The organism is Klebsiella quasipneumoniae subsp. quasipneumoniae (assembly GCF_020525925.1).
Classification (GTDB): domain Bacteria; phylum Pseudomonadota; class Gammaproteobacteria; order Enterobacterales; family Enterobacteriaceae; genus Klebsiella; species Klebsiella quasipneumoniae.
In genome coordinates, this window is sequence record NZ_CP084876.1 from 2,096,541 (window position 1) to 2,153,146 (window position 56,606).

52 protein-coding genes, 1 other RNA gene, 4 pseudogenes and 1 other annotated feature (2 of these 58 cut by a window edge) are annotated in these 56,606 nt (G+C 57.8%); of the genes and pseudogenes, 37 read left to right on the forward strand and 20 right to left on the reverse strand.

Features of this window, described 5'->3' with window-relative positions; genetic code table 11:
- The 8 genes from thrS to ihfA form a co-directional block, all read left to right on the forward strand.
- Positions 1–736, forward strand: the end of a protein-coding gene (thrS, locus tag LGM20_RS10140) for a threonine--tRNA ligase (protein ID WP_017900777.1). Its footprint begins 1,193 nt before the window's first position; the window shows 736 of its 1,929 coding nt (coding positions 1,194–1,929); the start codon falls outside the window, past its left edge; its stop codon occupies positions 734–736.
- 3 nt (positions 737–739) lie between these two features.
- On the forward strand, positions 740–1,282 hold the full coding sequence (gene infC, locus LGM20_RS10145) for a translation initiation factor IF-3 (protein WP_004189469.1): 543 nt from the start codon (positions 740–742) through the stop codon (positions 1,280–1,282).
- Positions 1,283–1,374: 92 nt separating this feature from the next.
- On the forward strand, positions 1,375–1,572 hold the full coding sequence (rpmI, locus tag LGM20_RS10150; RefSeq protein ID WP_001124225.1) for a 50S ribosomal protein L35: 198 nt from the start codon (positions 1,375–1,377) through the stop codon (positions 1,570–1,572).
- Between the two features lie 50 nt (positions 1,573–1,622).
- Positions 1,623–1,979, forward strand: coding sequence for a 50S ribosomal protein L20 (gene rplT, locus LGM20_RS10155; RefSeq protein ID WP_000124850.1), 357 nt, complete (start codon positions 1,623–1,625; stop codon positions 1,977–1,979).
- 118 nt (positions 1,980–2,097) lie between these two features.
- Positions 2,098–2,222 (forward strand) — a sequence feature (Phe leader region).
- Positions 2,103–2,147 (forward strand): pheST operon leader peptide PheM, encoded by a 45-nt coding sequence (gene pheM / locus LGM20_RS10160; protein ID WP_001386830.1) that lies wholly within the window; start codon positions 2,103–2,105, stop codon positions 2,145–2,147. It overlaps the preceding feature by 45 nt.
- Positions 2,223–2,285: 63 nt before the next feature.
- Complete coding sequence (pheS, locus tag LGM20_RS10165; RefSeq protein ID WP_002909105.1) at positions 2,286–3,269, forward strand: phenylalanine--tRNA ligase subunit alpha; 984 nt, start codon at positions 2,286–2,288, stop codon at positions 3,267–3,269.
- A gap of 15 nt (positions 3,270–3,284) precedes the next feature.
- Positions 3,285–5,672 (forward strand): phenylalanine--tRNA ligase subunit beta, encoded by a 2,388-nt coding sequence (gene pheT, locus LGM20_RS10170; RefSeq protein WP_044523843.1) that lies wholly within the window; start codon positions 3,285–3,287, stop codon positions 5,670–5,672.
- 4 nt (positions 5,673–5,676) lie between these two features.
- Entirely contained in the window at positions 5,677–5,976 is a 300-nt protein-coding gene (gene ihfA / locus LGM20_RS10175; RefSeq protein WP_002909098.1) for an integration host factor subunit alpha, read from the forward strand.
- Positions 5,977–6,028: 52 nt separating this feature from the next.
- On the opposite strand, the gene LGM20_RS10180 is transcribed toward ihfA, so the two are convergent.
- From LGM20_RS10180 to LGM20_RS10190, 3 genes are read right to left on the reverse strand one after another with little or no spacing between them, the layout of a single operon-like run.
- Complete coding sequence (locus tag LGM20_RS10180) at positions 6,029–6,382, reverse strand: RidA family protein (protein ID WP_072413342.1); 354 nt, start codon at positions 6,380–6,382, stop codon at positions 6,029–6,031.
- Complete coding sequence (locus tag LGM20_RS10185; protein WP_044523840.1) at positions 6,379–7,632, reverse strand: D-amino acid dehydrogenase; 1,254 nt, start codon at positions 7,630–7,632, stop codon at positions 6,379–6,381. The genes LGM20_RS10180 and LGM20_RS10185 overlap by 4 nt, the downstream gene beginning before the upstream one ends.
- 49 nt (positions 7,633–7,681) lie before the next feature.
- Complete coding sequence (locus LGM20_RS10190; RefSeq protein WP_023290110.1) at positions 7,682–8,596, reverse strand: HTH-type transcriptional regulator AdmX; 915 nt, start codon at positions 8,594–8,596, stop codon at positions 7,682–7,684.
- Between the two features lie 276 nt (positions 8,597–8,872).
- On the opposite strand from LGM20_RS10190, the gene LGM20_RS10195 reads away from it, so the two are divergent.
- Together LGM20_RS10195 and btuC are read left to right on the forward strand one after the other, a co-directional pair.
- A complete protein-coding gene (locus tag LGM20_RS10195; RefSeq protein WP_023290109.1) occupies positions 8,873–10,306 on the forward strand; it encodes a H+/gluconate symporter in 1,434 nt (477 codons plus the stop codon).
- A 120-nt stretch (positions 10,307–10,426) separates the two neighbouring features.
- Positions 10,427–11,404 carry a vitamin B12 ABC transporter permease BtuC gene (btuC, locus tag LGM20_RS10200; RefSeq protein WP_044523839.1) on the forward strand — a complete coding sequence of 326 codons (978 nt, stop codon included), beginning with the start codon at positions 10,427–10,429 and terminating at the stop codon, positions 11,402–11,404.
- Between the two features lie 45 nt (positions 11,405–11,449).
- Here the strand turns inward: btuC and LGM20_RS10205 are convergent, their stop codons facing one another.
- The gene (locus tag LGM20_RS10205) at positions 11,450–12,250 is read right to left on the reverse strand and encodes a MetQ/NlpA family ABC transporter substrate-binding protein (RefSeq protein ID WP_004203125.1); all 801 of its coding nucleotides are present in this window, start codon (positions 12,248–12,250) and stop codon (positions 11,450–11,452) included.
- A gap of 236 nt (positions 12,251–12,486) precedes the next feature.
- On the opposite strand from LGM20_RS10205, the gene LGM20_RS10210 reads away from it, so the two are divergent.
- The 4 genes from LGM20_RS10210 to selO all read left to right on the forward strand — a co-directional run bounded on the left by LGM20_RS10210 (position 12,487) and on the right by selO (position 15,889).
- A complete protein-coding gene (locus LGM20_RS10210; protein WP_004203124.1) occupies positions 12,487–13,038 on the forward strand; it encodes a glutathione peroxidase in 552 nt (183 codons plus the stop codon).
- On the forward strand, positions 13,038–13,787 hold the full coding sequence (gene btuD / locus LGM20_RS10215; protein ID WP_023290105.1) for a vitamin B12 ABC transporter ATP-binding protein BtuD: 750 nt from the start codon (positions 13,038–13,040) through the stop codon (positions 13,785–13,787). Before LGM20_RS10210 ends, btuD begins: the two co-directional genes overlap by 1 nt.
- A gap of 81 nt (positions 13,788–13,868) precedes the next feature.
- Positions 13,869–14,333 (forward strand): NlpC/P60 family protein, encoded by a 465-nt coding sequence (locus LGM20_RS10220; RefSeq protein ID WP_002909082.1) that lies wholly within the window; start codon positions 13,869–13,871, stop codon positions 14,331–14,333.
- A gap of 113 nt (positions 14,334–14,446) precedes the next feature.
- The gene (selO, locus tag LGM20_RS10225) at positions 14,447–15,889 is read left to right on the forward strand and encodes a protein adenylyltransferase SelO (protein ID WP_044523837.1); all 1,443 of its coding nucleotides are present in this window, start codon (positions 14,447–14,449) and stop codon (positions 15,887–15,889) included.
- A 29-nt stretch (positions 15,890–15,918) separates the two neighbouring features.
- Here selO and hemP read toward each other — a convergent pair whose 3' ends face one another.
- The 4 genes and pseudogenes from hemP to LGM20_RS10245 all read right to left on the reverse strand — a co-directional run.
- Positions 15,919–16,098 carry a hemin uptake protein HemP gene (gene hemP, locus LGM20_RS10230; protein WP_086076121.1) on the reverse strand — a complete coding sequence of 60 codons (180 nt, stop codon included), beginning with the start codon at positions 16,096–16,098 and terminating at the stop codon, positions 15,919–15,921.
- Between the two features lie 155 nt (positions 16,099–16,253).
- Positions 16,254–17,300 carry a 3-deoxy-7-phosphoheptulonate synthase AroH gene (aroH, locus tag LGM20_RS10235; RefSeq protein WP_032453261.1) on the reverse strand — a complete coding sequence of 349 codons (1,047 nt, stop codon included), beginning with the start codon at positions 17,298–17,300 and terminating at the stop codon, positions 16,254–16,256.
- Positions 17,301–17,454: 154 nt separating this feature from the next.
- The gene (ppsR, locus tag LGM20_RS10240; protein ID WP_002909061.1) at positions 17,455–18,288 is read right to left on the reverse strand and encodes a posphoenolpyruvate synthetase regulatory kinase/phosphorylase PpsR; all 834 of its coding nucleotides are present in this window, start codon (positions 18,286–18,288) and stop codon (positions 17,455–17,457) included.
- 147 nt (positions 18,289–18,435) lie between these two features.
- Positions 18,436–18,552, reverse strand: a pseudogene (locus LGM20_RS10245) (hypothetical protein); the annotation flags it as partial.
- Between the two features lie 75 nt (positions 18,553–18,627).
- On the opposite strand from LGM20_RS10245, the gene ppsA reads away from it, so the two are divergent.
- Positions 18,628–21,006: a phosphoenolpyruvate synthase gene (gene ppsA / locus LGM20_RS10250; RefSeq protein ID WP_004203115.1), complete on the forward strand. Its 2,379-nt coding sequence runs from the start codon at positions 18,628–18,630 to the stop codon at positions 21,004–21,006.
- An 86-nt stretch (positions 21,007–21,092) separates the two neighbouring features.
- On the opposite strand, the gene rprA is transcribed toward ppsA, so the two are convergent.
- Together rprA and ydiK are read right to left on the reverse strand one after the other, a co-directional pair.
- An RNA gene (rprA, locus tag LGM20_RS10255) (antisense sRNA RprA) lies at positions 21,093–21,200 on the reverse strand.
- Between the two features lie 189 nt (positions 21,201–21,389).
- Positions 21,390–22,502 carry an AI-2E family transporter YdiK gene (gene ydiK / locus LGM20_RS10260; protein ID WP_023290101.1) on the reverse strand — a complete coding sequence of 371 codons (1,113 nt, stop codon included), beginning with the start codon at positions 22,500–22,502 and terminating at the stop codon, positions 21,390–21,392.
- Between the two features lie 218 nt (positions 22,503–22,720).
- On the opposite strand from ydiK, the gene ydiJ reads away from it, so the two are divergent.
- The 3 genes from ydiJ to LGM20_RS10275 all read left to right on the forward strand — a co-directional run bounded on the left by ydiJ (position 22,721) and on the right by LGM20_RS10275 (position 26,636).
- Entirely contained in the window at positions 22,721–25,777 is a 3,057-nt protein-coding gene (gene ydiJ / locus LGM20_RS10265) for a D-2-hydroxyglutarate dehydrogenase YdiJ (RefSeq protein WP_032453253.1), read from the forward strand.
- On the forward strand, positions 25,774–26,184 hold the full coding sequence (gene menI / locus LGM20_RS10270; RefSeq protein ID WP_023290099.1) for a 1,4-dihydroxy-2-naphthoyl-CoA hydrolase: 411 nt from the start codon (positions 25,774–25,776) through the stop codon (positions 26,182–26,184). The genes ydiJ and menI overlap by 4 nt, the downstream gene beginning before the upstream one ends.
- Positions 26,185–26,387: 203 nt before the next feature.
- Positions 26,388–26,636, forward strand: coding sequence for a GlsB/YeaQ/YmgE family stress response membrane protein (locus LGM20_RS10275; protein WP_004203110.1), 249 nt, complete (start codon positions 26,388–26,390; stop codon positions 26,634–26,636).
- Between the two features lie 98 nt (positions 26,637–26,734).
- Here the strand turns inward: LGM20_RS10275 and LGM20_RS10280 are convergent, their stop codons facing one another.
- A complete protein-coding gene (locus LGM20_RS10280) occupies positions 26,735–27,055 on the reverse strand; it encodes a hypothetical protein (protein ID WP_023290098.1) in 321 nt (106 codons plus the stop codon).
- A gap of 597 nt (positions 27,056–27,652) precedes the next feature.
- Here LGM20_RS10280 and LGM20_RS10285 point away from each other — a divergent pair.
- Together LGM20_RS10285 and LGM20_RS10290 are read left to right on the forward strand one after the other, a co-directional pair.
- On the forward strand, positions 27,653–28,633 hold the full coding sequence (locus LGM20_RS10285) for a DUF1852 domain-containing protein (RefSeq protein WP_032453251.1): 981 nt from the start codon (positions 27,653–27,655) through the stop codon (positions 28,631–28,633).
- A 23-nt stretch (positions 28,634–28,656) separates the two neighbouring features.
- Positions 28,657–29,688 (forward strand): methionine synthase, encoded by a 1,032-nt coding sequence (locus LGM20_RS10290; protein WP_023290096.1) that lies wholly within the window; start codon positions 28,657–28,659, stop codon positions 29,686–29,688.
- Between the two features lie 64 nt (positions 29,689–29,752).
- On the opposite strand, the gene eitD is transcribed toward LGM20_RS10290, so the two are convergent.
- From eitD to LGM20_RS10315, 5 genes are all read right to left on the reverse strand, one after another.
- Positions 29,753–30,985 carry an MFS transporter EitD gene (gene eitD / locus LGM20_RS10295; RefSeq protein ID WP_044524068.1) on the reverse strand — a complete coding sequence of 411 codons (1,233 nt, stop codon included), beginning with the start codon at positions 30,983–30,985 and terminating at the stop codon, positions 29,753–29,755.
- 11 nt (positions 30,986–30,996) lie between these two features.
- Positions 30,997–31,758, reverse strand: coding sequence for a siderophore ABC transporter ATP-binding protein EitC (gene eitC, locus LGM20_RS10300; protein ID WP_023290094.1), 762 nt, complete (start codon positions 31,756–31,758; stop codon positions 30,997–30,999).
- Positions 31,758–32,795 carry a FecCD family ABC transporter permease gene (locus LGM20_RS10305; protein ID WP_023290093.1) on the reverse strand — a complete coding sequence of 346 codons (1,038 nt, stop codon included), beginning with the start codon at positions 32,793–32,795 and terminating at the stop codon, positions 31,758–31,760. The genes eitC and LGM20_RS10305 overlap by 1 nt, the downstream gene beginning before the upstream one ends.
- Positions 32,795–33,793, reverse strand: a complete 999-nt coding sequence (gene eitA / locus LGM20_RS10310) for a siderophore ABC transporter substrate-binding protein EitA (RefSeq protein ID WP_044523833.1) — start codon at positions 33,791–33,793, stop codon at positions 32,795–32,797. Before eitA ends, LGM20_RS10305 begins: the two co-directional genes overlap by 1 nt.
- A 157-nt stretch (positions 33,794–33,950) precedes the next feature.
- Positions 33,951–34,862, reverse strand: coding sequence for a LysR family transcriptional regulator (locus tag LGM20_RS10315; protein WP_023290091.1), 912 nt, complete (start codon positions 34,860–34,862; stop codon positions 33,951–33,953).
- A 96-nt stretch (positions 34,863–34,958) separates the two neighbouring features.
- On the opposite strand from LGM20_RS10315, the gene LGM20_RS10320 reads away from it, so the two are divergent.
- The 4 genes from LGM20_RS10320 to LGM20_RS10335 all read left to right on the forward strand — a co-directional run bounded on the left by LGM20_RS10320 (position 34,959) and on the right by LGM20_RS10335 (position 40,948).
- Positions 34,959–35,954 (forward strand): NAD-dependent epimerase/dehydratase family protein, encoded by a 996-nt coding sequence (locus tag LGM20_RS10320; RefSeq protein ID WP_044523830.1) that lies wholly within the window; start codon positions 34,959–34,961, stop codon positions 35,952–35,954.
- Positions 35,955–36,129: 175 nt separating this feature from the next.
- Positions 36,130–36,666, forward strand: a complete 537-nt coding sequence (locus LGM20_RS10325) for a TetR/AcrR family transcriptional regulator (protein WP_004180363.1) — start codon at positions 36,130–36,132, stop codon at positions 36,664–36,666.
- 74 nt (positions 36,667–36,740) lie between these two features.
- A complete protein-coding gene (locus LGM20_RS10330) occupies positions 36,741–37,850 on the forward strand; it encodes an efflux RND transporter periplasmic adaptor subunit (RefSeq protein ID WP_044523828.1) in 1,110 nt (369 codons plus the stop codon).
- Positions 37,847–40,948 (forward strand): efflux RND transporter permease subunit, encoded by a 3,102-nt coding sequence (locus LGM20_RS10335; protein WP_044523827.1) that lies wholly within the window; start codon positions 37,847–37,849, stop codon positions 40,946–40,948. Before LGM20_RS10330 ends, LGM20_RS10335 begins: the two co-directional genes overlap by 4 nt.
- A gap of 49 nt (positions 40,949–40,997) precedes the next feature.
- Here the strand turns inward: LGM20_RS10335 and lldD are convergent, their stop codons facing one another.
- Together lldD and LGM20_RS10345 are read right to left on the reverse strand one after the other, a co-directional pair.
- The gene (lldD, locus tag LGM20_RS10340) at positions 40,998–42,182 is read right to left on the reverse strand and encodes an FMN-dependent L-lactate dehydrogenase LldD (RefSeq protein ID WP_044523825.1); all 1,185 of its coding nucleotides are present in this window, start codon (positions 42,180–42,182) and stop codon (positions 40,998–41,000) included.
- Between the two features lie 290 nt (positions 42,183–42,472).
- Positions 42,473–42,562, reverse strand: a pseudogene (locus tag LGM20_RS10345) (hypothetical protein); the annotation flags it as partial.
- Here LGM20_RS10345 and LGM20_RS10350 point away from each other — a divergent pair.
- Both LGM20_RS10350 and LGM20_RS10355 read left to right on the forward strand, forming a co-directional pair.
- On the forward strand, positions 42,561–42,758 hold the full coding sequence (locus LGM20_RS10350; protein WP_004203090.1) for a hypothetical protein: 198 nt from the start codon (positions 42,561–42,563) through the stop codon (positions 42,756–42,758). The pseudogene LGM20_RS10345 and the gene LGM20_RS10350 sit on opposite strands and share 2 nt — an antisense overlap.
- Positions 42,759–43,085: 327 nt before the next feature.
- Positions 43,086–43,403, forward strand: a pseudogene (locus LGM20_RS10355) (DUF4113 domain-containing protein); the annotation flags it as partial.
- 32 nt (positions 43,404–43,435) lie between these two features.
- Here the strand turns inward: LGM20_RS10355 and LGM20_RS10360 are convergent.
- A complete protein-coding gene (locus LGM20_RS10360; RefSeq protein WP_064158382.1) occupies positions 43,436–45,424 on the reverse strand; it encodes a sigma-54-dependent Fis family transcriptional regulator in 1,989 nt (662 codons plus the stop codon).
- A 203-nt stretch (positions 45,425–45,627) separates the two neighbouring features.
- Here LGM20_RS10360 and LGM20_RS10365 point away from each other — a divergent pair, with 203 nt between their 5' ends.
- The 4 genes from LGM20_RS10365 (at position 45,628) to iolE (ending at position 49,884) form a co-directional block, all read left to right on the forward strand.
- Positions 45,628–47,079 carry a sugar porter family MFS transporter gene (locus tag LGM20_RS10365; protein ID WP_044523823.1) on the forward strand — a complete coding sequence of 484 codons (1,452 nt, stop codon included), beginning with the start codon at positions 45,628–45,630 and terminating at the stop codon, positions 47,077–47,079.
- Between the two features lie 32 nt (positions 47,080–47,111).
- Positions 47,112–48,119, forward strand: coding sequence for a Gfo/Idh/MocA family oxidoreductase (locus tag LGM20_RS10370; RefSeq protein WP_023290082.1), 1,008 nt, complete (start codon positions 47,112–47,114; stop codon positions 48,117–48,119).
- 10 nt (positions 48,120–48,129) lie between these two features.
- Positions 48,130–48,909 (forward strand): TIM barrel protein, encoded by a 780-nt coding sequence (locus LGM20_RS10375; protein ID WP_023290081.1) that lies wholly within the window; start codon positions 48,130–48,132, stop codon positions 48,907–48,909.
- 78 nt (positions 48,910–48,987) lie between these two features.
- A complete protein-coding gene (gene iolE, locus LGM20_RS10380) occupies positions 48,988–49,884 on the forward strand; it encodes a myo-inosose-2 dehydratase (protein WP_044523822.1) in 897 nt (298 codons plus the stop codon).
- A gap of 286 nt (positions 49,885–50,170) precedes the next feature.
- Here the strand turns inward: iolE and LGM20_RS10385 are convergent.
- Positions 50,171–50,370: pseudogene (locus LGM20_RS10385) on the reverse strand (SOS response-associated peptidase family protein); the annotation flags it as partial.
- A 515-nt stretch (positions 50,371–50,885) separates the two neighbouring features.
- On the opposite strand from LGM20_RS10385, the gene sufA reads away from it, so the two are divergent.
- The 7 genes from sufA to ldtE all read left to right on the forward strand — a co-directional run.
- Entirely contained in the window at positions 50,886–51,263 is a 378-nt protein-coding gene (gene sufA / locus LGM20_RS10390; protein ID WP_044523821.1) for a Fe-S cluster assembly scaffold SufA, read from the forward strand.
- Positions 51,264–51,265: 2 nt separating this feature from the next.
- Positions 51,266–52,753, forward strand: a complete 1,488-nt coding sequence (gene sufB, locus LGM20_RS10395; protein WP_044523819.1) for a Fe-S cluster assembly protein SufB — start codon at positions 51,266–51,268, stop codon at positions 52,751–52,753.
- Between the two features lie 16 nt (positions 52,754–52,769).
- Entirely contained in the window at positions 52,770–53,516 is a 747-nt protein-coding gene (gene sufC, locus LGM20_RS10400) for a Fe-S cluster assembly ATPase SufC (protein ID WP_032453238.1), read from the forward strand.
- Positions 53,491–54,765 (forward strand): Fe-S cluster assembly protein SufD, encoded by a 1,275-nt coding sequence (sufD, locus tag LGM20_RS10405; protein WP_044523818.1) that lies wholly within the window; start codon positions 53,491–53,493, stop codon positions 54,763–54,765. Before sufC ends, sufD begins: the two co-directional genes overlap by 26 nt.
- Entirely contained in the window at positions 54,762–55,982 is a 1,221-nt protein-coding gene (gene sufS / locus LGM20_RS10410; RefSeq protein WP_044523815.1) for a cysteine desulfurase SufS, read from the forward strand. Before sufD ends, sufS begins: the two co-directional genes overlap by 4 nt.
- A gap of 11 nt (positions 55,983–55,993) precedes the next feature.
- The gene (sufE, locus tag LGM20_RS10415) at positions 55,994–56,410 is read left to right on the forward strand and encodes a cysteine desulfuration protein SufE (protein ID WP_023290073.1); all 417 of its coding nucleotides are present in this window, start codon (positions 55,994–55,996) and stop codon (positions 56,408–56,410) included.
- 99 nt (positions 56,411–56,509) lie between these two features.
- A protein-coding gene (gene ldtE / locus LGM20_RS10420; RefSeq protein ID WP_023290072.1) for a L,D-transpeptidase LdtE crosses the window boundary here: on the forward strand, positions 56,510–56,606 show its beginning. The gene runs 890 nt beyond the window's last position; 97 of the gene's 987 nt are visible here — the first part of the coding sequence; it begins with the start codon at positions 56,510–56,512; its stop codon lies beyond the right edge, outside the window.

Here is a 56,606-nt window from a genome sequence, read left to right on the forward strand (position 1 = left end):
CGCCTGTATTCGTATGGTTTATGATATGTACAGCACCTTTGGCTTCGAGAAGATCGTCGTCAAACTGTCGACTCGCCCGGAAAAACGTATCGGCAGCGACGAGACCTGGGATCGCGCGGAAGCGGATCTGGCGGTGGCGCTGGAAGAAAATAATATCCCATTTGAATATCAACTGGGTGAAGGGGCGTTCTACGGCCCGAAAATTGAATTTACCCTGTATGACTGTCTCGATCGTGCATGGCAGTGCGGTACGGTACAGCTGGACTTCTCTCTGCCGCAGCGTTTAAGCGCCTCCTATGTGGGCGAAAACAACGAGCGTCAGGTGCCGGTCATGATCCACCGTGCGATTCTCGGTTCTCTGGAGCGCTTCATTGGCATCCTGACCGAAGAGTTCGCTGGCTTCTTCCCAACCTGGATTGCACCAGTGCAGGTGGTGGTCATGAATATCACCGATTCTCAGGCTGAATACGTTAACGAATTGACGCGTAAACTACAAAATGCGGGCATTCGTGTAAAAGCAGACTTGAGAAATGAGAAGATTGGCTTTAAAATCCGCGAGCACACTTTACGTCGTGTCCCGTATATGTTGGTCTGTGGCGACAAAGAAGTCGAAGCCGGCAAAGTGGCCGTGCGCACCCGTCGCGGGAAAGACCTCGGCAGCATGGACGTAAATGAAGTGATCGAGAAGCTGCAACAAGAGATTCGCAGCCGCAGTCTTCAACAACTGGAGGAATAAGGTATTAAAGGCGGAAAACGAGTTCAAACGGCACGTCCGAATCGTATCAATGGCGAGATTCGCGCCCAGGAAGTTCGCTTAACAGGTCTGGAAGGTGAGCAGCTGGGTATTGTGAGTCTGAGAGAAGCTATCGAAAAGGCTGAAGAGGCTGGAGTAGATTTAGTTGAAATCAGCCCTAACGCCGAGCCGCCAGTTTGTCGTATCATGGACTACGGCAAGTTCCTTTATGAAAAGAGTAAGTCTTCTAAGGAACAGAAGAAGAAGCAGAAAGTTATCCAGGTTAAGGAAATTAAATTCCGCCCTGGTACTGATGAAGGTGACTATCAGGTAAAACTCCGCAGCCTGATTCGCTTTCTCGAAGATGGCGATAAGGCCAAAATCACGCTGCGTTTCCGCGGTCGTGAGATGGCCCACCAGCAGATCGGTATGGAAGTGCTTAACCGCGTGAAAGACGATCTGGTTGAACTGGCAGTAGTCGAATCCTTCCCAACGAAGATCGAAGGCCGCCAGATGATCATGGTGCTCGCTCCTAAGAAGAAACAGTAAGGCCATCAAGAAACATTTCCGGTGGGCTTCGGCTCACTGGTTTTGTTCGCCTTTGTTTCGTTTATTAACAATGCGAAGTGGAAGTTATTAAAATGCCAAAAATTAAGACCGTACGCGGTGCTGCTAAGCGCTTCAAAAAAACCGGTAAAGGTGGTTTTAAGCACAAGCACGCTAACCTGCGTCACATTCTGACTAAAAAAGCTACCAAGCGTAAACGTCACCTGCGTCCGAAAGCCATGGTTTCCAAAGGCGATCTGGGCCTGGTTATCGCGTGCCTGCCGTACGCATAAGTCGTTAACGTTTAACTTTTTTAACTTAGAATAGATACAGGAGAGCACACATGGCTCGCGTAAAACGTGGTGTAATTGCACGTGCACGTCACAAGAAAATTTTGAAACAAGCTAAAGGCTACTACGGTGCGCGTTCTCGCGTATACCGCGTTGCCTTCCAGGCTGTTATCAAAGCTGGTCAGTACGCTTACCGTGACCGTCGTCAACGTAAACGTCAGTTCCGTCAACTGTGGATTGCACGTATCAACGCAGCAGCACGTCAGAACGGTATTTCTTACAGCAAATTCATCAATGGCCTGAAAAAAGCCTCTGTTGAAATCGACCGTAAGATCCTGGCTGACATCGCCGTATTCGACAAAGTAGCGTTCACCGCTCTGGTCGAAAAAGCGAAAGCAGCTCTGGCATAAGCCAGTTGAAAGAGGGAGCTTGTCTCCCTCTTTTCGTTTCAACACCATCAATACATTGACTTTTATCGGCGCAGGCTTTTCAATACAGGTCTGACGTTTCTTACCAGACAAGGTAATGCAAGCATGAATGCTGCTATTTTCCGCTTCTTTTTTTACTTTAGCACCTGAACTCAGGAGGCTAGCGCGTGAAAGAAGAAACGGAAAACAGCGCCAGAAAGCCTCCCCTGTGGAGGCTTTTTTCGTATATGGATTCGGAATATTAATTTCACTATAACCGGTGTCTGCACCGACATAATGAGGAAAACCATGTCACATCTCGCAGAGCTGGTTGCCAGTGCCAAGGCAGCCATTAACGAGGCATCAGATGTTGCTGCGCTGGACAACGTCCGCGTGGAATACCTGGGTAAGAAAGGGCATCTGACCCTGCAAATGACCACCCTGCGTGAGTTGCCGCCGGAAGAGCGTCCGGCAGCCGGTGCGGTCATCAACGAAGCGAAAGAGCAGGTACAGCAGGCGCTGAACGCGCGCAAAGCCGAACTGGAAGGCGCGGCGCTGAATGCTCGTCTGGCTGCAGAGACCATCGACGTCTCGCTGCCGGGTCGCCGCATTGAGAATGGCGGTCTGCATCCGGTCACCCGCACCATCGACCGTATTGAAAGTTTCTTCGGTGAGCTCGGCTTTACCGTGGCGACGGGCCCGGAAATCGAAGATGATTACCACAACTTCGATGCGCTGAATATCCCGGGCCACCATCCGGCGCGCGCTGACCACGACACTTTCTGGTTCGATGCCACTCGCCTGCTGCGCACCCAGACCTCCGGCGTGCAGATCCGCACCATGGAAAACCAGCAGCCGCCCATCCGTATTATCGCGCCGGGCCGCGTCTATCGTAACGACTACGATCAGACCCACACCCCGATGTTCCATCAGATGGAGGGTCTGATCGTTGATAAAAACATCAGCTTCACCAATCTGAAAGGAACCCTGCACGATTTCCTGAACAACTTCTTTGAAGAAGATCTGCAGGTACGCTTCCGTCCGTCCTACTTCCCGTTCACCGAGCCGTCCGCGGAAGTTGACGTGATGGGTAAAAACGGCAAATGGCTGGAAGTGCTGGGCTGCGGGATGGTGCACCCGAACGTGCTGCGCAACGTGGGTATCGATCCGGAAGTGTACTCCGGCTTCGCCTTCGGCATGGGCATGGAGCGTCTGACCATGCTGCGCTATGGCGTCACCGATCTGCGCGCGTTCTTCGAAAACGATCTGCGTTTCCTCAAACAGTTTAAATAAGGGCAGGACAGAACAATGAAATTCAGTGAACTGTGGTTACGCGAGTGGGTTAACCCGGCGATCGACAGCGAAGCGCTTTCCGATCAGATCACCATGGCGGGCCTCGAAGTGGACGGCGTTGAGCCGGTTGCCGGCAGCTTCAACGGCGTCGTTGTCGGTGAAGTAGTGGAGTGCGGTCAGCACCCGAACGCCGACAAACTGCGCGTCACCAAAGTCAACGTCGGCGGCGAACGCCTGCTGGACATCGTCTGCGGCGCGCCAAACTGTCGTCAGGGGCTGAAAGTCGCCGTGGCGACCATCGGCGCCGTGCTGCCGGGCGATTTTAAAATCAAAGCGGCAAAGCTGCGCGGCGAGCCGTCAGAGGGGATGCTGTGCTCCTTCTCCGAGCTGGGCATTTCCGATGATCATAGCGGAATTATCGAGCTGCCGGCGGATGCGCCGATCGGTACCGATATTCGCGAATATCTGAAGCTTGACGATAACACCATCGAAATCAGCGTCACCCCGAACCGCGCCGACTGCCTGGGCATCATCGGCGTCGCGCGCGATGTGGCCGTGCTGAACAAGGCGCCGCTGAACGCGCCGGAAATCACCCCGGTAGCCGCCACCATTAACGATGTGCTGCCGATTCAGGTTGACGCCCCGCAGGCGTGCCCGCGCTATCTGGGCCGCGTGGTAAAAGGCATCAACGTCAAAGCGCCGACGCCGCTGTGGATGAAAGAGAAACTGCGCCGCTGCGGGATCCGCTCCATCGACGCGGTGGTTGACGTGACCAACTATGTGCTGCTTGAGCTGGGCCAGCCGATGCACGCCTTTGACCGCGACCGTATCGAAGGCGGGATCGTGGTGCGCATGGCGAAAGAGGGTGAAACCCTGGTCCTGCTCGATGGCTCCGAAGCGAAGCTCGACAGCGATACCCTGGTCATTGCTGACCACAACAAAGCGCTGGCAATGGGCGGGATCTTCGGCGGGGAACACTCCGGCGTTAACGACGAAACCCAGAACGTACTGCTGGAGTGTGCCTTCTTCAGCCCGCTGTCCATTACTGGCCGCGCGCGCCGTCACGGCCTGCACACCGATGCCTCTCATCGCTATGAGCGCGGCGTCGATCCGGCACTGCAGTATAAAGCGCTGGAGCGCGCCACGCGTCTGCTGATCGACCTCTGCGGCGGCGAAGCCGGCCCGGTGATCGACGTGACTAACGAAGCGACCCTGCCAAAACGCGCCACCATCACTCTGCGTCGTAGCAAACTGGATCGCCTGATTGGCCACCATATCGACGACGCGCAGGTCACTGATATTCTTCAGCGCCTCGGCTGCGAAGTGACGGTGGGCGAGGGCGAATGGCAGGCGGTGGCCCCTAGCTGGCGTTTCGACATGGAGATCGAAGAGGATCTGGTCGAGGAAGTGGCTCGCGTTTATGGCTACAACAACATTCCTGATGAGCCGGTGCAGGCGGGTCTGATCATGGGTACCCACCGTGAAGCCGACCTGTCGCTGAAGCGCGTGAAAACGCTGCTGAATGACAAAGGCTATCAGGAAGTGATCACCTACAGCTTCGTCGACCCGAAAGTCCAGCAGCTGATCCACGCCGGTGAAGAGGCGCTGATCCTGCCAAGCCCGATCTCCAGCGAAATGTCGGCGATGCGCCTGTCGCTGTGGACTGGCCTGCTGGGGACCGTGGTCTACAACCAGAACCGTCAGCAGAGCCGGGTTCGCATCTTTGAGAGCGGTCTGCGCTTTGTGCCGGACACCAATGCGCCGCTGGGCATTCGTCAGGATGTGATGCTGGCCGGGGCGATCTGCGGCAACCGCTACGAAGAGCACTGGACACTGGCGAAAGAGACGGTCGATTTCTATGATCTGAAAGGCGATCTGGAAGCCGTTCTGGATTTAACCGGAAAATTAGCGGATATCGAATTCCGTGCTGAAGCGACCACCGCGCTGCATCCGGGGCAATCCGCAGCGATTTATCTTAAAGGTGAACGCATTGGTTTCATTGGGGTTGTTCATCCTGAGCTGGAACGTAAACTGGATCTGAACGGTCGCACTCTGGTGTTTGAACTGGAGTGGAACAAGCTCGCAGACCGCGTGGTGCCTCAGGCGCGCGACATTTCCCGCTTCCCGGCGAACCGTCGCGACATCGCGGTGCTGGTCGCGGAAAACGTGGCTGCCGCCGATGTTTTAGCCGAATGTAAGAAAGTTGGCGTAAATCAGGTAGTTGGCGTAAACTTATTTGACGTGTACCGTGGTAAAGGTGTGGCGGAAGGGTATAAGAGCCTTGCGATTAGCCTGATCCTGCAGGATACCAGCCGTACACTCGAAGAAGAGGAGATTGCCGCTACCGTTGCCAGATGTGTAGAGGCATTAAAAGAGCGATTCCAGGCATCATTGAGGGATTGAACCTATGGCGCTTACAAAAGCTGAAATGTCAGAATATCTGTTTGATAAGCTTGGGCTTAGCAAGCGGGATGCCAAAGAACTGGTCGAGTTGTTTTTCGAAGAGATCCGTCGTGCTCTGGAAAACGGAGAACAGGTCAAACTCTCCGGGTTCGGCAACTTCGATTTGCGGGATAAAAACCAACGCCCGGGACGTAACCCGAAGACGGGGGAGGATATTCCCATTACAGCCCGGCGCGTGGTGACCTTCAGACCCGGTCAGAAGCTGAAAAGCCGTGTCGAAAACGCGTCGCCTAAAGACAAATAATCTGAACTAATTAAAAAGGCCGCATTGCGGCCTTTTTCTTTTCTGTCGAATCTTACGCTTTAACGGCGGTGAGCATGATCTCCACCAGGATTTCTGGTCGCGCCATCTCCGCCTGCACGGCCGCGCGCGCCGGGCTATGGCCTTCCGGCATCCACTCCACCCACGCCTCATTGAACGCGGCAAAGTCACGCTCGATATTTTTCAGCCAGATCTGCGCGGAGAGAATGTGCCGCTTATCGCTCCCGGCCACCGCCAGCAGGGCGTCGATTTTTTCCAGCACTTCGCGGGTCTGCAAGGCGATGTCCTCCTCGTTGCTTTTCGGCGTCTGTCCGGAGAGGAACAGCAGATTGCCATACGCAACGCTGGCGGAAAGACGAGGTTGAGGATGATTGCGAATGATTGTCATGCGGTTTGTTTCCATGTGAGACCTTCTAAAGAAATGTCTGGCATCTGATTGTCGATTAACGCGCCCAGCACCACCGCGCTGCCGGCGGCGAGGGTAAAACCGAGGCTGCCCTGGCCGAGATTCATCCACAGGTTGGGGTAGCCGGCGCGTCCAAGTAGCGGTGGCCCGGCTGGCGTTGAGGGGCGCATGCCGGTCCAGGCTTCGGCCTGGTCCAACCCCTCGAGTTCGGGAAAACTGCGGGAGACGATTTTTTTCAGCGCCTGAATGCGGCTCTCGCGCAGTTTGTCGCCGTCGTAGCCGATGTCCACCATCGCCGCGATGCGCAGCTGCTGGCCCAGGCGGGCATAAACGATTTTGTGCCCGTAATCGGTGACGCTGATGTCCGGCGCAATGCCCGCCTGCTGCGGATAGGGAAGGGTCAGACTGTACCCCTTCAGGGCGCAGAGCGGCACGCGAACGCCCATGTGCCCCAGCAGCGGACCGCTGCCGTTGCCGGCGGCGACGACGTACTCATCGCCGGTGATGGTCCCGCGGCTGGTCTCCAGGGCGCTGACGCGTCCGCCGCGCCTGGCGAGCCGCTGCACCTCACAGTGGGTCAGCAGGCTGAAGCGGCTGCTGGCGGTGAGCTTGTCGATCAGCGCAAGGCAAAATTGATGGCAATCCGCCGTTTCATCCCCCGGCGAATAAATTCCGCCCTGCAGCGAAGGGCTGATATGTTTTAGCGCCGGTTCCAGCTGCAGGCAGGCTTCAGCATTCAGCGCCTGCTGATACTGAGGATCTATCCCTTTTGCCGCTTTAGTAAAATCATATTCCCGGCGATGGATAATTAATTTTCCGCTGCGCCGCCAGTGAAAATCGGCAAGATTATCCTCTTCCCGCCACGACTGCATGACCTGCCGGCTGAGCAGCGACAGACGCAATATATGAGCGCCGTTTATTTTATTGGTCTGGCTATTACAGGCGCGCAGGAACTGCAGCAGCCAGCGCCACTGCTGTAAAGAGATATTGAGACGCATATTGAGCGGCGAATCGGCTTTGCCCATCCATTTTATCCCCTGCAGGGGAACGCCGCTGTCGGCAAGGGGGGCGACGTAGCGGTAACTTAATTGTCCGCCGTTGGCAAAACTGGTGGCGCTGGCCGGTTCGCCGTTGCGCTCCAGTAATTGCACCTGATGGCCGCGCTTAATCAGTTCCCAGGCCGTGGCCAGACCGACCACGCCGCCGCCGATAATGACAATGCGTTTGTTCATAACCCGATATATCCACCGCTGTTTAATTTATCGGGTTATGTCAAAGCATTTACCCTGGCGGCGCAATTGACTTTTTATGGTCAGGGTATAACCGCAGGTTAATCTCCTTGAGCTGCTGGCGCAGGCGCTGGCAGAGAAAATCGACGAATTTTTGCGCCATCGGGCTCAGGGAAACGTCGGCCCGACGCAGCAGGCAGAGGTTAATGGCCATCGGCGGCGTAATGGGATGGATCATCTCGGGAGCCAGGTTGTGCTGGGCAGAAAAGATATCGGTAATGCTGCAGCCCATGCCGCGCTTCACGAACTCGGTGGCCATGTAGTAGGTCTGGACATTCAGCCGGGTAGTGGAAAAGTCGCGACGGGTGGCGATGGCGGCGGAGAGCGAGTGCGGCCCCGGCGAGATCCAGCGCTGCTGGTCGATCTGGCTGATATCCACCGCTCCCTGACGATAATGACGGTCGATATAGACCAGCGGCACTTCGGCAATGAGGGTGGTAAGGATCTCTCCCTGCTGCACCGGCTGCAGCGTCAGCGCTAAGTCTATCTCGCGTAAATCCAGTTTTCTGACCAGCGTCTCGGTGTGCTCGGTGGTGAGCGTCATCACCAGGTTGCTGTTTTGCTGATAAAAATCGGTCACCAGCTCCGGCACCAGGCTTAACCCCAGGCTCGGCAGACAGCCTAAGGTGATTTTGGCGCGCGGATCGCGGGCCAGGTTATCGGCCAGCAGGCGCAGGTTATCAAGGTCCTGATAAATAGTCTGCGCTTTTTCGAAAAGTGTGATCGCCTCGCTGGTCGGCAGCAGCTTGCCGCGCACCCGCTGAAACAGGGTAAAGCCCAGCTTCAGTTCGGCGCTTTTTAGCGCTTTGCTGGCCGCTGGCTGGGAGATATTGAGCGATTCCGCCGCCCGTGACAGAGAGCCGCAGGTCATGACGGCATAGAAGATTTCCAGATGACGCAGTTTCATGAACAGTTAACTCAGGGTTATAGCCTACCGATAAAAAGTCATTTTCTACTAACACTAAGTTAACATAAATTTAATCACCAATCAGCGCATTGGTTACATATTGTGCTGCTGGCCCCGCCTGATGGCGGAATAAAACGCTCTCAGAATCGTTTCCTTTGTACCCCACCAGACCCTCAGGCTGCGGCCAATAATGAAAAAGAGGGAGGATATTTTCTGAGCAGGCCCCCATACACCACCTGACCATCATGGTCGGATTGATTGGCATTAAGGAGTGTTATGAGTGACTCAACGCTCGCAGGCAATACGCCTGTCAGACGAAATATCACGCGAAAAAACGTTATTACCGGTCTGTTATTGCTGCTGTTCGTGTTGATTGCGCTGTGGTGCCACGGTCGACCGGGCAGCGAGCTTGGCCTGCTGGGATTTACGCCGCTGGTGGCGTTAGCGATATTATCGCTGATCGGCGTCGATATAGTGCTGGCGGTCATCTCCTCGATTATTATCGCCATGATCATGACCTCGACCGGTCTGCCGGAAATGGGCGCGATGCTGGCGAAATCCACCGGGTCATTTATTGCCACCGTCGGGCTTATCATTATGCTCGGCGCCGGCGTGGGGGAAGTGGCCACCCGCACCGGCGCGGCGGTTGAACTGGTGAAATTCGTGGTCCACCGTATTGGGCTGTCGAGCCAGACGCGGGTCAAGTTCGGCATTGTGGTGTCATCGATTTTAATTTGCGGTTCGCTGGGCACCATGGCCGGCGGCAATGCGATTATTGTCGCAGTGATTATCCCCGTAGCGGCGGCGGTACGCTTAACGCCGCCGACGGTAGCCGCGCTGATGATGACCGCCGGTTCCGTTGGACTCTTTACCGGGCCCTTCACCCCCAGCACCGTGACGATCCTCAGCCTCGGCGGACTGAGCTATCCGGATTATCTGCTGTATGTCGGCCTGCCGATGAGCGCCGTCACCCTGTTAGCCGGCTGGATCATGGCCGGACGGATCCAGAAGATGACCGAAGGCAAACTGCGCTATGAGGTCGATCTCTCGGAAAAGCCGCAAGAGGATCTTAGCGCCGCGCAGCAGCGCCGGCGTAAATTAAGCGCGCTGGCTTTCGCTGCGACCATCATCGTGATGGCGGTGGTTGGGGTGGTGATTAAAGCCGGCTTCAGCTTTGCGATTATCGTCATGCTGCTGGTGGCGCTGATGACCGGGCTGGTGGGCGGCCTGCGGCCGACGCAGATCCTGCAGGCGCTGTATCACGGCTGCGGTCGTCTGGTGTGGATGTTTATTCTCTACTGGCTGTATAACCCGATCCTTGAGCTGATGGATGGCCTGCACGCCTATCAGGGGCTGCTGGAGTATACCCAGCCGCTGCTGGAGGGGATCTCCCCGGCCTGGCTGTGCTTTAGCATCTTCGCGTTCAATATTATCGGCCATGTGCCCGGCGCGGCGGTAGCCCAGATGACCTTTACGCATAAAATCTTTGGCCCGATGCTGATGGCCGCCGGCGTGCCGCCGCAGGGGACCACCGCGGTGCTGCTGGCCTCGTCTCAGGTGGACTGGTTCGGGCCGTTTCCCTCATCGGACATGTTCGGCCAGATGGGGCTGGCGCAGTCTACACATCTGAAGTATATGCTCTATAACGGCTGGGCAATCGTGGTGGCGAACATCATTCTCTTCGCGCTGCTGTTTCAGATTCTGGTGTAAAGCGGGATGGTCGACGGGGGGAGTGTCCTCCGCGTCGACCTTTGGTCGTGAGGTTTTCCTTTTCTCACCGCGACACCCACCGTAAAATCAGCCTCTTGTTCCCACTGCGTAATGGAATCTATGCTGACTCTCGCCCATCTTCAACAGCGCCGCGGCCGGCGTTGGCTCCTTGGTTTAACGCTGTTGCTGCTGGTCACCCTGCTGATCAGCCTGTGCGCGGGGGATCAATTGATCCCGCCCGGCGAGTGGCTCAGCGCCAAAGGTCAGCTGTTTATCTGGCAGATCCGCCTGCCGCGGACCCTGGCGGTGCTGCTGGTGGGGGCGGCGCTGGCGCTCTCCGGGGCGATAATGCAGGCGCTGTTTGAAAATCCGCTGGCGGAACCGGGTCTGCTGGGCGTCTCCAACGGCGCGGGCGTCGGGCTGATTGCCGCCGTCCTGCTGGGTAAAGGCCTGTTACCGGGCTGGGCGCTCGGGCTGTGCGCGATCCTGGGCGCGCTGCTGATCACCTTTATTCTGCTGCGTTTTGCCCGCCGCCATCTTTCCACCAGCCGCCTGCTGCTGGCGGGGGTGGCGCTGGGGATCATCTGCAGCGCCCTGATGACCTGGGCGGTCTACTTCTCCACCTCTTTTGATCTGCGTCAGCTGATGTACTGGATGATGGGCGGGTTTGGCGGCGTCGACTGGCAGCAGCTGTGGCTGATGATAGCCCTCCTGCCAGCGCTCTGCTGGGTCTGTCTGCAGTCGCAACCCCTGAATTTACTGGCGTTGGGCGAAGTCTCCGCCCGTCAGCTCGGGCTGCCGCTGTGGCTGTGGCGTAAGCTGCTGGTGGTGGCGACCGGCTGGATGGTCGGCGTGAGCGTGGCGCTGGCGGGGGCGATTGGCTTTATCGGCCTGGTAATTCCGCACATTCTGCGGCTATGCGGCTTGAGCGATCACCGGGTCTTGCTCCCGGCCTGCATGCTGGCAGGGGCAAGCGCCTTGCTGGGGGCGGATATTATCGCCCGGCTGGCGCTTTCCGCCGCTGAGCTGCCGATTGGCGTGGTGACGGCGACGCTGGGCGCGCCGGTCTTTATCTGGTTGCTGCTGCGCTCGCGGTGACGGGAATAGCGCGACGCCGTCTGCAGGGACGGCGCCGGCTCGGGCTTACCAGCCTTTGATCGCGTCGCCTTTGTAGACTTCCTTCGCTTTTTCCGCGACTTCACTGGTCTGGAAGGCGGCTTTCAGTTCCTGAATTTTCTTGCTGTCCTTGTTATCCTCGCGGGCGACAATCGCATTCACGTAAGGGGAATCTGGTCCCTCCATGAACAGGCCGTCGCGGGCGGCCGACAGGCCCGCCTGGGCGGAGAAGTTGGTGTTAATGATTGACAGGCTGACGTTCGGGTCATCCAGGGTGCGGGTCAGCTGCGGGGTATCCACCTCCACAATTTTCAGCTGTTTCGGGTTGTCGATGATATCCAGCGTGGTGGGTAAATAGCCGACGCCCGGTTTCAGCTTGAGCAGCCCCTGCGCCTGAAGCAGCAGCAGGCTGCGGCCCAGGGTAGTGGTTTCATTAGAGATGGTCACCGTCGCTCCCTCGGGGAGCTCGCTGATATTTTTGATGCGATGTGAATAGGCGGCGATAGGGAAGACAAAGGTTTTACCGACCACCGCGAATTTATAGCCGCGCTCTTTCGACTGCGCCTCAAGGTACGGCAGGGTCTGGAAGGCGTTGGCATCCACATCTTTGTTGTTCAGTGCTTCGTTAGGCAGCACATAATCATTGAAGGAGACCACTTCGACGTCGAGGTGATATTTATCCTTCGCCACTTGCTCCACCACTTTCCAGATGGCTTCGTCCGGCCCGGTATTGATAGCGACTTTCACTTTATTATCTTCATCCGGAGAGCAGGCGCTCAGCAGGGCGACAGAGGCGGCGATTAACGCCAGGCTAAACAACTTCTTCATCAACAAAACTCTCTTAAATTAACAAGTAACGAAACCATATTACATTCATGGAACACTGTACACGTAAATAGGTGCCTGCCCAATTGAGAGGATTTCATGTTGCCGACGGGCAGCGAAGCGCTGTTACATCATGCGACAACTCGCGGGGATTGGCAGTAGAATGGCGGGCGCTGAATCCGCTACAGTAGATAGGGATCACCTTCACCGGAAACCGGTTTATCCATTGAGGACAGGCTATGCAACATGACATTCTGAATACCGAAGTGACGACCATTGATGGCGAGAAGACCACCCTGGCATCCTTTGCCGGCAAGGTACTGCTGATCGTCAATGTGGCCTCCAAATGCGGCCTGACGCCGCAGTATGAGCAACTGGAGGACCTGCAAAAGCAGTTTGCCGGCGAGGGCTTCAGCGTGCTGGGCTTCCCCTGCAACCAGTTCCTCGGCCAGGAGCCGGGGAGTGAAGAAGAGATTAAGACCTTCTGCAGCACCACCTACGGCGTCACCTTCCCGCTGTTCAGCAAGATTGACGTCAACGGCGAGCATCGCGCACCGCTCTATCAAAAGCTGGTTGCCGCCGCGCCGAAGGCGGTGGCCCCGGAAGGCAGCGGTTTTTATGAGCGGATGGCCAGCAAGGGCCGCGCGCCGCTGTATGTGGACGACATTCTGTGGAATTTCGAAAAATTCCTCGTCGATCGCCAGGGCAACGTCATTCAGCGCTTCTCTCCGGATATGACGCCGGACGATCCGCAGCTGGTGGCGGCGATTAAAGGAGCGCTGGCGAAATAATGTCGTTTCTGATGCAGCTACAGGATGTAGAAGCGGCGGGGCGTCTGGCCCCGTTTTCTGCGGCCTTTCGCGCCGGGGAGATCGTTCACCTGGTGGGGCCGAACGGCGCAGGGAAGAGCACGCTGCTGGCCCGCATGGCGGGGTTGTCCGACGGCCCCGGCGCGATTCATTTTAACGGACGGTTGCTTGACGAGTGGCCGGCGACGGAGCTGGCGCGCCGCCGCGGATATCTGTGCCAGCAGCAGACCCCGCCGTTCGCCATGCCGGTGTGGCACTATCTGGCGCTGCACAGGCAGCAGCAGGGCGACAGCGCCCGGGTGAACGATATCGCGGCCAGGCTTGGCCTTGACAATAAGCTGGGCCGTCAGGTCAATCAGCTGTCGGGCGGCGAGTGGCAGCGCGTGCGGCTGGCGGCAGTGATCCTGCAGATCGATCCCTTAAGCAATCCCGCGGGTCAGCTGCTGCTGCTGGATGAGCCGATGAACAGTCTGGATGTGGCCCAGCAGGCGGCGCTGGATCGGCTGTTACGCGAGCTGAGCGCGGCGGGAATCGCGGTGGTGATGAGCAGTCACGATCTCAACCACACTTTGCGCCATGCCGGACAGAGCTGGCTGCTCTGCCAGGGGGAAGCCATCGCCTGCGGGGAGACCGCCGAGGTGCTGAACGAGGAAAATTTAACCGCTGCCTATGCGATCCCGTTCCAGCGCGTGGAGGTGGCCGGTCATATTATGCTCATCGCGTCACAGTAGCACGCAGTTATCTTGTCACTATATTGATAAACAAGCTAAATTATTGCGATAAAGAGACTAGGGACAGAGGGATCATCTGAAATGCGCTTCTGGTTCATGTTGGCGGCGGCGTTAATTTTAGCCGGCTGCAGCAGCCATCGGGCACCGCCGCCGAATCCTCGGCTGGCTGACTCCATTACGGTGGTGGCGAATCTGAACGAGCAGCTGCGCAGCTGGCGCGGCGCACCGTATCGCTACGGCGGCATGACGCCGCGCGGCGTCGACTGCTCCGGCTTTGTGGTGCGCACGTTTCGCGATAAATTTGCCCTCCAGCTGCCGCGCGAAACCCGCGAGCAGGCGGAAATCGGCACCCGTATTGATAAGCGCGATCTGCTGCCCGGCGATCTGGTGTTCTTCAAAACCGGCTCAGGCGAAAGCGGCCTGCACGTCGGCATCTACGATACCGATAACCAGTTTATTCATGCCTCCACCAGTCAGGGCGTCACCCGTTCCTCGCTGGATAACGTCTACTGGAACAAAAAATTCTGGCAGGCGCGGCGTATCTGACGTCATTCAGCGGCCGGAGGGAAGCGAGCGCTTCCCTTTTTTATGCCGATAACCCTGCACTCCGCCCGTGTTAATCCGCTGTTCCAGGCACTACACTGGAGAGAGGAGGAACCATGACCCTTTCTTTTACCACCCACTGGCGGGATGAACTGCCGGACTTTTACACTTCCCTGTCACCGACGCCGCTCGATAACGCCCGACTCATCTGGCGCAACGCTCCGCTGGCGCAACAGCTGGGCGTCCCTGACGCGCTGTTTGCGCCGGAAAGCGGGGCCGGCGTCTGGGGCGGCGAAGCGCTGCTCCCGGGCATGTCGCCGCTGGCGCAGGTTTACAGTGGCCATCAGTTTGGCGCCTGGGCCGGCCAGCTGGGCGACGGACGCGGGATCCTGCTCGGTGAGCAGCAGCTGGCGGATGGCCGCCGTTACGACTGGCATCTGAAAGGCGCCGGCCTGACACCCTATTCACGGATGGGGGACGGCCGCGCCGTGCTGCGCTCGACGATCCGGGAAAGCCTGGCGTCGGAGGCGATGCACGCCCTGGGGATCCCAACGACGCGCGCTCTGGCGATGGTCACCAGCGATACCCCGGTCTACCGCGAGCACGTGGAGCCTGGCGCGATGCTGATGCGGGTGGCCGAGAGCCATGTCCGCTTTGGTCATTTCGAACATTTTTACTATCGTCGCGAGCCGCAGAAGGTTCAGCAGCTGGCCGATTATGTCATTCGTCACCACTGGCCGCAGCTGCAGGATGAAGCGGACAAGTACCTGTTATGGTTCCGTGACGTTGTCACGCGTACCGCGCAGACCATCGCCAGCTGGCAAACCGTGGGCTTTGCCCATGGGGTGATGAATACCGACAACATGTCGATTCTCGGTTTGACCATCGACTACGGGCCGTATGGCTTCCTTGACGATTTTCAGCCGGACTTTATCTGCAACCACTCCGATTACCAGGGGCGCTACAGTTTTGAAAACCAGCCGGCGGTGGGGCTGTGGAATCTGCAGCGTCTGGCCCAGTCGCTGTCGCCGTTCATCAGCGCCGAAGCGCTGAACGCGGCGCTGGATGAGTATCAGCACGCCTTGCTGACCGCCTATGGCCAGCGGATGCGCGACAAACTTGGCCTGTTCACTCAGCAGAAAGGGGATAACGATCTGCTCGACGGTCTGTTTGCCCTGATGATCCGCGAGAGAAGCGACTATACCCGAACGTTCCGCCTGCTGAGCCACAGCGAACAGCTCAGCGCGGCCTCGCCGCTGCGCGACGAGTTTATCGACCGTGCGGCATTCGACAGCTGGTTCGCCGGATATCGCGCGCGGCTTCGTGATGAACAGGTGGAGGATGCCCAGCGCCAGCAGCGGATGCAGGGTGTCAACCCGGCGCTGGTGTTACGTAACTGGCTGGCGCAGCGGGCGATCGAGCAGGCTGAGGCTGGCGATATGGGGGAGCTGGAGCGTCTGCATGCCGCGCTGGCCGATCCCTTCACCGATCGCGAGGACGACTACGTCCGCCGGCCGCCGGACTGGGGGAAACGTCTGGAAGTCAGCTGCTCGAGCTAACTCGCCTCGCCCCGCTTGCTGCGGGGCAATTATTTGGTCAGGATCAACTTCCCGGCGTGGGTCTGGCGCAGCAGATAGCGCTGGCCGCCATGCTCAATGACTACCCGTCCTTCGCTGCCTAACAGAACCCGACTGCTGATCTGTCTGTCCGTCGCCATGGGATAGGGGGCATTGTCTTTTGGTTTTTCAGCTGTGGCAGTGTTATCCATACGCGTCATAGCTCTCAAAATAAAAATCAAAGCAACAATGATAATCATTATCAATAATGTTGTTTTTGACGGCAAGCGTTATTTATCGTGTTACCGAATTTGGTAGGGGAATGGCAGAAGGGGATCGCCCACCGCAGGCGCGGCGGGCGGAGCGGTCACAGACGGGTGGCCGTGGCGGCCGCCAGTTCGCTCAATAAACGTTCGCTGTCTTCCCAGCTCAGGCAGGGATCGGTGATCGACTGGCCCCAGGCCAGCGGCTGGCCGGGAACCACTTTCTGGGTCCCTTCCTGCAGGAAGCTCTCCGCCATAATGCCGGCGATGGCGGTAGAGCCCGCGCGAATTTGCTGACAGATATCGGCGCACACCTCCAGCTGACGGCGATGCTGCTTCTGGCAGTTGCCATGGCTGAAGTCGACCACCAGCTGCTCCGGCAGATTGAATTCACGCAGCGCCTCGCCGGCGGCGGCGATATCCTCGGCGTGATAGTTCGGCCGTTTGCCGCCGCGCATAATGATATGCCCGTACGGGTTGCCGCTGGTCTGGTAAATCGTCATCTGCCCCTGCTTGTCCGGAGAGAGGAACATATGGCTGGCGCGGGAGGCGCGGATGGCGTCTACGGCGATGCGCGTATTGCCGTCGGTACCGTTTTTAAACCCGACCGGGCAGGAGAGCGCCGAGGCCATTTCACGGTGGATCTGACTTTCCGTGGTGCGCGCCCCGATGGCTCCCCAGCTGATGAGATCGGCGATAAACTGACCGGTCACCATATCGAGAAACTCGGTGGCCGTCGGCACCCCCAGCTCATTAACCTGCAGCAGCAGGCGCCGTGCCAGTTCAATACCGTGGTTGACCCGATAGCTGCCGTTGAGGTCCGGGTCGGAGATTAAGCCTTTCCAGCCCACCACGGTACGGGGTTTTTCAAAGTAGGTGCGCATCACGATCTCCAGCTGCGGCTGGTAGCGCTCGCGCATGGTCTGCAGGCGGCGGGCATACTCCATCGCCGCGTCGGTGTCGTGAATGGAGCAGGGGCCGATAATCACCAGCAGGCGGCGGTCTTCGCCGTTGAGGATTTTTTCAATGCGGCGACGGGAGGCCGAGACGTGGGCGGCCACGTCGGCGGTGACGGGATGGCGCTGGGCCAGCTCCGCGGGCGTTACCAGGCTTTCAATGCGCGCGGTACGCAATTCGTCTGTTTTATTCATTGGGGTCTCAAAAATCTGTTTCTTCGCCAGCGAAAATGCCGGGAAGTGATGCGCATCACGATAAACCAATCCCTGCTTATTGCAAGAGCAGGGCATGATCCTGTATAGGCCACGGGTGATAGCATAAACAAATTTTCAATAATGTACTAGTGTATTAGTACATCCTGCGATTCAGCCCCATGATGTCCATGATTTTTGTCGCTATTTCCTCAACGGAATAGTTGGTGCTGTTCAGGCAGGGAATTTTATTCTTGCGATACAGCGCCTCCACTTCGGTCACTTCCATCCGACACTGGCGCAGCGAAGCGTAGCGGCTGTTCTCCCGGCGCTCCTCGCGGATCGCCGCCAGACGCTCCGGATTGATGGTCAGGCCGAACATCTTATGCTGCAGGGGTTTCAGCGACGCCGGCAGAACCAGATTGTCCATATCGTCGGCGATAAACGGATAGTTGGCGGCGCGAATGCCGTACTGCATAGCGAGGTACAGACTGGTGGGCGTCTTGCCGCAGCGCGACACGCCGAGGAGGATCACCTGCGCCTGGTCAAGGTTGCGCAGCGAGATGCCATCGTCATGGGCGAGGGTGTAATCGATGGCGGCGATGCGCGCATCGTATTTGATCAGGTTCCCGGGGTTCAGGCCGTGGGTGCGGTGGGCCACTGGCGTCGGGTCGAGGTTGAGCTCCTGCTGCAGCGGGGCCACCAGCGCCTGAACGATATCCTGACAAAAGCCCTCGCTTTGCAGAATGATATCGCGGATCTCCGGAATAACGATGGAATAGAACACCAGCGGGCGGATGCCCGTTTGCTGATAAATGGCGTCGATCTGCTCTTTCACCGCCCGCGCGCGACTGATATTTTCCACAAACGGCAGGGTCACGCTGCTGATGGCGACCGGGAATTGCGACATGACGGCATGCCCCAGCACCTCCGCCGTAATGGCGGTACCGTCAGAAATATAAAATACGTGGCGATCTACAGCACTTTCCATTTTGACCATCCGGTATAATGAGTTTAATTGCCTGAAAGCGGATATTAAATTTAAGCATATCCCTGTTTGATTTGTCTCTTCTTAAAATTGAAACGCTATTTTTGTTTTTTATGAAAAGGGTGGTTCATTTTCTTTTTTTTGCCGTAATTTCCAGCGTTTTTCGTCATAATTCCTAAAAATCATTGAGTTATCTATATCGCGGGAACAGTCCGAAAAAAGAAAAAATAATTTGCTTGAACGATTCACCGTTTTTTTCAGCACCATAAATATGTCAGGATAATCTTGCAGTCGATCGTGAAATTTTTTTCACTGGTATTAAATCACAAAAGGATTGTCTCGATGTCCAACAATGGCTCGTCACCGCTGGTGCTTTGGTATAACCAACTCGGCATGAATGATGTAGACAGAGTTGGGGGCAAAAATGCCTCCCTTGGTGAAATGATTACCAATCTGTCCGGTATGGGTGTGTCCGTACCTAACGGGTTTGCCACCACCGCTGATGCTTTCAATCAGTTCCTGGACCAAAGCGGTGTTAACCAGCGCATTTATGCGCTGCTGGATGAAACCGACATTGACGACGTTTCCGCATTAGCGAAAGCGGGCGCGCAGATCCGACAGTGGATCATCGATACCCCCTTCCAGAGCGAACTGGAAAACGCGATTCGCGATGCTTATGACCTGCTGTCCGCCGATGACGCCGAGGCCTCATTCGCCGTGCGCTCTTCCGCCACCGCGGAAGATATGCCGGACGCCTCCTTCGCCGGGCAGCAAGAGACATTCCTCAACGTGCAGGGCTTTGACGCCGTGCTCGTTGCCGTGAAGCACGTGTTTGCTTCACTGTTTAACGATCGCGCGATCTCCTATCGCGTGCATCAGGGTTACGATCACCGCGGCGTGGCGCTCTCCGCCGGGGTGCAGAGGATGGTCCGCTCCGATCTGGCCTCCTCCGGCGTCATGTTCTCCATCGATACCGAATCCGGCTTTGACCAGGTGGTGTTTATCACCTCGGCGTGGGGGTTGGGCGAGATGGTGGTGCAGGGCGCGGTGAACCCGGACGAATTCTACGTCCACAAACCGACGCTGGCCGCTGGCCGCCCGGCGATCGTGCGCCGCACCATGGGGTCGAAAAAGATCCGCATGGTTTACGCGCCGACTCAGGAGCACGGCAAACAGGTGCGTATCGAAGATGTGCCGCAGGCGCAGCGCGATATCTTCTCGTTAACCAACGAGGAGGTGCAGGAGCTGGCGAAGCAGGCGGTGCAGATCGAGAAGCACTACGGCCGTCCGATGGATATCGAGTGGGCGAAAGATGGCCACACCGGTAAGCTGTTTATCGTCCAGGCGCGTCCGGAAACCGTGCGTTCCCGCGGCCAGGTGATGGAGCGTTATACCCTCCACGCTCAGGGGCAGATCATCGCCGAAGGGCGTGCCATCGGCCACCGCATTGGCGCCGGTCCGGTGAAGGTGATCCACGATATCAGCGAGATGAACCGCATTGAGCCAGGCGATGTGCTAGTTACCGATATGACCGACCCGGACTGGGAACCGATCATGAAGAAAGCCTCGGCGATCGTCACCAACCGCGGCGGACGTACCTGCCACGCGGCGATCATCGCTCGTGAGCTGGGTATTCCGGCGGTGGTCGGCTGCGGCGATGCCACCGATCGCATTCAGGAAAACCAGAACGTGACCGTCTCCTGCGCCGAAGGCGACACCGGCTATGTCTACGCCGAGCTGCTGGACTTCAGCGTCAAGAGCTCCAGCGTCGGCGACATGCCGGATCTGCCGCTGAAGGTGATGATGAACGTCGGCAACCCGGATCGCGCCTTCGACTTCGCCTGCCTGCCGAACGAAGGCGTGGGTCTGGCGCGGCTGGAATTTATCATCAACCGCATGATTGGCGTTCACCCGCGCGCGCTGCTGGAGTTTGACGACCAGGAGCCGGGCCTGCAGAACGAAATCCGCGAGCTGATGAAAGGCTACGATTCGCCGAGAGAGTTCTACGTTGGCCGCCTGACCGAAGGGATCGCCACCCTTGGCGCCGCTTTCTATCCGAAACGGGTGATTGTGCGCCTTTCTGACTTCAAGTCGAACGAATACGCCAACCTGGTGGGCGGCGAGCGCTATGAGCCGGAAGAAGAGAACCCAATGCTCGGATTCCGCGGCGCCGGACGCTACGTTTCCGAAAGCTTCCGCGACTGCTTCGCGCTGGAATGTGAAGCGATGAAGCGCGTGCGTAACGACATGGGGCTGACCAACGTCGAAGTGATGGTGCCGTTCGTCCGTACCGTCGCCCAGGCGAAAGCGGTGGTCGAAGAGCTGGAGCGTCAGGGGCTGAAGCGCGGCGAGAACGGGCTGAAGATCATCATGATGTGCGAGATCCCGTCGAACGCGTTGCTGGCCGAGCAGTTCCTCGAGTACTTCGACGGCTTCTCCATCGGCTCGAACGACATGACCCAGCTGGCGCTCGGTCTGGACCGCGACTCCGGCGTGGTCTCTGAGCTGTTTGATGAACGCAACGACGCGGTGAAAGCGCTGCTGTCGATGGCGATCCGCGCGGCGAAGCAGCAGGGTAAATACGTCGGCATCTGCGGCCAGGGGCCGTCTGACCATGAAGATTTCGCCGCCTGGCTGATGGAGGAGGGGATTGATAGCCTGTCCCTCAACCCGGATACCGTGGTGCAAACCTGGTTAGGTCTGGCGGAACTGAATAAATAAGTTCGCCCTGACAGTACAGATCCCCGGCAGCGATGCCGGGGATTTTTTTTGCCGGTGTCAGGCCGCCCGGCGTCGCGATGCGCAGGACAAAAAAAAGCCCATCGTGGGAGATGGGCAAAGACTACACACAGCAATTCGTTGTTTCACTCAGGGGATTTCCATGCTTATAAATCAAGGTGTTGATTTATAACCGTGAGCTAATAGTAGGCAGCGGGGCCTTTGCCGTCGATCAGATTCCTCTCAATAGTTAAATTGTTGTGAAGGACCAGGAGGGTAAAAGCGGGTGCGGGGCATACAAGGCTGGCGTTTTGCCGGCGATCAATTAATTTTGCTTAACAATTGTCCTGGGGGGAGACAGGCGGGGCCCCCCGCCTGACAGGGCATTACTTGCGCCCGGCCTCCAGCTCGCTGAGCTCTTCGAGCACGACATCGGGGTCTTTCGGCGGCGGCGGCACTTCGTGCACCCAGGCGTCATACAGGCGCCAGGAGACGGCCAGCAGCACCGGACCGATAAACAGGCCGATCATGCCGAAGGCGATCAGGCCGCCAATGACGCCGGTAAGAATGAGGATCATCGGCAGGTCGGCGCCCATACGGATAAGCACCGGACGGATAACGTTGTCCATGGTGCCGACCACGCAGCTCCACACCAGCAGCACGGTGCCCCAGGTGGTGTCCCCGCTCCAGTAAAGCCAGATAATCGACGGCACCAGAACCAGCAAAGGCCCGAGCTGGACCAGACAGGTAAAGATCATCACCACGGTCAGCAGGGCGGCGTAGGGCACGCCGGAGATGGCAAGGCCGATCCCGCCCAGCACCGCCTGAGTGAGGGCCGTCACCACCACGCCCAGCGCCACGGCGCGCACGGCCTGGCCGGCCAGCAGCACGGCGGCGTCACCGCGTTTAGCCGCCAGGCGCGTGGCGAAATAGCGAAAACCGTAGGCTACCTGCTCGCCGCGCCAGTAAAGCAGCGCGCTGAATAACAGCATCAGGCCGCAGTAGACCAGCAGCTTGCCGATGTGCGCCGCCTGACCGACAAACCAGCTGGTGGTGGTGCCAATGTAGGGGCGAACCTTGGCCATAATCGCCGAGCCGCCCATATCCAGCAGGCCATGCCAGGCGGCGTAGAGCTTATCGCCGACCAGCGGCACGCTGTTGAGCCAGGCGAAATCCGGCAGCGTCACATTTCCGCTGCTGATGAGTTTGATCAGCGGAACGCTGTTATCCACCAGGCTGTTGACCAGCAGAGCGATAGGAATCACGAATAGCAAAAACAGCAGCAGGGTCATCGCCAGCACCGCCAGCATCCGTTTGCCGAACAGCACGCGCTGCAGACGCAGCAGCACCGGCCAGGTGGCGATCACCACGGTGCCGGCCCAGGCGAAGGACAGAATAAACGGCTGCACAACCCACAGGCAGGATATGATAATCAGGGCCAGGAACAGCACCGACAGCAGTATTTGCGGTATGTCCCGAGGCTGATGGGGGTTAATCATAGAGAATTTTTACCTTTCCAGTCGCGCCAAAAAGCTGGCGCCGCGTAAATCCATGTACTGATAATAATATCAATAATTTTGCCGGGCTGATTTTGCACAGAAAACACGTGGGCGCATATGAAAAAAATGTGATAAAAAGTTGAATGCGCTACGCAAACGTTTAGTTAGCACCAACACAATATTTTCAAACACAACATAGTCAGGCAGGGTCAAGTGTGATGATCCCACAAATTTCTCAGGCGCCAGGGGTAGTTCAACTGGTGCTGAATTTTTTGCAGGTACTGGAGCAACAGGGTTTTACCGGCGATACCGCCACCAGCTATGCCGACAGGCTGACGATGGCCACCGACAACAGCGTCTATCAGCTGTTGCCGGATGCGGTCCTGTTTCCACGTTCCACGGCAGACGTAGCGTTACTGGCGCGGGTCGCCGCCGAACCACGCTTTAAATCGCTGATCTTCACCCCGCGCGGCGGCGGCACCGGCACCAACGGCCAGGCGCTTAACGGCGGAATTATCGTCGATATGTCCCGCTATATGAACCGCATTATTGAAATCAACCCCGAAGAGGGTTGGGTGCGCGTCGAAGCCGGCGTCATCAAAGATCAGCTGAACCAGTTTCTTAAACCCTATGGTTACTTCTTTGCGCCTGAGCTCTCCACCAGCAACCGCGCCACCCTGGGCGGGATGATAAACACCGACGCCTCCGGTCAGGGATCGCTGGTGTATGGTAAAACGTCGGATCACGTGCTTGGCCTGCGGGCGGTGCTGATGGGCGGGGATATCCTCGATACCCAGGCGGTGCCGGTGGCGCTGGCGGAGACGCTTGGCAATACGCCCTCGACGATAGGGCGGATTTACAACACGGTCTACCAGCGCTGCAAGGCGCAGCGCGAGCTAATCATTGATAAGTTTCCCAAACTCAACCGCTTCCTCACCGGATACGATCTGCGCCACGTCTTTAACGATGAGATGAGCGAGTTCGACCTGACCCGTATTTTAACCGGTTCGGAAGGGACGTTGGCGTTTATCACCGAAGCGCGGCTGGATATTACCCGCCTGCCGAAGGTGCGCCGGCTGGTCAACGTCAAATATGACTCCTTTGACTCTGCGCTGCGAAATGCGCCCTTTATGGTGGAGGCCAAGGCCCTGTCGGTGGAGACCGTCGACTCTAAAGTCCTCAATCTGGCGCGCGAGGATATCGTCTGGCACTCGGTGAACGAACTGATCACCGACGTACCGGATAAAGAGATGCTCGGGCTCAATATCGTCGAATTCGCCGGGGATGACGCGGCGCTGATTGACCAGCAGGTCACCACGCTGTGCCAGCGTCTGGACGAGCTGATGGCCCGCAGCGAGGCGGGGGTCATCGGCTGGCAGGTCTGTCACGATCTTGATGGCGTGGAGCGCATCTACGCCATGCGCAAGAAGGCGGTAGGCCTGTTGGGCAATGCCAAAGGCGCCGCCAAGCCGATCCCCTTTGCCGAGGATACCTGCGTCCCGCCCGAACACCTGGCGGATTATATCGTCGAGTTCCGCGCGCTGCTCGACAGCCACGGCCTGAGCTACGGCATGTTTGGCCACGTCGACGCCGGGGTGCTGCACGTGCGCCCGGCGCTGGACATGTGCGATCCGCAGCAGGAGGTGCTGATGAAGCAGATCTCCGACGATGTGGTAGCGCTGACGGCGAAATATGGCGGTCTGCTGTGGGGGGAACATGGCAAAGGCTTCCGCGCCGAGTACAGCCCGGCATTCTTTGGCGAGGCGCTGTACGGCGAGCTGCGGAAGATCAAAGCGGTCTTTGATCCGGATAACCGACTGAACCCGGGGAAAATTTGTCCGCCGGAAGGGATCGACGCGCCGATGATGAAAGTCGACGCGGTGAAGCGCGGCACCTGGGATCGGCAGATCCCTATCGCGGTGCGCAGCGCCTGGCGCGGGGCGATGGAGTGTAATGGCAACGGGCTGTGCTTCAACTTTGACGTAAAAAGCCCGATGTGTCCGTCGATGAAGGTGAGCAACCAGCGCATCCACTCGCCGAAAGGGCGGGCGACGCTGGTCCGCGAATGGCTGCGTCTGCTGGCGGATCGCGGCGTCGATCCCAATCAGCTGGAGAAGGCGCTGCCGGAGCAGGGCGTTAGCCTGCGCTCGCTGGTGGCGCGCACGCGCAACAGCTGGCATGCGCGCAAAGGGGAATATGATTTCTCTCACGAGGTCAAAGAGGCGATGTCCGGCTGTCTGGCCTGCAAAGCCTGTTCGACCCAGTGCCCGATCAAAATCGATGTCCCGGAGTTCCGCTCACGCTTCCTGCAGCTGTACCACAGCCGCTATCTGCGGCCGGTGCGCGATCATCTGGTGGCGTCGGTGGAATCCTATGCGCCGCTGATGGCCCAGGCGCCGAAGACTTTTAACTTCTTCATGAACCAGCCGTGGCTGAAAAAGCTGTCGGAGAAGCATATCGGGATGGTCGATCTGCCGCTGCTCTCGGCGCCGTCGCTGAAGCAGCAGATGGCCGGCCACCGCTCCGCCAACATGACCCTTGAGCAGCTCGAAGCGCTGAGCGCCGAGCAGAAAGCGAAGATGGTGCTGGTGGTACAGGATCCCTTTACCAGCTATTACGACGCCCAGGTGGTGGCTGACTTTATCCGTCTGGTTGAGGCCTTAGGCTATCAGCCGGTGCTGCTGCCGTTCTCGCCGAACGGCAAGGCGCAGCATATTAAAGGATTCCTGACCCGCTTCGCGCGCACCGCGCAGAAAACGGCAGACTTCCTTAACCGCGTGGCGCAGCTGGGTATGCCGCTGGTCGGCGTCGATCCGGCGCTGGTGCTCTGCTACCGCGATGAATATAAGCAAACGCTTGGCGACAAGCGCGGCGATTTTCAGGTGCTGTTAGTCCATGAGTGGTTGCCGAAGGTCCTGACCGCCGACGCCCGTCCCGATCCGGGCGGCGAGCCCTGGTACCTGTTCGGTCACTGTACGGAAGTGACCGCGCTGCCGGCGGCGACGAAGCAGTGGGCAGAGATTTTTGCCCACTTCGGCGCGAAGCTGGAAAACGTCAGCGTCGGGTGCTGCGGGATGGCAGGCACCTATGGTCATGAAGTGAAAAACCATGCCAACTCGCTGGCCATTTACGCGCTCTCCTGGCAGCAGGCGATGCAGCGACTGCCGCGTAACCGCTGTCTGGTGACGGGCTACTCCTGCCGCAGCCAGGTGAAGCGCATTGAAGGCAGCGGCGTTCGCCACCCGCTGCAGGCGTTACTGGAGATAATCGGATGATTTGGAAACGTCAGGCCACGCTGGAGCAGCTCAACCGGCTCGGTGAGGGAAACATGGTAGGGCTGTTGGATATTCGCTTTGAGACCTTTACCGACGATACGCTGGAGGCCACCATGCCGGTGGATGGCCGCACACAGCAGCCGTTTGGCCTGCTGCACGGCGGGGCGTCGGTGGTGCTGGCGGAGACGCTGGGGTCGGTGGCGGGTTATCTGTGCAGCGAAGGCGAACAGAAGGTGGTGGGGCTGGAGGTTAACGCCAACCACATTCGTTCGGCGCGCGGGGGCCGGGTGCGGGGCGTGTGCAAAGCGCTGCACGTCGGGACTCGCCACCAGGTCTGGCAAATTGAAATCTTCGACGAACAGTCGCGATTATGCTGTTCATCGCGGCTAACCACCGCGGTAATATAAGTCGTGACCGGGAGGCGAATAGCCTCCCTTTTTTCAGGGGAATAAGCGGGGGCGGGGCCGCCAGCGCGAAACATGAGGCCAGCAGCGCTACCGCGCGGCGGCAAGAAATTATCTAATAAATAGATTATTACCGATCCAATCTCGTTATATATGCTACTCTTTTCAATACGAAATGCTTAAAGGTAACAAGAGGACGGTTAACCATGGGTATTCTTTCCTGGATCATTTTTGGACTTATTGCCGGTATTTTAGCCAAGTGGATTATGCCGGGGAAAGACGGCGGCGGGTTTATTGTAACCATTATTCTGGGGATCATCGGCGCCGTGGTCGGCGGCTGGATCAGTACCTTCTTTGGTTTTGGCAAAGTCGACGGGTTTAATTTCGGCAGCTTCGTGGTGGCGGTAATCGGTGCGCTGGTCGTGCTGTTTATCTACCGTAAAGTGCGCAGCTAATTTTCAGCATTCTGTTTTATTCAAGCTAACAAAAGCTGCCGCGATAAGCGGCAGCTTTTTTATTATCGCAGGACTCAGGCAGAGCGCCCACGCCAGGGCTATTTCCCGTCGGCATCCTCCGCAACCGGCACCACCTCAACGTGAACTTCGTAGTGCTTCGCCTGACCGGTGGGGATCAGGGCGGTCAGTTTGTTAATGGTTTCCGCCGGCGTATCGGTCGCGACCGTTGCTGAAAACAGCACCGGCTTGCGCGGCGGAAACGGTGGCGGGAACGGCGGCTGGGGGCCATGACCCATCTCCAGCGGAGGACGACCGCCGTTGTCGACAATGGGCGTCGGGGCGTCGGTTTTATCGGCGGCAAACGCGCTGGCGGCGGCCACGGCGGCGATAGCGAACAGGGCAAGGAGAGCTTTTTTCATCTGGTATTCCTCGATTAACAAGTACCAAAAGAGTAGAGGGCGGCGGCAGGCGGGACAATCCCGTGCGGCGCGAATCCTCTGAATCTCCTTTATTCCTCGCGAATGTGAAGGTCAGATGAGAGCGGGTGTCATTGTGTTCGGGAGCCTCTTAATTCAGCAGTACGCTCATAATCAGCAGCACGGCCATGCACATCGACATAATACTGATATCAACAATCATTCTGTACGACAAAAGCTCCAGCTAAACGGGTACGACGGCTATGTTAAGCACGTATTATAGTGGTTAAAGATTGTACCCTGGCATACATTCACACCACAAACGTTTATTAGCCTGACGTGGCCTGAACTGCCGCCCCTGACCATGGCATCATGACGATACCTCGAGTACACCTGGCGCTTAGCGGAGCAACATGAGGATAGCTCATGTTGCAATGAATTTAAGTCGCTTTCCCTCCATCACCGACTCTGGCAAAAATAGACCCATTAACGAATCAACAACATTTACCGGTTGAAGCGCGCCAGGTCTGACTCTGCGTCGCCTGTGGAAAATACTCCGCTTATTCCGCTTTATGCCCGACACCAGGATGGACAATCGCCATGAATAACGAATTTACCTATACGATTAAGCGCAGCCGGTTTGATGAAAATTATAACCCTGCGGAAAATACGCGTATTACCACCAACTTTGCCAATTTGGCCAGAGGGGAGAGCCGTCAGGACAATCTGCGCAATACGTTAATCATGATGAATAACCGGTTTAATACCCTGGCGCACTGGGATAATCCCTACAACGATCGCTATGCGGTGGAACTGGATATTATTTCTGTCGAGATGAATATTGCTCAGGATGCCGCCAGTTTTCCGGTGATAGAGATCCTGCAAACGCATATTGTCGATAAAAAAACCGGTGAGCGCCATGCCGGTATCGTCGGCAATAACTTCTCTTCGTATGTGCGGGATTATGATTTTAGCGTGCTGCTGCTGGAGCATAATAAAGACCAGAACCGCTTCAGCGTGCCCGAAAATTTTGGCGAGCTGCACGGCAATATCTTTAAGGATTTCGTGCAGTCCAGCGCCTATAAGACCAGCTTCAGCAAGGCGCCGGTGATTTGCCTGAGCGTATCCAGCAAAGATGTTTACCGTCGCACTGGCAACGAACATCCGGTCCTCGGCATTGAATATGCCCAGGAAGGCGTCTCGCTGACCGAGCGCTATTTCAGCAAAATGGGGCTGCAGGTGCGCTATTTTATGCCCAAACATAGCGTCGCGCCGTTGGCCTTCTATTTTTCCGGCGATCTGCTCAGCGATTACACCAGCCTGGAGCTGATCGCGACCATCAGCACGATGGAGACGTTTCAGAAAATATACCGACCGGAGATCTACAACGCGAATTCTGCGGCGGGGCAATACTATCAGCCCAATCTCAATCACCTGGATCATTCCGTCACCAAAATTGTTTATGACCGGGAAGAGCGCAGCCTGTTGGCGATAGAGCAGGGTAAATTTACACAACAACATTTTATCAACCCGCACAAGACGTTGCTTGAGCAATGGTCTGCTAACTTCGCGCTTTGCTAAACCAAAATAAAAGGCTACTGATTATGAAAACATGGCTTCCGACATCGACCGCCGGCAGTTTACCGAAACCTTCCTGGCTGGCGCAGCCAGAGACCCTGTGGTCGCCCTGGAAACTGTCCAGCGAAGAATTACTGGCCGGCAAGCGCGACGCCCTGCGTTTGTCCCTCGACGACCAGCTGCGGGCCGGGATCGATATTGTCAGCGACGGCGAGCAAACGCGGCAGCACTTTGTCACCACCTTTATTGAGCACCTCAGCGGCGTTGATTTTGCCAAACGCGAGATCGTGAAAATTCGTAACCGCTATGAGGCCAGTGTTCCAACCGTAGTGGGCGCCGTGGAGCGCCAGAAACCGGTCTTCGTTGAGGACGCGCGCTATCTGCGTCAGCTCACCAGTCAGCCGATTAAATGGGCGCTGCCGGGCCCAATGACCATGATCGACACGCTGTATGACAACCACTATAAAAGCCGGGAAAAGCTGGCCTGGGAGTTCGCCAAAATCCTCAATCAGGAAGCGAAAGAGTTAGAGGCCGCCGGGGTCGATATTATTCAGTTCGATGAGCCGGCCTTCAACGTCTTCTTCGATGAGGTGAACGACTGGGGGATCGCCGCGCTGGAACGAGCCACCGAAGGGCTGAAGTGCGAGACGGCGGTGCATATCTGCTACGGCTACGGCATCAAGGCCAATACCGACTGGAAAAAAACGTTGGGCTCCGAGTGGCGTCAGTATGAGGAGGCCTTCCCACAGCTGCAGAAATCGTCCCTCGATATTATCTCTCTCGAGTGCCACAACTCGCGGGTGCCGATGGATCTGCTGGAACTGATCCGCGGTAAAAAGGTGATGGTCGGAGCCATCGATGTGGCCAGCCATGCTATCGAAACCCCGGAAGAGGTGGCCGCTACCCTGCGCAAGGCGCTGGCGTTCGTCGATGCCGACAAGCTCTATCCGTCCACCAACTGCGGTATGGCGCCGCTGCCGCGCCAGGTTGCGACCGGCAAACTTCACGCCTTAAGCGCCGGCGCCGAGATCGTTCGCCGCGAGCTGGCGGCACAATAAGGCGGGCTGGCCTCCGTGCGCTTCTCCCGGTTAACTTCCTGAGCGGGCCGTTGCCCGCACAGCGTCAGGTTGCCGCCAGTGGGCGGCAGATCGCCCGCAGGGCCACGGCGCTGCACAACGGAAACAGCGCCAGCAGAAGCCAGGGATAGACCGCCTGCGGCGAGGGGGTGAGCGCCTGGTCCAGCATAGGGCCGAGCAGCAAATTCCCGGCTAACACCGCGCAACCCCCCGCCGTGGCGAGCGCCCCGTAGTGGGCGCCCAGCGTCGACTCCTCGGCGAACAGCGGGATCAGATCCTTGGCTGAGGGCACCAGCAGCATCTGGCCGAGGGTGAGCAGCGTGACAAAGCAGGCCGACGGCAATAATCGCAGCCAGCCTTCGGCGGGCGACGAGGCGGCGAATAACGCCACGCTGACAAAAGAAGCCGACAGCAGCAGAAAGCCCACCGGCAGAATGCGCACGGCGCCAATACGTCGGGCGAAACGGGCGAGAGGAAGCTGCAGGGTAATAATCAATAGCGAGGCCAGCATAAAAAGCGGCGCCAGATCCTGCTCACGGCCGCCGGCGCGTTGGATCTCCACCGGCAGGGCGAGGTAAAGCTGGTTATAGCTCAACAGCCATGAGCTGTAGGCGATAATAAACGCGACAAAGCGCGGCTGACGCAAAGGTGTCCACCACGGCACCCGGCTGCGCGTTTGTGTCCGCTGCCCGTCGGCGGGCAGACAGAAAAAGAGCACCAGCAGCGCCAGAAGAAATAGCCCCGCGCCGGCGAGGGCGATATGCCGAAAGCCGATCCCGCTCAGCAGCCCTCCGGCCACCGGGCCGATAACCGCCCCCAGTTCACCGCACACTGCAAACAGCGCAAACCACTCGGCGCGGCTGCGTTTTCCGTTGGCCTGGCTGTGGGTACCGGTCCGCGCCAGCAGGGCCTCGATCGACGGGGAAAACAGCGCTCCGCCGACGCCGGTCAGGCAGGCGCCGAGGATAATAGACTCCAGCGTTGTGCCGCACGCCAGCAGCAGATAGCCGGCGACGCGAACCACGCAGCCGGCGAGGATGATCGCCTTAGCGCCATAGCGGTCGGCCAGCGTCCCGCCGATGATAAACATGCCCTGCTGGGAGAAGGTGCGCAGCCCGAGGATCAGGCCGATAAGCCCGCCGGAGAGCAGCATCTCGTCGCGCAGGAAGAGGGCAAGGAAAGGGACGACCGCATAAAAGCCAATATTAAAAACGAACTGGCTTCCCAGTAAAACGGGAGGCCAGAGGGTCGCCGCAGGGCGCAGGGAGAAGAGAGGCATATACGCCAAACCTAAACGATGAAATGAATGTGCTTTTTACCGTGGTACGGGGAGATCTCGATTTTGGTTTTCACCCGGAAAACGTCCCACAGCAGCGCTTCGGACAAAATCTCCTCCGGCGTCCCGCTGGCGAGGATCTGCCCCTGCTGCATCACGATCAGCGAATCGCAGAACATCGCGGCATGATTAAGATCGTGAATGGCCACAATGCTGGTCACCGGCAGCTCGCTGATCAACTGCATCAGCTGCATTTGATGGTGAATATCCAGATGGTTGGTGGGTTCATCCAGCAGGATCTCGCTCGGGTTCTGCGCCAGGGCGCGGGCGATATGCACCCGCTGCCGCTCGCCGCCGGAGAGGCTCAGCCATCCCTGGTCGCTTTTCTCCAGCATCGCCACCCGCTGCAGCGCGGCGGTGACCGCCTCGTCATCCTGAGCGCTCCAGTTTGAGAACGGCGAGTGATGCGGAATACGCCCCAGGCGCACGACGTCGCGCACCCGCATATTGGCCTCGGTCATGCCGTGTTGCTCGACGAACGCCACCCGGCGGGCGAGCTGCTTTTTCGCCATCCTGGCGATGTCCTGGCCGTCGAGGGTGACGCGACCCGCATCCGGGCGGCGCAGGCCCGCCAGAACCCGCAGCAGCGAGGATTTGCCGCAGCCGTTGGGCCCCAGCAGTCCCACCGTTTCGCCGCGCGACACCCGCAGCGAGACCGTGTTGACGATGACCTTTTTGCCTGCCTTCCAGGTGATATTTTCAGCGCAAATACTCATCACTTATTCCTTGAGCGGTAGATAATCACGGCGAAGAAAGGCACCCCAACCAGAGCGGTCACCACCCCGACCGGCAGACTTTGCGGGGCAATCAGCAGGCGCGAGGCAATGTCCGCCAGCACCATCAGGATCGCCCCCGCCAGCGCGCTGGCGATCAGCAACGTCCGGTGCAACGGGCCAAAGAAGAAGCGCATCACGTGGGGCACCACCAGGCCGACAAAGCCGATCGAGCCGGCCATGCTGACGATGGTGGCGGTGATCACCGCCGCAGTAGTGAAGAGGATCAGGCGCACGCGCGGCACGGCAATGCCCAGCGAAGCGGCGGCATCGTCGCCGAAGGTGAACGCGTCCAGCGCCCGGGCATACCACAGGCAGACCGCCAGGCCCGCGAGAACCACCACCAGGACCAGCTGGAATTCGGGCCAGCGGACGCCGCTGAAGCTGCCCAGCAGCCAGAACATCACATCGCGCGCCTGCTGCGCGCTGGCGGAGGTGCTGATGGTGTAGGCCGTGAGAGCGTTAAATAACTGCGAGGCGGCGACGCCCGCCAGGATGGTGCGCTCATTGCCGCCGCGCGCGCCGTTGGTCAGAAAGGCGACAAAGGCGAAGGCGGCGAAGGCTCCGGCAAACGCCCCGGCGGAGAGGGAGATCGCCCCGGCGCCAAGGCCCAGCACCACGATTGATACCGCGCCGGTGGAGGCCCCGGCGGAGACGCCGAGGACGTAGGGCTCCGCGAGGGCGTTCTTCAGGAGGCTTTGCAGCACGGCGCCGCAGATAGCCAGGCCGGCGCCGCAGCAGGCGGCGACCAGGGCGCGGCTGAGGCGGAAGTCCCAGATGACGCTCTCGTAGATACGATTGAGAGGCACCGCGGTTAAGCCGGTTTTATTGCTGATAGCGTAAAAGACGTTGTGCAGCGGGATGGGCAGTTCGCCAACGCTGACGCCTACCGCTATCACCAGCGCCAGCGCGAACACTGCCACGACGCACCAGCCGGTGAGCAGCATGCTGCGGCGCGTCTGAAGCACTGCGACGCTCATCAGTTAAGCCCCATTTTTCTCAGCTGTTCGCCCACCTGTTCCGCGCCGTAGAGGGTGCGGATGGTCGGATTCATCGCCTGGCCGTCCATCACCACGATATGGCCTTTTTTCACTGCCTCCAGCTGGCTGACGGCGGGATCGCTTTTGAGGAATTTGATCTTCTCCTCGGCCTTATCCAGCGCCCAGCGGTTACGATCCAGGCTTGAGACCACGATCACGTCCGGGTTGGCGGCAATGATGCTCTCCCAGCTCACCGTGGGCCATTCGGTCTCGGCGGTAATGGCGTTATGTCCGCCCAGCACGCTGGCGATAAAGCCGGAGGCGCTGTTTTTGCCGCCGACATAGGCATCGGCCGACGGCGAGGCGCTGGAGAACCAGAAGACGAAGGAGAGATCTTTTTTGCTTTTACCGAACTCCTGACGCAGGTCGGCTTCACGTTTTTTGAAATCGGCGATCAGCGCCTGGCCACGATCTTCCACGTTGAAAATGCGGGCAAAATCGCTAATTTCCTGATACAGCCAGGTCATGTCCCACAGCTTCTGCCGGCTGCCGTACATATCGCCGGTAGCCTTTTGGGTGGCGCACATCCCCGGCGACACGTAGCTGTTCACGCCGACGGTCGCGAGATCTTCACGCTTGGCGACTTTGCTTTCTGGCCCCAGCAGCAGCGGCAACTGGGCGGGAACGAAATCGGGATTTTGCGCCAGTACGGATTCCAGGCTCGGGATTTCCACCGTCAGGGTTTTAATCTTCGCGTTTTGCTCAGCCAGCTGCGGTAATACCCTGGTCGGCCAGAAGGCGCTGGCCACCACCTGCTTTTGCAGCCCAAGCAGCAGCAGGATTTCGACCGTATTTTGCCCCAGCGCGACCACGCGCTCCGGCGGCCGGGTGAAGGTCTCCTGATAGCCACAGTTTTCAATCGTCAGGGGGTAGGTTGTTGCCAGCGCGGAACTGACGGCGGTGAACATCAAGCCTAACGCGCAGAGGACCTTCTTCATTAAACGCTATCCTTGTAAACAGGCGAGTGGATGACCAGCAAATGGAAGTAATGCAAATGAAACTCATTATTGAGGCGGGGTTTTATACAATGCCGTATTTACAGTGTCAATGAGTGACTATTTCAGCAGGGAAGGAGTTACCCGCGAGGCGGGTGGCTCAGCGCGCCAGTGGGCCGCGAATATACGCCTGCAACCCCTCGGCGAGGAAATCAAATACTCGCTTACAGGCGGGGCTATGGCGCAGGTCCTCATGCATCACCAGCCAGGTCTCGAGATACAGAGAAAAGTCGGCCGCCAGCACTCGCCGCAGGGGAATGATGCCGTCGGCAAGGGGCGCCTGGCAGATGCCGATCCCCGCCCCGGCGCGGATCAGGCTCAGCTGGGCGAGGTCGCTATCGGTGCGCATCGCGAAGGCCTCGCGCTGGAAACGGGGGTAGCGCTCAAGCGCCCGGCGAACGAGGGGCGTGGCGCTGTCGAAACCAATCAGCGCGTGACCGTCAAGCTCCTCAGGCGTAGCGGGCCGACCCCGGCGGGTCAGATAGGCATCGGCGGCATGCAGCCCGAGCTCGATCCTGCCGAGACGCCGCGCGATAAGCTGCTCCTGCTGCGGAGCGACCATCCGCACCGCGATATCCGCCTCCCGGTGAAGCAGATCCTGAAACCGATTGGAGAGCATCAGTTCGATGACGATATTCGGGCACGCCTGCCTGAGCCGGGCAATCAGCGGCGGCAGCACCTCGGCGCCGACCACCTCGCTGGCGGCCACGCGCACCACGCCACGCAGATCGGTTCTGTCGCGACTAAAGTTGGCCGCCGTGCGTGCCAGCGCCCGGGCGGTGTTGGCCATCGCCTCGGCGTGCACCCGCAGCGCCAGCGCCGCGTCGGTCGCCAGCAGGCCGGTCTGCGAACGGGTAAATAAGGCCTGGCCGAGGGCGGCTTCCAGCCCGGCGATATGGCGTCCCGCCGTCGGCTGGGTGATGTTCAAAGTGCGCGATGCGCCCGATAAAGAGCCTTCCTGCAGGACGGCGAGAAAGGTTCGGTACCACTCCCAGGGAATAGAGGTATTCATACAAAAATGTATAGCCGCTCGATGATGATATGCAATTTCATTTGATATGAGCCGCAGGTAGGCTGTCAAGCATCCATTAGCGAACGGGGAAAGACGATGAACAGCAGCGGCAAGGTCCTTATTCTGGGAGCAAGCGGGGGCATAGGCGGGGAAGTGGCCCGCCGGCTGGCGGCGGACAACTGGCAGGTTCGGGCGCTGAAGCGCGGCGCCCAGGTGCGCAGCCGCGAAGAGGGGATGCAGTGGATAGCCGGCGACGCGCTGGATGCCGGGCAGGTGGCGGCGGCTGCTGCCGGTTGCGACGTGATCGTCCATGCGGTCAATCCGCCGGGATACCGGCACTGGCGGAAACAGGTACTGCCTATGCTGCGCAACACCCTGCAGGCCGCCGAACAGCAGCGGGCGTTAGTTGTCCTGCCCGGCACGGTCTATAACTATGGACCGGATGCCTTTCCGCTGATTGCGGAAGAGGCCGCACAACAGCCGGTGACCCGCAAAGGCGCTATCCGGGTGGAGATGGAGCAGGCGCTGGAGGATTATGTGCAGCGCGGCGGCCGGGCGTTGATTGTCCGGGCGGGGGATTTTTTTGGTCCGCGCGCCGGGAATAGCTGGTTTTCCCAGGGGCTGATCAGGCCCGGTCAGCTTCCCGGCGTCATTCGCCGCCCGGGGGCGATCGGCGTGGGGCACCAGTGGGCCTGGCTGCCCGACGTCGCCGCCACCATCGCCGCGCTGCTGGCCCGCAGGCATGAGCTTGAGCCGTTTGCCCGCTTCCATATGCAGGGCCACTGGGACCCGGACGGCAGCGAAATGAGCCAGGCGATCCAGCGGGTGGTCGCCCACTATGGCGGCAGAGCGGTAGTGAAGTCCTTTCCCTGGTGGCTGGTGAAGCTGGCGGCGCCCTTCAACGCCACCCTGCGCGAAATGGTCGAGATGCACTATCTCTGGCGTCTGCCGGTACGCCTGCGCAACGATAAGCTGGTGGCCTTTTTAGGCGCGGAGCCGCATACCCCGCTCGATCGTGCCGTACATATGACGCTGCAAGGCCTGGGCTGTCTGCCCGCCGGCGCGATAAATAATGAGGCGCGTGAGGCGTAACGCGGCGAGAGAGAGGATCAGAGCGGGGCGTTATTGTGACCAAATCATAAAAACGTCACTCGTTGTCAAACGATAGCGATCGCATTAAGCTAAACAAATGACGAAAAATACCCCCACCCCAGCAAGCCGTGGTCCCCTTGACCACAGCGTTCGCGACCAGATTCTTGACGCGGCCATGGCGCACTTTAGTCGCTATGGCTATGAAAAGACCACGGTCACCGATCTCGCCAAAGCAATAGGCTTTTCCAAAGCCTATATCTACAAGTTTTTCGACTCCAAGCAGGCGATTGGCGAGGCAATCTGCGCCAGCCGGCTGGAGAAGATCATGGTGGCGGTCAGCGAGGCCATCGCCGATGCCCCCTCCGCCAGCGAAAAGCTGCGCCGCCTCTTCCGGGCGCTGACCGAGGCCGGCAGTGAACTGTTTTTCGAGGATCGCAAACTGTACGACATCGCCGCCGTCGCGGCGCGCGATAAATGGCCCTCAACGGAGCAGTATGCCGGTCATCTGCAGCAGCTGATTGGTCAAATTCTTGTCGAAGGCCGCCAGGCGGGCGAGTTCGAGCGCAAAACTCCGCTGGATGAGGCGACCCTGGCGGTCTATATGGTGATGTGTCCTTTCATCAACCCGGTGCAGCTGCAATACAATCTCGACACCGCGCCTACCGCGGCGGTGCTGCTTGCCTCCCTCATCCTGAGAAGTCTCTCCCCCTGATTAGTGACTATTGACTTTATTGGTCACTCGTCTGAGAATGCGCTCACCAACCGGTCTTTTCATTAAGGTGACCCATGCTCAGGCTCAACGCCGTCCATTTTGCCGTCTGCCTCCTGCCGTTGGCCCTCACGGGCTGCGGCGAACCTGCCGACCATGACGATCCCCGCACGCGGCCGCCGCTGGTGCGGGTGGCCACCGTCGAGCGCGCGGAGGCCAGCTCGCGAGTCTTTACCGGCGTGGTGGTGGCTCGTACCCAAAGCGACCTCGGCTTCAGGGTGGCGGGAAAAGTCCTTGAACGGCTGGTAGAGACCGGGCAGAGCGTCCGGCGCGGTCAACTGCTGTTGCGCCTGGATCCGGCTGATCTTGCCCTGCAGGCGCAGTCCCAACAGCGGGCGGTCGACGCCGCGCGGGCACGAGCCAAAAAGGCGGCTAACGATCTTGCCCGCTATCGCGGCCTGGTGGCCAGCGGCGCCGTCTCGGCGGCGGAGTTCGATCAGATCAACGCGGCGGCAGAGGCGGCGAGAGCCGACCTCAGCGCGGCCCAGGCGCAGGCAAACGTGGCGCAAAACGCCACCGGCTATGCCGGACTGCTGGCGGATGCTGACGGCGTGGTGGTGGAAACGCTCGCCGAGCCGGGGCAGGTGGTCAGCGCCGGGCAGGTGGTGATCCGCCTGGCGCGAGCGGGGCAGCGCGAAGCGCGGGTGCAGCTTCCGGAGACGCTGCGCCCGGCGGTCGGCAGCGAGGCGCTGGCGACACGCTATGGCAGCGAATCTCAGCCGGTCACCGCAACCATGCGCCTGCTTTCGGACGCAGCTGACGCCGCCACCCGCACCTTTGAAGCGCGCTATGTGCTGAACGGCGCGCTGGCGAACGCCCCGCTGGGGTCTACCGTAACCCTGCGCATCGGCAACGACCAGGGGCCAGGCGAGGTGCTGGAGGTGCCCCTGGCGTCAGTCTACGATCCGGGCAACGGCCCTGGCGTCTGGCGCGTTGCCTCCCGCCCGGCCACCGTCTCCTGGCAACCGGTGACGGTGGTCGGCCTGAATGATGAAACGGCGCGAGTGACCGGTCCGCTGAAGCCCGGGGAGCCGATCGTCGCTCTGGGCGCCCATCTTCTGCACCAGGGCGAGGCGGTGCGGCTGGCGGAACGACGCGAGCATACTGCCGCCGGGAGCCAGCCATGAGCGACGGACGTTTTAATCTCTCCGCGCTGGCCGTCCGCGAGCGGTCGGTGACCCTGTTTTTGATTATCCTTATTTCGGTCGCCGGGCTGGTGGCCTTCTTCGGGCTCGGGCGGGCGGAAGATCCGCCCTTCACTGTCAAGCAAATGACGGTCATCGCCGTCTGGCCGGGCGCCACCGCGCAGGAGATGCAGGATCAGGTCGCCGAGCCGCTGGAGAAACGGCTCCAGGAGCTGAAGTGGTACGATCGCACCGAGACCTATACCCGCCCCGGGATGGCGTTGATCACCTTATCGCTGCAGGATCAGACCCCACCTTCCGAGGTGCCGGAGCAGTTTTATCAGGCGCGCAAGAAGCTGGGCGATGAGGCGAAAAACCTGCCTGCCGGCGTCTCCGGTCCGATGATGAATGACGAATTCGCCGATGTCACCTTTGCCCTTTTTGCGCTGAAAGCGCGGGGAGAGCCGCCCCGGCAGCTGGTGCGTGACGCCGAAACCCTGCGCCAGCAGCTGCTGCATGTTCCCGGGGTGAAAAAAGTGAATATTCTCGGCGAACAGGCGGAGCGCATTTATCTCTCGTTTTCTCATGGCCGTCTCGCCACCCTGGGGCTCTCGCCGGAGGCGATTTTTGCCGCGCTGAACAATCAGAATGTGCTGACCGCGGCCGGGGCTATCGAGACCCGCGGCGGGCAGATCTTTATCCGCCTCGACGGGGCGTTCGACCGCCTGCAGCAGATCCGCGACACGCCGATAATTGCCGGGGGCAGAACGCTGAAGCTCGCCGATGTCGCCACGGTTGAGCGGGGGTATGAAGATCCCGCCACCTTCCTGATCCGCAATCAGGGCGAACCGGCGCTGCTGCTTGGCGTGGTGATGCGCGAGGGCTGGAATGGCCTGGCGCTGGGGAAAGCGCTGGACGCCGAAACGGCCAGCATCAATCAGAGCCTGCCGCTCGGCATGTCGTTGACGAAAGTGACCGATCAGTCGGTGAATATCAGCGCCGCGGTCGATGAGTTCATGATCAAATTCTTTGTCGCCCTGCTGGTGGTGATGACGGTGTGCTTTGTCAGCATGGGATGGCGCGTGGGGGTGGTGGTCGCGGCGGCGGTGCCGCTCACCCTGGCCGTAGTGTTTGTGGTGATGGCGGCTACCGGCAAAAACTTCGACCGCATCACCCTCGGGTCGCTGATCCTCGCCCTGGGGCTGCTGGTGGATGATGCCATTATCGCCATCGAAATGATGGTGGTCAAAATGGAGGAGGGGTATGACCGCCTCAAAGCCTCGGCTTATGCCTGGAGCCATACCGCGGCGCCGATGCTGGCCGGCACCCTGGTGACGGCGGTGGGCTTTATGCCCAACGGGTTTGCGCAATCCACCGCCGGGGAGTATGCCAGCAATGTGTTCTGGATCGTCGGTATCGCGCTGATTGCCTCCTGGATTGTGGCGGTGATCTTTACCCCCTGGCTGGGCGTGCACCTGCTGCCGGAGAGGAAATCCGCGGCGGCGGGCCACGCCGCGCTGTATGACACCCCACGCTATCAGCGCTTTCGCCGGCTGCTGACCCGGGTTATCGCCCGCAAATGGCGCGTGGCCGCCGGGGTGGTGGTGCTGTTTATGGTGGCGTTACTGGGAATGAGCGTGGTGAAAAAGCAGTTTTTCCCCACCTCCGATCGCCCGGAAGTGCTGGTTGAGGTGCAGATGCCTTACGGGTCGTCGATTATTCAGACCAGCGCCGCGACGGCGAATATTGAGCGCTGGCTGCAGCAGCAGCCGGAAGCGAAGATTGTCACCAGCTATATCGGCCAGGGCGCGCCGCGCTTTTACCTGGCGATGGCCCCGGAGTTGCCGGACCCCTCCTTTGCCAAACTGGTGGTATTGACCGACGGCCCGGCCTCTCGCGAGGCGCTTAAGCTGCGGCTGCGGGAGGCGGTGGCCAATGGCCTGGCGCCGCAGGCGCGGGTGCGCGTCACGCAGCTGGTTTTTGGTCCTTATTCGCCGTATCCGGTCGCCTGGCGGGTGATGGGGCCCGATCCGCACACCCTGCGCGACATCGCCGATCGGGTGAAATCGGTGCTGCAGGCCAGTCCGCTGATGCGCACCGTCAATAGCGACTGGGGTTCGCGCGTGCCGGTGATGCATTTCAGCCTCAATCAGGACCGGCTGCAGGCGAGTGGGCTCAGCTCCCAGGCCGTCGCCCGGCAGCTGCAGTTCTTGCTGTCAGGGATCCCCATCACCACCGTCCGGGAAGATATTCGCGCCGTGCAGGTCATCGGCCGCGCGGCGGGGGATATCCGTCTGGATCCGGCGAAAATCGCCGATTTCACCCTGGTGGGCAGCGACGGGCAGCGAGTTCCCTTGTCGCAGATCGGTGAAGTCGAGATCAGGATGGAAGAACCCCTGCTCCGTCGTCGCGACCGCACGCCGACCATTACCGTCCGGGGCGATGTCGCGGATAACCTGCAGCCGCCGGATGTCTCCACCGCGCTGATGACGTCGCTGCAGCCCATTATCGACTCCCTGCCGCCGGGGTATCGCATCGAGACGGCGGGGTCAATCGAGGAGTCCGGCAAAGCCACCCGGGCGATGGTGCCGTTATTTCCGATCATGATCGCCCTCACGCTGCTGATCATTATCCTGCAGGTGCGCTCCCTGTCGGCGATGGTCATGGTCTTCCTGACCGCCCCGCTGGGGCTGATTGGCGTGGTGCCGACGCTGCTGCTGTTCAATCAGCCGTTTGGCATCAATGCCCTTGTGGGCCTGATCGCCCTGTCGGGGATCCTGATGCGAAATACGCTGATCCTGATTGGTCAAATCCACCATAACCAGCAGGCGGGGCTCGATCCGTTCCACGCGGTGGTGGAGGCGACGGTGCAGCGAGCCCGCCCGGTTCTGCTGACCGCGCTGGCGGCGATCCTGGCGTTCATTCCGCTGACGCATTCGGTTTTCTGGGGGACGCTCGCCTATACGCTGATTGGCGGGACGCTGGGGGGAACCATCATGACCCTTATCTTCCTGCCGGCCATGTATGCGATCTGGTTCCGCATCCGCCCGGAGCGCCCGGCTGACGCAGCGCAACGGCCGGCGCTGGACCCGCAGGGGTAATTTCGGTTGCCGGGCCAAGGCACGCGGTCACGCCCGGCCCCGGGCTGCGTCAGGCAGATAAGGATACCGGGACCGCACGGCTGCGCTGGTGATCTTTTTCCAGCCGGTCGAGGCAATCGAGGCTGATGGCCGAGGGGGAGGTGGCGCCGGTGAGGGTCATGGTGACCTTCATATCCTCGGCAAATAAGCGCAGCAGGTGCGCCACGCCCGCTTCGCCCGCGGCGGCCAGGGCATAAATATAGGCCCGACCAAGCAGGACCCCCTTCGCGCCGAGGGCGAGCAGGCGAATAACGTCCACGCCGGAGCGCACTCCGGAGTCGGCAAGGACCGTCAGATCGTCGCCGACCGCCTCCGCCACCCGCGGCAGCGCCCGGGCGGTGGGGATGGCGCCATCGAGCTGTCTGCCGCCGTGATTGGAGACCACAATGCCGTCGGCGCCCAGCCGCACGGCATTGCGCGCATCCTCGGCATCAAGGATCCCTTTGATGATCAGCTTTCCTGGCCAGCTGTCGCGGATCCACTCCAGATCGTGCCAGGCGATGGACGGGTCGAAGTTGTTGCTGATGAACCCCATATAGTCGTCCATGGTCATTTTGTGGCCGGTATAGGCTTCGATATTACCGAACGACAGAGGCCTGCCCGCCAGGCCGACGTTCATTGCCCAGCGCGGGTGGGTGCAGGCCTGAAGATACTGTCGCAAGGTGGCGTGCGGCCCGGACATTCCTGAGCGGTTGTCCCGATACCGTGAGCCGGGGATCGGCATATCGACAGTGAATACCAGGGTTTTCATGCCGGCGGCCCAGGCGCGCTCCAGCGCGTTACGCATGTAGCCGCGATCTTTCAGGACGTACAGCTGGGACCAGAGCGCGCCACTGGCGTGGCTCGCCACCTCCTCAATGGAGCAGACCGACACGGTGGACAGCGTGTAAGGGATCCCGGCGCGGGAGGCGGCGCGGGCCGCCTGGACTTCGCCGCGGCGGGCATACATGCCGGTGGCGCCGACCGGCCCCAGCGCCACGGGCATCGCCCATGGGGCATCAAGGATGGTGGTGGCCAGCGTCGGTTCACCCGCCCCGCACAGCACGCGCTGGCGAAGGGCGACCGAGGCGAGCTCGGCGGCATTGGCGTTCATGGTATTTTCCGCCACCGCGCCACCGTCAATATAGTCAAAAAGGAAACGGGGCAGACGGCGACGAGCGGCTTCGCGATAATCGCTGGGGGCTGAAACAATCATAATTATATCCTTATGTCTTTTAACCTAAGTGGATGTTCTGCAGGCAAAAAAACTATAGGCTTCTTAAAATCGTTGGGGAAATGAAATATTAGCATCTCAGCCATTCCCTAATGGAATAATCTGGATTCGTCGCTTAAAGGGTTATTTCTTTTTTTTGCCTCAGGCACGCGCGTTATTTTTATTTATTTCCGCGAAGCGTGAATTCGGCCAAATAAAAGACCCGACGTGGTGCGACAGCGTTATGCGCTATCGCCATAGCAAGGAAGCGAGGTCAACTCGGCGCCTGACTTTTCCAGCATGCGTAAAGAAAGTGAATTTGAAATGGAGCAGTGGCTATCTTTTGCTAGCCTTTCTGATGAGGACAGACGGAGCGACACCATGAAAGATAAAGATGAACAAACGGCATTGATTGGCATGGCTATCGGCGCGGCGGTCATTAGCTTAGTGGCGACCCAAAAGCAGATTAATCAGGGGAGCATCGTGGATGAGCTGGTGCGGCTGGGCAGACAGAAGGGAGATGGGGTGGAGGATGAGGTCTTTGTCCAGGCCGCCCGCCTGGTGAGAAAAGGGACCTAGCCAACCGATAGCCTTCCTGACTACCCGTTTCATCGCGGTTTACATCCCCCCCGATCGCGGCCACGTCTCCGCCAGGCCGCGACCGCCCCTGCCGAAAGCGTCGCGCCTTGACGCTTTCTTCTCACGCTTTCTCATTCCGCAGGCCAGCGCCTGTTCAGCGCGCATGGCCGCTTAGTGACGCCGTCACCAGATGCGAAGCCCGAAGAGGTAATCGACGAGCTGCGAAATCAGCAAGTCGCGCTGGCCGGCGGACTGAGTAACCCGGGTGGTGCAAATGGCAACGGTGAATGAAAAGCTTCAGGATTAATCGATAGCGCATGCGATATGGATAGCCGGGACATAATTACCGCGGCGACGAAATGCCTCGATGCAGTCTGGCGAGACGGGCATCGCTATCAGAAAGCAGGCGTTATGCTTGGGGAATTCTACAGCCAGGGCGTAGCGCAACTTAACCTCTTCGATGATAACGCTCCACGGAGGAACAGCGAGAAACTGATGAAAGTTCTCGCCCAACTCAACGCAAAGGACGGAAGGGGAACGCTGTATTTTGCAGAACAGGGGATCCAGGCTGCCTGGCAGATGAAGCGAGAAATGCTCTCGCCTCGATATACGACAAGATTTGCCGATTTACTTAAAGTGAGATGAGTTAATATGCCCTCTAAAATTAGAATTATTATTTAGCACTCAGGATTGAGTTTTCGATATTCATTTGCCTCAATATCGTAGCGCTTTAATTTATTGTAAAGTGCTCCACGTGAAAGATTAAGTGCGATAGCAACCTGTCGCAGATTACCTTTTTTCTCTATCAGACAGCGTTCAATGATCATTTTTTCACTATCCTTAAGATTATAGTTTTTTGTGCGTCCATCATGAACAGCCAAAGCATTACAGACAGAATTCTGTAATTCATCGGGTAAGTCTTTATCATTTATTACCTCAGCTTCTGTGAGGTTTATTGTTCGTTCGACGATGTTCTCCAGTTCTCTAACATTACCTGGCCAGTCGTAGTTTTCCATATGACTAAGGGCTGAATCTGAAAATTTCACGCAGTTTCGATTGAATGCTCGACTGATTTTTTCGCAAAACCATTCTACTAGTTCTCTAAGATCTTCTTTTCTTGCTCTTAATGGTGGAATAGGCAAGCTAATAACATTAAGACGAAAATAGAGGTCACGGCGGAAGGAACCATGTTCGATATCTTTTTTTAGATCCCGATTGGTTGCAGCAATAATTCTGACGTTAACCTTCATCGGACGCTTGCCGCCTATACGCATCACTTCACCTTCTTGCAATACTCTCAAAAGGCTAGCCTGCGCTTCAAGTGGCATATCGCCTATTTCGTCCAGAAATAGTGTACCACCATCAGCAAGCTCGAATTTCCCCGCTGCACCACCTCGCTTTGAACCAGTATATGCACCATCCTCATAGCCAAATAATTCACTCTGCACGAGATCTCGAGGAATAGCACCACAGTTAACCGCGAGAAAAGGTCCTGAATTACGATGACTACCGTTATGAATTGACTGAGCAAAAAGCTCTTTTCCTGTTCCGCTTTCTCCAGTCAGGAGAACAGTACTATCGCTTCGCCCGACGCTTCGGGCCTTATTGCGTGTATCCTGCATCACACGTGACTCACCGAGGATCATATCGAAGTTGTAGATGGCGGTACTACCAATAACACGATGAGCCATGTCGCGTACGCGTCGGTTGTCACGCATCGAAATCACTCGACCACCTTCAGGCGTGATGACTACAGAGATCACACATGAAATACGAGAATCAGATACGGGGCAGAACGTAATATTACGGTCTTTACTGGCTGGTAATGCTTTAACTGAACAGCCATCTGGGCATAATACTTCGTCAACATCGCGAAAAAGGACATCTTCCTGAATACCTAATACCTTACGGGCATAACAATTTAACTGACGAATCACCCCCAACTCGCTGATAACCAAAACCCCTTCATTAAGTGACTCCATCACCGACTCCTGCTCGTTTACCAACCGACGCAGAATAAGTTGCTGAGATATCGCTTCTGCGGCAGCCTGAACTGTGCCTAACGTATGGTAATGGAAACAACCAGGATCAGCAGTAAGGGTCAGAATGCCAAGCATTCCACCGTTTTCATCTCTGATGGGAGCTGCCGCGCAATGTTTACCTCGTACGCGTAGCGCTTCTTTATAGTTCTCAGCGCTCAGCAAATAGACCAGCCGGTTCTCTTTGAGACAACGTCCAGTACAGTTTGTACCTTGTACCGTTTCGCAAAGAATACTACCGATCGGCGTCAAGTCCTGGCCGCAATAATGTAGGGTCACTCCGTTAGCATCTGTCAGGTTGATATGTCCATCAGGGTTGTAGGCCAGCAAGTTACGCATGATTTCACGAGCGATGGAAATCAGTAGTGAATTTCTCGCCATGATTCGGCGCAGTTCCCCCTGTTCGCAAAATTGATATTCGAAGTGATGCGCATCTATGCCATTGGTATGGCTTCGTAGCCATGATGCATGAACAACAGAGCGTAATCCTTTAGGTTTTTCCCCCTTTTCGAACTCTGCCCAGGCTCTATCCAGTTCATCGGTGTATTGAGCAAAATCTTGTTCATGGTTAAGCCGGGCAATCCGCTCGCATTCTTCATCCCAGATATCACTGATGCTTTGGCTCATCTATTTCATTCTCTGTAAATTTTAATATGTTCATTCTATATACATGTTGTGTCATTGTGTCTTTTTTATGAACATATTGTGATCGTTATCTATTTTTATTTCTTTATGAAACATCGAGATGCGATTTGGCACATCTGTTGCTATTAGAACAGTGTCTCCCTACAAAGACATAAACTAGAAAAATCAATATGGAGTAAAATGAAATGTCTACACGAAAGCACAACGTGCCTTACCTCATATTCATATGTGCCATTGCATCTATTAGCGGGATCATACTCGGTTACGATGCTTCCGTTATTTCTGGCGTCATAGATCCGCTTACTGAACATTTGTCACTCTCACCAGCGGAAAGCGGATGGGCAGTTTCAAACGTCATTCTGGGTTGTATTGCGGGTGCCTGGGGGGTCGGACGCTTCACAGACCGTTTTGGCCGCAAAGTAACCTTGATCGTCACAGCTATTCTGTTCACCATTTCCGCTATCGGGTCGGCATTAGCCAATGATCTCACCTGGTTTGTTATCTACCGTATGATTGGCGGATTGGCCGTGGGTATGGCATCAGCTGTTACCCCTCTCTATATCGCGGAAGTATCCCCGAAAGACCTTCGTGGTCGGATGCTGGGAATGCAGCAGATGCTGATGGTAGGCGGTCAATTAGTTGTTTACATCGTAAATTACCTGATTGCCAGAGGAATGGCGCATGAATGGGTCGTGTCTATGGGCTGGCGTTGGATGCTGGCATCTGCACTCATTCCCTGCGTGCTATTCCTTGTGATGGCTTTCTTTATGCCAGAATCGCCACGCTGGTATGCGATGCGCAACCAGAGAGAAAAGTCACTGAAGGTACTGACCTCGCTGTCCAACCCAGGACATGCCGAGCGTTTATATGCTGATATTCGCATCTCCATCGCCACCGATTCTGCTTTGCAGAGTACACCAACATCTCATGGCATTCTGCGGGATAAAAAATCGTCTTACATCCTGTGGATAGGCTGCGCTATCGCCGTCTTACAGCAGGTCTCCGGCATCAATATCCTGATGTACTTTGCGCCTTCACTTCTACAAAACGTTACCGGAAACACACAGGATTCCCTCTTTCAGAGTATTTTCCTTGGCCTCGCACTATTGGCTGGAGTGAGCATTGCGCTGGTGGCCTTTGACCGCGTCGGACGAATCCCCTTGCTACGCTGGGGGGCATTGGGCTGTGCTGCCTTCCTGTTATTCACCTCATGGGCCTTTATGAGTGAAGCAAAAGGGTATCTCCCGGTCGTCGGCTTAGTCGGATTTATTTTTGTGTTTGGTATGTCCTGGAGCCTCGGAGCCTGGTTACTGATATCTGAGATCTTCCCTAATCGCATGCGGGCCGTTGCCATGGGTTATGCGTTTTGCTCCCTGTGGATTTCGAACTTCATCGTTACTCAGAGCTTCCCGATGATGAACCGCAATCCTGTATTAATGGAGCATTTCCATGGGGCATTCCCTCTGCTGTTATGCAGCGGATTCAGCATTATCGCTTTCTGGTTTGTTGGCCGTTTTCTGCCGGAAACCAAGGGTGTTTCGCTGGAACATATCGAACCGTTAATGCTTTCAAAATCCCGTCGGTTTGGCGGCGAGCAGGAGATGCTCGTCACGCCAAAATCTGTTTCGCAAAAATAATTAACCAATACCCTATATCTAAGGAGAATGAGATGTCAGTTAAAAACATTGTACGCATCGGTCTTATTGGCGCAGGTCGTATGGGCAGTTTTCATGGTGAAACTGTTGCTCAACGTGTACCAGGCGCAACTCTGATTGCCGTTGCCGATCCGGTTCCGGGCGCAGCAGAAAAATTAGCCGCCAGACTGGGAGCAAAAAAATCGTATACGGATCCGCAAGATCTGCTGAACGATCCTGAAATCGATGCCGTTGTGATCGCTTCTCCGGCACGTACCCACGCTGAACTGGTCGTCGCCGCAGCCAAAGCGGGTAAAGGTGTATTTTGTGAGAAGCCAATGGCAGTCACCCTGGAAGATGCAGATAAAGCCATTAATGCGGCTAAAACAGCCGGAGTTGCTCTACAGGTAGGTTTCAACCGTCGATTTGCTAGTGGTTTTGCTACAGCGTATGAAGAGATAAAAGCGGGTAAAATTGGCGTACCACAACTGTTGCGTTCAACGACTCGCGACCCCGGTCTGGGGGATCCAACGCCAATCCCGCACTGGACCATTTTCCTTGAAACACTGATCCACGATTTTGACATCCTGCTGCACCTTAATCCGGGCGCGAAACCCACCCGTGTTTATGCGGTTGCCGATGCATTAGTGCGGCCCGATTTTAAAGATCGTGGCCTGCTGGACACCGCAGTCGTGAATATTTGCTTCGACAATGGTGCGTTCGCCACTGCTGAAGCTAACTTCCAGGCAGTGTATGGCTATGACGTTCGTGGTGAGGTTTTCGGTAGTAAAGGTATGTTACAGGCAGGAAATATCAATGTGAACAACTGCGTGCGTTACACCGCTGACGGTATCTCTATTGACACAGCACGTCGTGATACTGACCTACTTCATGATGCCTATGTTGCAGAAGTGACCGACTTCGTACATTGCGTTGCAACGGGCGCCACGCCGAAAGCATCCGGTGAAGATGCACGTAATGCATTGGAAGTCGCGCTGGCATGTATCGCATCTGTTCAACAGTCTCAGCCGATTAAGCTCTAAGGATTAAAATATGTCTACTTACTCACTGTCGGTCTGCGCTGAAATGGTATTCCTTGATCTGCCATTCATTGAGCGCGTTGAACGCATTCACGCTATGGGATTTGGCGTGGAGATTTGGGACTGGACCCAAAAAGATATTGATGCGCTGGTGAAAACCGGTGCCCGCTTTACCTCAATGACAGGCTACATCTCTGGCAACCTGACCGATGATGAAGCAATTGATCACCTGCTTTCCAGCGCCAGTCAGTCACTCGAGGCCGCTCGCCGCCTTGGCTGCCCGTCTCTCAACTTGCACGGCACAGGACTGAACAATGTTGGTCTCCCGGTGAAACCAGTTGAAATTGTAACGGGTGAAATGTGGCTGAAAGCGAAAAAGACGCTGGATGCCCTTGCAGCTATGGGGGAGAAAACAGGCAAGGTATTCACTTTGGAAAACCTGAATACCGCCGTTGATCATCCGGGAACACCTTTCGCTAAAGCAGAGGATACTATGGCCCTGGTGAGCGCAGTGAACAGCCCATACCTGAAAATGAATCTGGATATTTATCACGCGCAGATCGGTGAAGGTAACCTGGTCGAGCTTATCCGCAAATGTGAGAAACATATCGGTGAAATTCAGGTTGCCGATGTTCCGGGCCGTAAAGAGCCGGGTACCGGTGAGATCAACTATAAGGCTGTAGCCCGCGCATTGAAAGGGATTAACTATCAAGGCGTGGTCGCGATGGAAGGTTGGGCATCGGGTGATTCCGTCGTCGCACTTGAAGCCTTCCGCGAAGCGTTCACGCTATAAGAGTTAACATCCTTAAGCGCTCATTTTGCATCGTTTCTAAGCTAAGGAAGCGATGCATTTATTGTAAAGGATAGAATGATGAACGTATCAACACGTATTCATGTTGGCGTTAGCCCGCTCTCCTGGACTAACGATGTACTCGAAGATCTCGGTGGCGACATCCCACTGGAAACCTGTCTGGCAGAAGCGGCGGTGGCTGGCTACAAAGGAATTGAACTTGGCCGAAAGTTTCCGCGATCCATCGACACACTTGAGCCATTACTGAATCAAGCTAAGCTGAAGCTTGCCTCTGGTTGGTATAATGGCCTGATGGCTGAACGAAGTTTTGAGGATGAGTTAGCAGCGGTACACGATCATGCCATGTTATTGAAATCACTGGGTGCAAAAGTCATGGTATATGGTGAGTGCGGCGCAATGCCCGGACTCACGCCACTCGATGAGCCCCTGTCGAAATCTCCTGCCTTAGGACATATTAATCTGCCTCAGTACGCAGAAAAAGTGAATAAGTTGGCCGTCTCTTTATTGAAGAACTATGGTTTACGTCTGGCTTATCATCACCATTTGATGATGGTTGTTGAAACCGACGATGAGCTGAAAGCCTTCCTGAAAGCGACTCATGACTTAGTCGGCATCGTCCTGGACTGTGGGCATGCAACCGCGGCAGGCGTAGATATCGAATGGGTACTTGAAAAGTATGGCAACCGTGTGGCACATGTCCATCTAAAAGATGTACGTGGTGAAGTACTCGATAACGTCATTAACAATAACCTGAGCTTCAATGATGCAGTAAGAGCCGGTCTTTTTACTGTGCCAGGCGAGGGGATAGTTAATTACGCTCCGGTTATTCATTTTCTTAAAAACTCAATCTACGAAGGCTGGATTATCATAGAAGCCGAACAGGATCCTGAAAAAGCACCACCTTTAGAGACAGTAAAAAAAGCGCGCGCATGGGTTAAAAGCGAGCTGGGTATTTAGCATTTGAACAGGTTTGCTGTAGGTTTTTGGCGCTCGTTGAGCGCCTTTTTTGACCTTTGGCCACACCCACCCGTATTTCATTATGTTGAACCGACTAGTTTGTAATAACGATCCCACTGGCCCGGAGGCTGCGACGGGTTGAATTAATTGATTCCAGAAAACGCTTACGACTGTCGCTCAGATCTCGGGAAAGTAATGCTGCCGCTTTATCTGTTTCCTGATCCCTGAGGGCGCTAACAATCTCTACGTTCTCTTTCCAGGCTGGGTTAGTGGGCTCTTTATCCTACCATCCTGGCGCGTAACCCCATTGGACCAGATCGAGGTGCAGCTGTTCATCGCGTTCGTTCACGAGCAAAACTTTAGTCCCCGGCACCACGTTGTAACGCCCAATCGGCTCAGGTCGTATGCAATGTCGCGCTCGGCTTCATCCGCCAGGTATGCAAGATATTCTTCACGGGTTTGTGATTGAGCAAAGCGTCCGCGCATGGTTACCTCCAGTCTTCAGACTGAAAGTATAGATGTTGGAATAGAGTCGGACAGTACAGCAGTGGTTTATGACGGAATCACATCCCCGGTAGAAAAAAAGTGGGCGTCAATCAGGCTGTTTTTCGGGGCATAACGGGGGCAGCAGAGTTGATGGGGACACATTTGGGGACACCAGAATGTCCATTCACGGCCTTGATCGTCCGTCTGTGTAATAGTGTAACTCATTGAATATCCGCTAAGTCACTGAAAGGCGGTTATTTTCATCTCCTATCTCATAAATCGGTATTTTCGATGCATCTTTGCCATTGCGTGCGGTAACAGAACAATATCAGAATAACATATTATAAATCATATGATTAGGTTCGACTTGCGTACCCTGATAATCCCCGGGCAAGGGTCTATGCTTATAAAAAGCGCTAAATGAGGCAATACCCCTGCTGGAGAAGGGTTGAAGTGATAATCATTATCACTAACATGGCGGTATGCCTTGATGGCGCCAACCTGGAGGTCTATCGATGGAAGTACAAGCAGGAACCTTTAATCCCGCCGATTTCAGCTGGCAGGGACTGACCATGACGCCGGCCGCTGCCGCGCATATTCGCGATCTGATGCGCAAGCAGCCTGACAAAAAGGGGCTACGGCTGGGTATCAAAACCAGCGGCTGCGCCGGTTTTGGCTATGTGCTCGAAATGATTGCCGAGCCGGCGCCCGACGATCTGCTCTTTGAATCTGAAGGGGCGAAGCTGTTTGCGCCGCTGCAGGCGATGCCGTTCATTGACGGCACGGAGCTGGATTACGTCCGGGAAGGTTTAAATGAAATCTTTAAATTTCATAACCCGAAAGCGCAGCACGAGTGCGGCTGCGGCGAAAGTTTTGGGGTGCAGGCGGAGTAACTATGTCGCGTAATACTGAAGCAACAGACGATGTCAAAACCTGGACCGGCGGCCCGCTCAATTATAAAGAGGGCTTTTTCACTCGCCTGCAGACCGATGAGCTGGCCAAAGGCATTAATGAAGAGGTGGTTCGCGCCATCTCCGCCCGCCGCAATGAACCGCAGTGGATGCTGGAGTTCCGGCTCAATGCCTACCGGGCGTGGCTGGAGATGGAAGAGCCGCACTGGCTGAAGGCGCATTACGATAAGCTGAATTATCAGGATTACAGCTACTATTCCGCCCCCTCCTGCGGCAACTGCGATGAGACCTGCGCCTCCGAGCCCGGCGCGGTGCAGCAGACCGGGGCCAACACCTTCCTGACCAGCGAGGTGGAAGAAGCCTTTAACCAGCTGGGCGTGCCGGTGCGCGAAGGGCGCGAGGTGGCGGTGGACGCGATATTCGACTCGGTGTCGGTGGCGACCACCTACCGTGAAAAGCTGGCGGAGCAGGGGATCATCTTCTGCTCTTTCGGCGAGGCGATCCACGACCATCCGGAACTGGTGAAAAAGTATCTGGGGACCGTGGTGCCGGGCAATGACAACTTCTTTGCCGCGCTGAACGCCGCGGTGGCTTCGGATGGCACCTTTATCTATGTGCCGAAGGGCGTCCGCTGTCCGATGGAGCTGTCGACCTATTTCCGCATCAACGCCGAAAAGACCGGCCAGTTCGAACGCACCATTCTGGTGGCCGATGAAGGCAGCTACGTCAGCTACATTGAGGGCTGCTCGGCGCCGGTGCGCGACAGCTATCAGCTGCACGCCGCGGTGGTGGAAGTCATCATCCATAAAGACGCGGAAGTGAAATACTCCACGGTGCAGAACTGGTTCCCGGGGGATAACAACACCGGCGGGATCCTCAACTTTGTCACCAAGCGCGCCCTGTGCGAAGGGGAGAACAGCAAAATGTCATGGACCCAGTCGGAAACCGGCTCGGCCATCACCTGGAAATACCCCAGCTGCATCCTGCGCGGCGATAACTCGATCGGTGAATTCTTTTCGGTGGCGCTGACCAGCGGCCATCAGCAGGCGGACACCGGCACCAAAATGGTCCATATCGGCAAGAACACCCGCTCGACCATCATCTCGAAAGGGATCTCCGCCGGACACAGCCAGAACAGCTATCGCGGGCTGGTCAAAATCATGCCGACCGCGACTAACGCCCGCAACTTCACCCAGTGCGATTCGATGCTGATCGGCCCGGACTGCGGGGCGCATACCTTCCCGTATGTGGAATGTCGCAACAACAGCGCCCAGCTGGAGCACGAAGCGACCACCTCGCGGATCGGTGAGGACCAGCTGTTCTACTGCCTGCAGCGCGGGATCAGCGAAGATGATGCCATCTCGATGATCGTCAACGGCTTCTGTAAAGACGTCTTCTCCGAACTGCCGCTGGAGTTCGCCGTCGAAGCGCAAAAATTGCTGGCCATTAGCCTTGAGCATAGCGTCGGCTGATAACTAAGGAAAAGAGATGTTAAGTATTCAAGATTTACACGTCGCCGTCGAAGATAAAGCGATCCTGCGCGGGCTGAACCTTGAGGTGCGTCCGGGGGAGGTCCACGCCATTATGGGGCCGAACGGCTCGGGGAAAAGTACGCTTTCGGCCACCCTGGCCGGGCGCGAAGATTACGAGGTCACCGGCGGCAGCGTCGAATTTAAGGGCAAAAACCTGTTGGAGCTCGCCCCGGAAGATCGCGCCGGGGAAGGCATCTTTATGGCCTTCCAGTATCCGGTGGAAATCCCCGGCGTCAGCAACCAGTTCTTCCTGCAGACCGCGCTGAATGCCGTGCGCAGCTATCGCGGCCAGGAGCCGCTGGATCGCTTCGACTTTCAGGATTTAATGGAAGAGAAAATCAGGTTGCTGCAGATGCCGGAAGATCTGCTGACCCGTTCGGTGAACGTGGGTTTCTCCGGCGGCGAGAAAAAGCGCAACGACATTCTGCAGATGGCGGTGCTTGAGCCGGAGTTGTGCATTCTCGATGAATCGGATTCCGGGCTCGACATCGATGCCCTGAAAATCGTCTCCCAGGGCGTGAACGCGCTGCGCGACGGCAAACGCGCCTTCATCATCGTCACTCACTATCAGCGCATCCTTGACTATATCAAGCCGGACTATGTCCATGTGCTGTATCAGGGGCGGATTGTGAAGTCGGGGGATTTCACTCTCGTCAAACAGCTGGAGGAGCAGGGCTATGGCTGGCTTACCGAACAGCAGTAATGCGCTGCAGCAGTGGCACCATCTGTTTGAAGCGCAGGGCGACCAGCGTACGCCGGAGGCCAGCCAGCATCTGCAGCAGCTGTTGCGCCTGGGTCTGCCGACGCGCAAGCAGGAGGACTGGAAATACACCCCGCTGGACGCGCTGATTAACGGCCGCTTCGTCGCCGATGAGGGAGCGTCGATCAGCGCCGAACAGCGTGACGCGCTGGCGCTGCCGCTGGACGCCTGGCGACTGGTGTTTATCGACGGTCGCTATCATCCTGAGCTGAGCGACGATCTCGCCGCCAGCGGCGTGGAGGTCAGCGTCGATAACCAGCGCCAGCATCTGCCGGATGCCCTCCAGCCGGAGGTGTTTCTCCATCTGACCGAAAGCCTGGCGCAGACGGTGACCCGCCTGCGCGTGCCGCGCAACCGTCGCCTGGACAAGCCGCTGCTGCTGATGCATATCACCCGCGGCCTGGCCGGCGATGCGCTGAATACCGCCCACTATCGTCACCATCTGGCGCTGGAGAGCGGGGCGGAGGCGACGATTGTCGAGCACTATCTTAGCTTTGATGAGCAACCGCACTTCACCGGCGGGCGGCTGACCATGACGGTGGCGGACAACGCGCGCCTGCAGCACATCAAGCTGGCGTTCGAGAACGCGCACAGCTACCACTTCGCCCATAACGACCTGCTGCTGGGCCGCGACGCCTCGGCTTTCAGCAGCAGTTTCCTGCTCGGCGGTCAGGTGCTGCGTCATCACACCAGCACGCGTCTGGGCGGCGAAAACAGCGACCTGCGTCTTAACTCGCTGGCGATGCCGGTGAAAAATGAGGTCTGCGACAGCCGCACCTGGCTGGACCACCAGGTTGGGTACTGTACCAGCCGCCAGCTGCACAAAACCATTGTCAGCGATAAGGGCCGGGCGGTGTTTAACGGGCTGATCAACGTCGCGCCGCATGCGCTGAAAACCGACGGCCAGATGACCAACAACAATCTGCTGCTCGGGCGGCTGGCGGAGGTCGACACCAAACCGCAGCTGGAGATTTACGCCGATGACGTGAAATGCAGCCACGGGGCGACGGTAGGGCGTATTGACGAAGAACAGCTGTTCTATCTGCGCTCGCGCGGGATTGAACAGCAGGCGGCGCAGCAGATGATCCTCTACGCCTTCGCCGCCGAGCTTACCGAAGCTATCCGCAGCGACGCGCTCAGAGAGCAGGTGCTGGCGCGGATTGGAGAGCGTTTGCCGGGAGGCACAGCATGACATTTTCAGTAGAACGGGTTCGCGCCGATTTTCCGGTACTGAGCCGGGAGGTCAACGGCCAGCCGCTGGTCTATCTTGACAGCGCCGCCAGCGCCCAGAAACCGGAGGCAGTGATTGGCGCCGAAGCGGAATTCTATCGCCACGGCTACGCGGCGGTGCATCGTGGGATCCATACCCTCAGCGCGGAAGCCACCGCGCGGATGGAGGCGGTGCGGCAGCAGGCGGCCATCTTCCTTAACGCCGGCTCGGCGGAGGAGCTGGTATTCGTGCGCGGCACCACCGAGGGCATTAACCTGGTGGCCAACAGCTGGGGAAACGCCAACGTCGGCGCCGGGGATAACATCATCATCAGCGAGATGGAGCACCACGCCAACATCGTACCGTGGCAGATGCTCTGCGCCAGGGTAGGGGCTGAGCTGCGGGTGATCCCCCTCAACCCGGACGGCACCCTGCAGCTGGACGTGGTTCCCGGGCTGTTTGACCAGCGTACCCGCCTGCTGGCGATAACCGAAGTCTCCAACGTGCTGGGGACGGAAAACCCGCTGTCGGCGCTGATTGCCCTTGCGCATCAGCATGGCGCGAAAGTGCTGGTGGACGGCGCCCAGGCGGTGATGCACCACCCGGTGGACGTTCAGGCGCTGGGCTGCGATTTTTATGTCTTCTCCGGCCATAAACTGTACGGCCCGACCGGGATCGGCGTGCTCTACGCCCGGGCCGAGCTGCTGCAGACAATGGCGCCATGGGAAGGGGGCGGGTCGATGATCGCCACCGTCAGCCTGACGGAGGGCACCACCTGGAACCAGGCGCCCTGGCGCTTTGAGGCCGGCACGCCGAATACCGGGGGGATCATTGGCCTCGGCGCGGCGCTGAGCTACGTCAGCCAGCTGGGACTGACCCAGATCGCCGAATACGAGCAGACGCTGATGCGCTACGCGCTGGAGGCCCTGCGCGCGGTGCCGGATCTGATCCTCTACGGTCCGGCGCAGCGCAAAGGGGTGATTGCCTTTAACCTCGGCCAGCATCACGCCTATGACGTCGGCAGCTTCCTCGATAACTACGGGATCGCCGTGCGGACCGGGCATCACTGCGCCATGCCGCTGATGGCCCGCTATCAGGTACCGGCCATGTGTCGGGCGTCGCTGGCGATGTACAATACCACGGAAGAGGTGGACCGCCTGGTGGCCGGCCTCCAGCGGATCCACAAACTATTAGGGTAAAGGACGTGACGATGGCGGCATTACCGGACAAAGACAAACTGTTGCGCAATTTTAGCCGTTGCGCCAACTGGGAAGAGAAGTATCTCTATATCATTGAGCTGGGCCAGCGGCTGCCGCCGCTGAGCGCCGAGGAGCACAGCCCGCAGAACATTATTCAGGGCTGTCAAAGCCAGGTGTGGATCGTGATGGCGCAGGATCCTTCCGGCGTTGTCACCCTGCGCGGCGACAGCGATGCGGCGATTGTCAAAGGGCTGATTGCGGTGGTGTTTATCCTTTATGACCGGATGACCGCCCAGGACATCACCGAGTTCGACGTCCGCCCGTGGTTTGAAAAAATGGCCCTCACCCAGCATCTTACCCCCTCCCGCTCGCAGGGCCTCGAAGCCATGATCCGCGCGATACGCGCGAAAGCCGCAAATATTAGCTAGAATAAACAGGTAGATTTCATTCTGTTACGTCCGGCAGGGCGCTGACCCTGCCGCCGTTCAGTCTCCTGGCGTTTTATCAGCGAAAGAAGGAATCTCAGTATGAAACGCAAAACGATGATCGCTTTAGCCCTTCTCGGTGCCCTTGGCGCCACCCCGGCCGCCTGGGCCGTCGATTACCCGCTGCCTCCGGCCAACA

Coding starts and splice junctions, on each gene's coding strand:
- sufD (WP_044523818.1), top strand. CDS start 53,491: ATGGCTGGCTTACCGAACAGCAGTAATGCGCTGCAGCAGTGGCACCAT.
- ppsA (WP_004203115.1), top strand. CDS start 18,628: ATGTCCAACAATGGCTCGTCACCGCTGGTGCTTTGGTATAACCAACTC.
- LGM20_RS10350 (WP_004203090.1), top strand. CDS start 42,561: ATGAAAGATAAAGATGAACAAACGGCATTGATTGGCATGGCTATCGGC.
- ppsR (WP_002909061.1), bottom strand. CDS start 18,288: ATGGAAAGTGCTGTAGATCGCCACGTATTTTATATTTCTGACGGTACC.
- rplT (WP_000124850.1), top strand. CDS start 1,623: ATGGCTCGCGTAAAACGTGGTGTAATTGCACGTGCACGTCACAAGAAA.
- LGM20_RS10320 (WP_044523830.1), top strand. CDS start 34,959: ATGAACAGCAGCGGCAAGGTCCTTATTCTGGGAGCAAGCGGGGGCATA.
- LGM20_RS10365 (WP_044523823.1), top strand. CDS start 45,628: ATGTCTACACGAAAGCACAACGTGCCTTACCTCATATTCATATGTGCC.
- lldD (WP_044523825.1), bottom strand. CDS start 42,182: ATGATTGTTTCAGCCCCCAGCGATTATCGCGAAGCCGCTCGTCGCCGT.
- sufE (WP_023290073.1), top strand. CDS start 55,994: ATGGCGGCATTACCGGACAAAGACAAACTGTTGCGCAATTTTAGCCGT.
- LGM20_RS10325 (WP_004180363.1), top strand. CDS start 36,130: ATGGCGCACTTTAGTCGCTATGGCTATGAAAAGACCACGGTCACCGAT.
- LGM20_RS10280 (WP_023290098.1), bottom strand. CDS start 27,055: ATGAAAAAAGCTCTCCTTGCCCTGTTCGCTATCGCCGCCGTGGCCGCC.
- sufA (WP_044523821.1), top strand. CDS start 50,886: ATGGAAGTACAAGCAGGAACCTTTAATCCCGCCGATTTCAGCTGGCAG.
- ydiJ (WP_032453253.1), top strand. CDS start 22,721: ATGATCCCACAAATTTCTCAGGCGCCAGGGGTAGTTCAACTGGTGCTG.
- sufB (WP_044523819.1), top strand. CDS start 51,266: ATGTCGCGTAATACTGAAGCAACAGACGATGTCAAAACCTGGACCGGC.
- LGM20_RS10185 (WP_044523840.1), bottom strand. CDS start 7,632: ATGAACAAACGCATTGTCATTATCGGCGGCGGCGTGGTCGGTCTGGCC.
- LGM20_RS10290 (WP_023290096.1), top strand. CDS start 28,657: ATGAAAACATGGCTTCCGACATCGACCGCCGGCAGTTTACCGAAACCT.
- aroH (WP_032453261.1), bottom strand. CDS start 17,300: ATGAATAAAACAGACGAATTGCGTACCGCGCGCATTGAAAGCCTGGTA.
- LGM20_RS10330 (WP_044523828.1), top strand. CDS start 36,741: ATGCTCAGGCTCAACGCCGTCCATTTTGCCGTCTGCCTCCTGCCGTTG.
- LGM20_RS10360 (WP_064158382.1), bottom strand. CDS start 45,424: ATGAGCCAAAGCATCAGTGATATCTGGGATGAAGAATGCGAGCGGATT.
- eitC (WP_023290094.1), bottom strand. CDS start 31,758: ATGAGTATTTGCGCTGAAAATATCACCTGGAAGGCAGGCAAAAAGGTC.
- ihfA (WP_002909098.1), top strand. CDS start 5,677: ATGGCGCTTACAAAAGCTGAAATGTCAGAATATCTGTTTGATAAGCTT.
- LGM20_RS10195 (WP_023290109.1), top strand. CDS start 8,873: ATGAGTGACTCAACGCTCGCAGGCAATACGCCTGTCAGACGAAATATC.
- ydiK (WP_023290101.1), bottom strand. CDS start 22,502: ATGATTAACCCCCATCAGCCTCGGGACATACCGCAAATACTGCTGTCG.
- LGM20_RS10275 (WP_004203110.1), top strand. CDS start 26,388: ATGGGTATTCTTTCCTGGATCATTTTTGGACTTATTGCCGGTATTTTA.
- eitD (WP_044524068.1), bottom strand. CDS start 30,985: ATGCCTCTCTTCTCCCTGCGCCCTGCGGCGACCCTCTGGCCTCCCGTT.
- LGM20_RS10210 (WP_004203124.1), top strand. CDS start 12,487: ATGCAACATGACATTCTGAATACCGAAGTGACGACCATTGATGGCGAG.
- btuD (WP_023290105.1), top strand. CDS start 13,038: ATGTCGTTTCTGATGCAGCTACAGGATGTAGAAGCGGCGGGGCGTCTG.
- LGM20_RS10285 (WP_032453251.1), top strand. CDS start 27,653: ATGAATAACGAATTTACCTATACGATTAAGCGCAGCCGGTTTGATGAA.
- iolE (WP_044523822.1), top strand. CDS start 48,988: ATGAACGTATCAACACGTATTCATGTTGGCGTTAGCCCGCTCTCCTGG.
- menI (WP_023290099.1), top strand. CDS start 25,774: ATGATTTGGAAACGTCAGGCCACGCTGGAGCAGCTCAACCGGCTCGGT.
- hemP (WP_086076121.1), bottom strand. CDS start 16,098: ATGGATAACACTGCCACAGCTGAAAAACCAAAAGACAATGCCCCCTAT.
- LGM20_RS10335 (WP_044523827.1), top strand. CDS start 37,847: ATGAGCGACGGACGTTTTAATCTCTCCGCGCTGGCCGTCCGCGAGCGG.
- btuC (WP_044523839.1), top strand. CDS start 10,427: ATGCTGACTCTCGCCCATCTTCAACAGCGCCGCGGCCGGCGTTGGCTC.
- eitA (WP_044523833.1), bottom strand. CDS start 33,793: ATGAAGAAGGTCCTCTGCGCGTTAGGCTTGATGTTCACCGCCGTCAGT.
- rpmI (WP_001124225.1), top strand. CDS start 1,375: ATGCCAAAAATTAAGACCGTACGCGGTGCTGCTAAGCGCTTCAAAAAA.
- sufC (WP_032453238.1), top strand. CDS start 52,770: ATGTTAAGTATTCAAGATTTACACGTCGCCGTCGAAGATAAAGCGATC.
- LGM20_RS10315 (WP_023290091.1), bottom strand. CDS start 34,862: ATGAATACCTCTATTCCCTGGGAGTGGTACCGAACCTTTCTCGCCGTC.
- pheT (WP_044523843.1), top strand. CDS start 3,285: ATGAAATTCAGTGAACTGTGGTTACGCGAGTGGGTTAACCCGGCGATC.
- selO (WP_044523837.1), top strand. CDS start 14,447: ATGACCCTTTCTTTTACCACCCACTGGCGGGATGAACTGCCGGACTTT.
- LGM20_RS10190 (WP_023290110.1), bottom strand. CDS start 8,596: ATGAAACTGCGTCATCTGGAAATCTTCTATGCCGTCATGACCTGCGGC.
- LGM20_RS10305 (WP_023290093.1), bottom strand. CDS start 32,795: ATGAGCGTCGCAGTGCTTCAGACGCGCCGCAGCATGCTGCTCACCGGC.
- LGM20_RS10370 (WP_023290082.1), top strand. CDS start 47,112: ATGTCAGTTAAAAACATTGTACGCATCGGTCTTATTGGCGCAGGTCGT.
- LGM20_RS10375 (WP_023290081.1), top strand. CDS start 48,130: ATGTCTACTTACTCACTGTCGGTCTGCGCTGAAATGGTATTCCTTGAT.
- sufS (WP_044523815.1), top strand. CDS start 54,762: ATGACATTTTCAGTAGAACGGGTTCGCGCCGATTTTCCGGTACTGAGC.
- LGM20_RS10205 (WP_004203125.1), bottom strand. CDS start 12,250: ATGAAGAAGTTGTTTAGCCTGGCGTTAATCGCCGCCTCTGTCGCCCTG.
- pheS (WP_002909105.1), top strand. CDS start 2,286: ATGTCACATCTCGCAGAGCTGGTTGCCAGTGCCAAGGCAGCCATTAAC.
- LGM20_RS10220 (WP_002909082.1), top strand. CDS start 13,869: ATGCGCTTCTGGTTCATGTTGGCGGCGGCGTTAATTTTAGCCGGCTGC.
- LGM20_RS10180 (WP_072413342.1), bottom strand. CDS start 6,382: ATGACAATCATTCGCAATCATCCTCAACCTCGTCTTTCCGCCAGCGTT.